The following is a 55,051-nucleotide window of genomic DNA, read 5'->3' as shown; positions in this document are numbered from 1 at the left end:
CGCGGGCTGTGCAGGGATTGGGCGCTGCCATCATGATGGCGCTCACCATGGCCTTTGTCGGGGAGACCGTTCCCAAGGAGCGGACCGGCAGCGCCATGGGCTTGCTCGGGACGATGTCCGCCATCGGCACGGCCTTCGGTCCATCGCTGGGCGGCATTCTGATCGCTGCATTCGGCTGGCCCGCCATCTTTCTCGTAAACGTGCCGCTGGGCATTTTGACTTTCATTCTTGCCTTTCGCGCTTTGCCGAAAGATCGGTCGGAGAGAAACGCCGGCGGTTTCGATGGTCTTGGGACATTGTTGCTGGCACTGACACTGGCCGCCTACGCGCTTGCGATGACGATCGGCCGCGGCCATTTCGCGGCGCTCAACGCCGGTCTGCTGCTGGCGTCGGTTATCGGTATTGGTGTCTTTGTGTTCGTGGAGGCGAGGGTGGCTTCGCCGCTTGTCCGGCCCGCCATGTTTCGTGAACCCATGCTGGCACGAAGCCTCGCCATGAATGTGCTGGTTTCGACCGTGATCATGACGACATTCGTCGTCGGGCCGTTTTATCTGGCCCGCGGCCTTGGACTTGATCCCGCCGGTGTCGGGCTCGTGATGTCGATAGGTCCGCTCATCTCTGTGCTCACCGGGTTTCCGGCTGGCCGCCTTGTCGATCATTTGGGCGCGCCCGTCGTTGTTGTCGGCGGCCTGGCGGCGCTGGCGGCCGGGTCATTCGCACTGTCGGTGTTGCCGGCGCTGTTTGGTCTTGCCGGCTACGTCGCCGGAATTGCCATCCTCACGCCTGGTTATCAGTTGTTCCAGGCGGCCAACAACACGACCGTCATGATGGATGTCCGGGCCGATCAGCGTGGCGTTGTTTCCGGCGTGCTCAACCTGTCGCGAAATCTGGGACTCATCACCGGCGCATCGGTGATGGGCGCGGTGTTTGCGGTCTCGACGGCGGCGGCTGACATCGCGACAGCATCCCCAGGCGCATTAATTTCCGGTCTGCGGACCACATTCGTCATCGCGGGCGTTTTGATTGTGGTTGCGCTTGTGGTTGCGCTTGTGGTGGCGATTGCCCGTAGAGTTGGCGATCGACACAGGTAGCTCGGCATAAGTGCTGAGAAAACGAAAAGGCCCGGCGTCGCCACCGGGCCTTTGCATGCGATCACGCCACTGAATTACCAACGGCGGCAAACGCGCTCGTAGTGGCAGCGACGGCCCCACGGCGTCATGCGGCAGACGCGGACGTTATGGCAACGCACGCGGTGGCGATAGCGAGGCCGATAGTACTGAACATGATCGACCATGGCCTGACCAGCCACGGCGGCGTTGATATCGGCGATCGGCGCGGCGCTGGCGGACGTTGCACCGGCCAGCCCAAGGCCGAGGGCAAAGAGGGATGAAAGGATCAAAGCGCGCATTGTATTTCCTCCGAGTGACGACGCCGGGATGGTGGCGCCAAATATGATTGCATCATGCCATTCCAAAAGGTTCCGGCTGTGACATGGATCACAACTCCATTGGCGGCCATTTCGCACAGTCCGGTACGGGGTCGAGTGGTTCCGGTACGGATTGCCGCAGCAAGGAACGCCTGAAGTCGCTACCCGGTTCGCACGATAAAGAAGAAATCTCGAAAATTGGCTGGCCGGGGCATTCATCGGCTGTTCATCGACCGAATCGGGCTCGCCCGGGGTCTTGTTCGGTCCGCCGGGTCGCAGTATCCCCTGCCGCATGGCAAAAAAAGTGATTCCCCCCAATAACGGCGGCCCGCCGGGCGGCATCGTCGAGCCGGTTGCGCTGCAGTCGGCGCTGGAAGAACGCTACCTGGCATATGCACTGTCCACCATCATGCACCGGGCGTTGCCCGATGCGCGCGATGGCCTGAAGCCAGTGCATCGTCGCATCCTGCATGTGATGCGCAGCCTGCGCCTCGATCCCGGCGCCGCGTTCAAGAAGTCGGCCAAGGTGGTCGGCGATGTGATGGGCAACTTCCATCCCCATGGCGACCAGGCGATCTACGACGCCATGGTGCGCCTGGCCCAGGATTTCGCGCAGCGTTATCCGCTGGTCGATGGCCAGGGCAACTTTGGCAATATCGACGGCGATAACGCCGCGGCGATGCGCTACACGGAGTCGCGCCTCACCGAAGTGGCCAAGCTTCTGCTCGATGGCCTCGACGAGGACGCGGTCGATTTCCGCCCGAGCTACGACGGCTCCAACGACGAGCCGATCGTGCTGCCGGCGGCGTTTCCCAATTTGCTGGCCAACGGTTCGCAGGGCATCGCGGTCGGCATGGCGACCTCGATCCCGCCGCACAACATTGCGGAACTTGCCGACGCCGCGCTGCATCTGATCGAGACGCCGAACGCGCGCAGCAAGACCTTGCTGAAATACGTCAAGGGTCCGGATTTTCCGACCGGTGGCATCATCGTCGATCCGCCCGAGGCGATTGCCGAGGCCTACAATACCGGCCGCGGCTCGTTCCGCGTCCGTGCCAAGTGGGGCGTGGAGGAGGGCTCGCGCGGCACCTACATCATTGTCATCACCGAGATGCCGTACTTGGTGCAGAAGTCGCGTCTGGTGGAGAAGCTGGCCGAGCTGCTCAACGAGCGCAAGCTGCCGCTGGTCGCCGACATCCGCGATGAATCGGCAGAGGACGTGCGTCTGGTCATCGAACCGCGCGCCCGCACCGTCGACGCCACCATCCTGATGGAGTCGCTTTTCAAGCTCACCGAGCTGGAAACGCGCATCCCGCTCAACATGAACGTATTGGTCAAGGGCCGCATCCCTAAGGTGCTGGGCCTCGCCGAAGCGCTGACTGAGTGGCTGGAGCACCGCCGCGACGTATTGCTGCGCCGCTCCAAGCATCGCCTTGCCGAGATCGAGCATCGCCTCGAAGTGCTGGGTGGCTATCTGGTCGCTTATCTGAATCTCGACAAGGTCATCAAGATCATCCGTACCGAGGACGAGCCCAAGCCCGTCCTGATGAAGACCTTCAAGATCACCGAGGTGCAGGCCGACGCCATCCTCAACATGCGCCTGCGCAACTTGCGCAAGCTCGAGGAAATGGAAATCCGCGGCGAAGAGAAGAAGCTCAACGAAGAGCGTGCCGGCCTGAAGAAACTCATCGGCTCGACCGACATGCAATGGAAAACCATTGCTGCGCAGGTCAAGGAACTGAAAACCCAGTTCGGTCCGAAGACCGAGCTCGGCAAGCGTCGCACGGATTTTTCGACGGCGCCCGAACATGACGAGGCCGCCATCGAAGAGGCGCTTGCCGTGCGCGAGCCGATTACGGTCGTGGTGTCGGAAAAGGGTTGGATCCGCGCGCTGCGCGGCCACCAGTTCGATCTGTCCGGCGTCTCGTTCAAGACCGACGATAGTCTGAAATTTGCGTTCCAGACCGAGACCACGGCCAAAATTCTGATCTTTGCCGGCAACGGCAAGTTCTACACACTCGATGCTTCCAAGCTGCCCGGCGGTCGCGGTCATGGCGAGCCGATCCGCATGTTCTTCGACATCGAGGCCGACGCCGATATCGTCGCAGGTCTGGCCTTCCAGGGCGGCCGTAAGTTCGTCGTCGCCAGCTATGAAGGCAACGGCTTCGTCGTGCCGGAAGACGAGTGCCTTGGCACCACGCGCAAGGGCAAGCAGGTTCTGAACCTGAAGGCGCCCGACAAGGCGGCGGCGCTCAACGTGGTCGATGGCGACACCGTCGCCGTGATCGGAGAGAACCGCAAGATGGTGGTGTTCCGTCTCGATCAGGTGCCGGAGATGACCAAGGGCCGCGGCGTGCGCCTGCAGCGCTACCTGCAGAAGGGCCTGTCCGACCTCACGACCTTCAAGGCCACCGATGGCCTGTCCTGGGTCGATGGCGCCGGCCGCACGCAGACCCTGTCGATGAAGGATCTCAAGGACTGGCGCGGCAACCGCGCCGATGCCGGCCGCATTGCGCAGGGCCTGCCGAAGAACAACAAGTTCAAGGGCGCGCCGACGGCGAAGAAGACGGAAGAGTGAGACAACGGCGAAGTCAGGCCTTCGCCCGCAAGATCTTCCAGATGCCGTGTGCGGTTGTGACTACGCGCGTGCCGACCAGAAGGTCGGCCTCCATGAAGATCAACGTGCGCGTTTTGCGCACGACCCGGCAGTGCGCCTCGACGAACTCGCCAATTTGCACGGCGTCGATGAAATGCACGTCGAGCTGGACGGTGGCTTGCGGCAGGTTGTGATTGGCATGGCGCGCGGCCATGCCCATTGCTCGATCGGCGAAGGTCATCAGCATGCCGCCCTGCACCACGCCGCGAAGGTTGTGATGTTTCGGCTCCGCGAGAAAGGCGTAGTGAAATCCGTCGTCGTGGGGGCGCTGCCAGAAGGGCCCGACGAGACCGATGAAGCCCTCGTCGCTGTATGGCGTCCATCCGTGGCTTGCCGGATCGAATGCATCCTGCACCGGCCCCCTATGGGAGGCCTTGGCTTTGTCGTCGCTTGTCATGAAGTCGCCTGCGGTAGGAATTCCGGTGGCGGATAGCACAATGCGGGTCGCGCGGGCACCTTTTTAGGTCGCGCGGCGGGCCCGTCTCGCGCGCATAACTCAGCTCACCACGAACACCAGCGATTGGGGCGCGGTCTCGATCAGCGCCGCCGCCGTGTCGCCGAAATAGAGCTTCTCGCCGGGCCGGCGGCCCGTGCCGAGGACGATAACATTGTGATTGCGGCGCGCAGCTTCCTTGAGGATGGCTTCGCCGGCGGCGGCTTCGCTGCGCACCGCCGTGCGCACATCCACCGAATAGCTCGCCGCCATGGTCGCAATGTCCTTGAGGATCGCCTCTTCGGCGCGGCGCGACCGCGCCTTGCCGTTCGGCGCGACATAGAGTGCGGTCACCGGCGCCTTGCTCGCGCGCGCAATGGCGATCGCGACCTCGGCGGCGCGGCGCGACACCTCGGTTCCGTTGATGGGCAGGAGTATGCTGATCGTGCCGTGCAGTGGATGCTTGCGGTGTTCCGTGCGCGCGTCGGCGATCAGCAGGGGGCCTTCGAAGCCGGCGGCGAGCTTGGTCACGGCGTCGTGGAATTCGTTCTTGCGCGCCACCATCTTGTCGAGGCCGACGATCATGGCGCCGTAACCTTTCTCGGCTTCCTCGGCGACGATATCGGGATGCGGCTTGCGGACCAGCGTGCTGACCTCAAGCGTCAGCAAACTCTGTTCCTTCGGTGTCTTGGCGTGTTCGGCGCGTTCGGCGACTTCCTGGACGATGGTGGCGGCGTCCTTGGCTTTGGACGTCTCCTTCTTCACGTGCTTCTTGTCGTCGATATCGCCATCGGTGATGTGCATCACCGTGGTCGGCATTTCGTGCGTGCCGGCGATGATGCCGGCCAGCCGCGTGGCAAATGTGCCGTTGGTGGAATCGTCCACCGCCAGCAGCAGCCGTTCGATATGGGCGAGAAAGCCCTGTTGTTCGACTTCCTCGCGCTCCAGCCGCTGCTTCTCGTCCTTGCTCAGCGGAATGCGCGACAGCGCCCAGCGCAAGGTCGGCGGCATCGCCAGGGTGGTCACCACCGCCATGGTCACGATCATCGTGAACAGATTCGGCGTCAGCGCGCCCATCGCCAGGCCGACGGAGGCGATGATGACCTCGGTCGAGCCGCGTGCATTCATGCCGCAGGCCAGCGCAAATCCCTCGCGCTTGGTCAGGCCGCCCAATTCAGCGCCGATGAAAGCGCCGCTGAACTTGCCGATGCTGGCGATCAGGATCAGCCCCGCGGTGGCGATGGCAATTTCCGGATTGGCGAGGATGGTCAGATCCGCCGACAGGCCGGCGAGGCCGAAGAATACCGGCGCGAAGAAGGCCGTGATCAGGCCGCGTAACTGCTCGTCGATATGTTTGGTCAGGATCGGCGATTCACCGACCAGAATGCCAGCGACGAAGGCGCCGAGCACCGAATGTACGCCGATCAGATGCGTGGTGAGTGCCATCGCGCCCATGATGATCAGGATGGCGGTGATGACCGCGAAGTCGCTCATCAGCACGTCGTTGGCCCAGCGGATGGCGAAGAAGACGAGGCGGCGACCGATGGTTAGGCTCACCACCATGAAGACGAAGGTGCCGACCACGCTCTGCGCCAGCGACAGGGCATCGACTTCGCCGTGCATCGCCAGCGAGAAGATGATCGAGACGATGATCCAACCGACGCTGTCGTCAATGATCGCGGAAGCGAGGATCACTTGCCCGACATTGCGGCGCATGAAGTTCATCTCGCGCACCACCATGGCGACGATCTTCACCGACGCGATCGACAAGGCGGTACCGAGGAAGAGCGCGGTGATCAGCCGATGGTCGGGATGCGGCAGCATGTCGGCCGGCATGAAGTAGCCGAGCGTCACGCCGCAACCGAAAGGCACCACGATGCCCATCAGCGAGGCATAGACCGAGGCCTTGCCGGTGGCGCGCACCAGGCGAAGGTCGGTCTCCATGCCGGTCAGCAGCAGCAGCAGCAGAATGCCGGCCTGCGAGATGCCGTCGAGCATCGCCTTCTGCTCGGGGGATTTCGGAAACAGCATGTGCTGCAGGTCCGGCGCCAGGAAGCCGAACAGGGAAGGGCCGAGCAGAATGCCGGCGAGGAGCTGACCCATGACGGCCGGCTGGCCGAGCCGCAGCATGGCTTCGCCGAGCAGGCGGCCTGTCAGCATCAGCGCGACGAGCTGGGCGATGAAGATGACCTCGGAGGGGCCTTTGGAGGCCTCACCCGCCGCAAAGGCCGGGCCGGAAGCCAGCCACAGAGCCAGAAGGGTAAGGGAAATCCATGCCGCCCGGGCTCGAATGCTCGTCATGCCGGCAGATACCCCCGAGTCGCGCCCGTGTGTCAGGGCTTTAAGTCCGGCGACAATCCCGCGCCGCGGGCAAAGTTCCATAAAGTTGCAATTGCAAATTAGTCGCAACTAAGGTACTCGTTTTTAGTGTGGCCGGTTTGCCCTGAAGCCGCGGGTGTCAACGAGAAGGTACCATGACCAAGAAATTGCCCGTTCTACGCTTTGTCCTGGGCGCGGCGTTGATCGCGACGGCTATTCTGGGATGGCCTCCCAGCGCAGGGGCTCAGGCTAAAAAGTTCAAGATCGTGACCACTTTCACCGTCATCCGGGACATCGCGCAGAATGTCGCCGGCGACGCCGCCGTCGTCGAATCCATCACCAAGCCGGGCGCTGAAATCCATGACTATCAGCCGACGCCGCTCGACATCGTCCGGGCGCAGGAGGCGGGTCTCGTGCTGTGGAACGGCTTCAACCTCGAGCGCTGGTTTGAAAAATTCTTCCAGAACGTCAAGGATGTGCCGAGCGTGGTTGTCACCGAGGGCATCGAGCCGATGGGCATTTCCGAGGGGCCCTATAGCGGCAAGCCCAATCCGCACGCCTGGATGTCGCCATCGAACGCGCTGATCTATGTCGAGAATATCCGCAAAGCATTCGTCAAATATGATCCTGCCAATGCGGAAGCCTACAATCGCAATGCCGTCGCCTATGCGGCCAAGATCAAGGCGCTGGACGAGCCGCTGCGCAAGCGGTTGTCGGCCATTCCCGAAGGCCAGCGCATCCTAGTGTCGAGCGAAGGCGCGTTCAGCTACCTGACGCGCGATTACCAGATGCGCGAGGCCTATCTCTGGCCGATCAATGCCGACGAGCAGGGCACCCCGCAGCAGGTGCGCAAGGTCATCGATCTGGTGCGCAAGAACAAGGTGCCTGTCGTGTTCAGCGAAAGCACGATCTCGGATCGCGCCGCCAAGCAGGTGGCGCGCGAGAGCGGCGCGCGCTACGGTGGCGTGCTGTATGTCGACTCGCTCAGCGCGGCCGGCGGTCCGGTGCCGACCTTCCTCGATCTCCTGAAGGTGACGGTGGAAACCATCGCCAAGGGATTCGGCAAGTGAATGCGCCCGTACCCGAGATCGGCGTTGCTGCTGACGCAAAGCTCGGCGCCAGCATTTCAGTGCGCGCCCTCAACGTCACTTATCCGAACGGCTTCACCGCCGTGCGCGATGCCTCGTTCGACCTCGATCCAGGCACGATCTGCGCGCTGGTCGGCGTCAACGGCAGCGGCAAGTCGACGATCTTCAAGGCGATCATGGGCTTCGTGCGTCCGACCGCCGGCGAGGTGCGGCTTTGCGGGCTGACCGTCGACGAGGCGCTGAAGCGCAACATCGTCGCCTATGTGCCGCAAAGCGAAGACGTCGACTGGAATTTCCCGGTGCTGGTCGAGACCGTGGTGATGATGGGCCGCTATGGCCACATGAATTTCCTGCGCATGGCCTCGCGCGCCGACCACTACAAGGTCGACGAGGCGCTGGAGCGCGTCGGCATGAGCGACTACCGCAAGCGGCAGATCGGCGAACTCAGCGGCGGCCAGAAGAAGCGGGTGTTTCTGGCGCGGGCGCTGGCGCAGGAAGGCCGCATCATCCTGCTCGACGAACCCTTCACCGGCGTTGATGTGAAGACCGAGGCGGCCATTGTCGGCCTGCTGCGCGAATTGCGCGCCTCGGGTCATCTGATGCTGGTGTCGACGCACAATCTCGGCAGCGTCCCTGATTTCTGCGACCACGTGGTACTGCTTAACCGCACAGTGCTGGCGGCGGGGCCGACGGCGGAGGTGTTCACCCAGAAAAACCTCGAACTGACGTTCGGCGGCGTACTGCGCAACTTCCAGCTCGGCGGTCCCGCGCTGCATGACGATGCCGATGCCCGCAGCGTTACGGTGTTGACGGACGACGAGCGGCCTTTGGTGCTGTACGGCGACAAGCACAGCCGTCGCCAGGATCTGGATGACAAATGACATGAACGCGCTGCTCACGGAACTGCTGATTCCGTTCCAGTACGGCTACATGCTGAAAGCCATGTGGGTGAGCGCGCTGGTCGGCGGCGTCTGCGCTTTTCTCTCGGCCTATCTGATGCTCAAGGGCTGGTCGCTGATGGGCGATGCGCTGGGCCATTCGATCGTGCCCGGTGTTGCCGGCGCCTATATCCTCGGCGCGCCGTTCGCGGTTGGTGCTTTCTTTGCCGGCATCCTTGCCTCGGTGGCGATGAATTTCGTCAAGCAGAAATCGCGATTGCGCGAGGATGCGGTGATTGGCCTGGTGTTCACCGCGCTGTTCGCGCTCGGACTCTTGATGGCGTCGATCTGGCCGACCTCGGTCAGCATCCAGTCGATCGTGCTCGGCAATATTCTGGCCATTGCCGACGAAGATGTGGTTCAGGTCGCGATCATCGCCGGGGTGTCGCTCGTCATCCTGCTGCTGGTCTGGAAGGACATGATGGTGACTTTCTTCGACGAGAGCCACGCCCGCAGCATCGGCATCAACACCACGTTTCTGAAGGGATTATTCTTCACGCTGCTGAGCGCCTGCACGGTTGCCGCCTTGCAGACCGTCGGCGCCTGTCTGGTGATCGCGATGGTGGTGACGCCGGGCGCCACCGCCTATCTGCTGACCGACCGGTTCGGCCGGCTGATCATTATCAGTGTCGCGCTTGGAGTGACGACCAGTTTCACCGGCGCTTATATCAGCTACTTCCTCGACGGCGCCACCGGTGGCGTCATCGTCTGCCTGCAGACGCTGCTGTTCCTGATTGCTTTCTTCCTTGCGCCCAAGCACGGCGTGCTGGCAGCGCGGCGGCGGATTGAGGCGATCGAGGCGGCGGCATGAATATTCTGTTCGACTGGCTCGTCGTGCCGCTCAGCTACCCGTTCATGCAGCGGGCGCTCCTCGTGTCACTGCTGGTGGCGGCGGTCTGTGCGATTCTGTCATGCTATCTGGTGCTAAAGGGCTGGTCGCTGATGGGCGACGCCATTTCGCACGCTGTACTGCCCGGCATCGTGCTGGCCTATGTCGCGGGTATTCCGCTGGCGATCGGCGCTTTCGTCGCTGGCCTGTCCTGCGCGCTGTTTACCGGCTATCTCAAGGAGAACAGCCGCGTGAAGGAAGACACGGTGATGGGCATCGTGTTCTCCGGCATGTTCGGGTTCGGCCTCGTGATCTTCAGCAAGATCGAAACCGATCAGCACCTGCTGCACATCCTTTTCGGCAATGTGCTTGGCGTTACGGTGCAGGATCTTGTTGAGACAGGATTTGTCGCCGGCGGCACGCTTCTGATCGTGCTGATCAAACGGCGCGATCTTCTTCTTTACTGTTTCGATCCCAATCATGCCCGCACCATCGGCCTGCCGGTGCGGGTGCTGCATTACGGGCTGCTGGTGCTGCTGTCGCTGACTATTGTCGCGTCGCTCAAGGCGGTTGGCATCATCCTGGTGATCGCCATGCTGATTGCTCCCGGAGCCACCGCCTACCTGTTGACCGACAGTTTCGGCCGCATGTTGGTGATCGCGACCGTGGTGGCGACGGTGTCGGCGGCGCTGGGCACCATTGCCAGCTTCCACCTCGATGGCGCGACCGGCGCTTGCATCGTTCTGACCCAGGCCGTGTTTTTTGTGGCGGCGTTTCTCTTTGCGCCCAAGCACGGCGTCTGGCGGCGCGCGCGCACGACAGTTGCCTGATCGGGATTATTTCTCGATCCGCGTCCATCCCGCCGGCATCAGGCGTTCCTGCGGCAGGAAGCGGCCCTTGTAATCCATCTTCTTCGAGCCCTGCACCCAGTACCCGAGATAGACATAAAGCAGGCCCATCGCCTTGGCGCGGACGATGTGGTCGAGGATCATGTAGGTGCCGAGCGAGCGGTGCGCCTGTTCAGGATCGTAGAACGAATAGACCATCGAGAGCCCGTCGGAGAGAACGTCGGTCAGCGCCACGGCCATCAATTCGCCGGCGCCGCGATGGGTGAAGCCTGAATCGGCGTCACGCAGGCGATAATTGACGACGCGGGTTTCGACGTGGCTGTCCTCGACCATCATGGCGTAGTCGAGCACAGTCATATCAACCATGCCGCCGTCGCGGTGGCGCGCGTCGAGATAAGCGCGGAACACCGAATACTGCTCTGAGGTCGGCGCCGGATGGCGCATGTCGCCGATAATGTCGCTGTTGAGGTCGAGATTACGGCGCATGTTGCGTGACGGCTTGAAGTCATCCACCACGACGCGCACCGAGACGCAGGCGCGGCAGGTTTCGCAGGCGGGGCGATAGGCGATCGACTGGCTGCGGCGGAAGCCGCCATGGGTGAGCAGGTCGTTGAGCTCGCCGGCGCGCGAGCCGACCAGATGGGTGAACACCTTCCGCTCTTCCTGGCCCTTGAGGTAAGGGCAGGGCGACGGCGCAGTCAGGTAGAATTGCGGCGTGTCGCGGGAATGCTGGGTCACGGGTTCCGGTCGCTGGCCTGTCGGTTCATCGCCTGTGGGACTCGGGGTATCCCCTCCAGCATTGCGCGGCCGGAGGCCGCCGTCAAAGTGGTTGCGCCGGGCTGCCGGCGAAACCGCGCAGGGCAGAGGCGCGCGCGGCGTTATTGACGATCACCGTGCCGAGCAGAATGTCGTGCAGCAACCGCTTGCGGCGGTTAAAGAACGGCACCAACAGAACGAACGGCGTCAGCGCCGATACCGACACCCAGAACAGGATGACATGGACGGCGCCGAGGACGAAATAGGCCGGCGCGCCGTACCAGGTGCGCATTTCGAGATCCATCACCCGCATGCCGATGGTGGCCGAGCGCTCGCCGGCAACGCCCAGGCCGAAATAGACGATCGCCCAGATCACCGAGGCAAGCGGCAGCAGCCAGTACAGCGCCCAGCCGAAGCCCAGCGTCACAATGCCGAACACGAAGATGACCATCGCCGCGAGGATCACCGGCGCGGCCATGACGACGAAGTCGATCATGAAGGCGACTACGCGGCGCGACAGCACGCCCTCGAACAATTCCGGGTTCAGGTCCGGGTCATAAGCATGCGGCCGGACATCCATCGAGATCGACATTGCAAAGCCCCAGGGACGAATTCAGCGCCAGCATAACCGCAAATGGCCCGCCGCCGAAGCCTCCGCAAGGGGCGGTAGGCGGTTGGCAGAGCGGGGCGACCTGCGGCATGGTGCGGCAGAGCCTACCCGAATCGGAGCCTTTTGTGACCGTTACCATCTCTGATATCGAAGCCGCCCGACGGGTCATTGCCGGCGCGGTGCTGCGCACGCCGATGCTGCCGGCGCCGCGGTTGTCGGCGCTGACCGGGGCCGAGGTCTTCGTCAAATACGAGAACCTTCAGGTCACCAACTCGTTCAAGGACCGTGGCGCGCTCAACAAGCTGTCGTCGCTGACCGAGGCCGAGCGCGGCCGCGGCGTTGTCGCCATGTCGGCCGGCAATCATGCGCAGTCGGTTGCCTATCATGCCGCGCGGCTGGGCATTCCGGCGACCATCGTCATGCCGGTGACCACGCCGCATGTGAAGGTCGCGGCGACCCGCTCGCATGGCGCCGAGGTGGTGCTTTACGGCGAGACGGTGGCCGATGCGCAGGCGCGCTGCGAGGCGATCCAGGCCGAGCGCGGCATGACGCTTGTGCATCCTTACGATGACGAGAAGGTCATCGCCGGTCAGGGCACCATCGCGCTGGAAATGTTCGAGGATGTGCCCGATCTCGACATGATGGTGATTCCGATCGGCGGCGGAGGGCTGATCTCCGGCAATGCCATCGCCGCCAAGGCGCGCAATCCGAAGATCGAGGTCATCGGCGCCGAGGCGCTGCTTTATCCCGCGGTGTGGAATGCGCTGGAGCACGGCAACCGGCCGGTCGGTGGCCCGACGCTCGCTGAAGGCATCGCGGTCAAGAATGTCGGCAAGCTGACTTTGCCGATTATACGCGAACTCGTCTCCGACGTGATCCTCGTCGACGAGGCTCATCTCGAACGTGCGGTGAATGCCTATCTCACCTTGCAGAAGACCATGGCCGAAGGCGCCGGCGCCGCCGGGCTCGCCGCGTTGTTCGCCGAACCGGTCCGTTTCAAGGGCAAGCGCGTCGGTCTCATCCTGTGCGGCGGCAATATCGACCCGCGCATTCTCGCGTCCATCATGGTGCGCGAACTTGAGCGCGAGACGCGCATCGTCGCCTTCCGCCTGATCATCCCCGATCAACCGGGCGTGCTCGGCATCATTGCAACCAGGCTTGGCCAGCTTGGCGCCAACATCCTCGAGGTCGAACACCGCCGTCTGCTACTCGACGTTCCGGCCAAGGGGGCCAGCCTCGACGTCACCATCGAGACGCGCGATGCCGCCCATGCCCGTGAAGTCATGGCCGCGCTCGATGCCGACGGTTACAAACCGAAGCGGCTGGGCTCGGGGCCAATGCCGGACTGATCCGGGGTGGAACTTGTCGGGCGCTGTCGGCGTTCTTGGCTGAATGCGCGTCCCCAACGGGAGATGACAAATGTCCACTGCCTACACGCCGGCCGGTCCGGCCTATGCCACGTCGCCCTTTACCGACACCGCATTGCTTATCGGCCGCATCGCTCTGGTCGTGATCTATCTGATGTCCGGCTTCCAGAAATTCACCGATCTGGCCGGCGTTGCCGGCATGATCGCGACAAAGGGCCTGCCGCAGCCGATGATCCTCGCCACGCTTGCGGCGGTGACCGAAGTGGCTGGCGCGTTGCTGATTGTCGTCGGTCTGCAGACGCGGCTGGTGGCGCTCGGTCTTTTGGTCTTCACCCTTGTCACGACCTACTTCTTCCACGATTTCTGGAATCAGCCGGCGGGCCCCGATCAGACCAACAACATGATCCACGCCGTGAAGAACCTGTCGATCTGCGGCGCCTTCCTGATGCTGGCCGGCACCGGAGCAGGGCGCTATTCGATGGACGGACGGGCCCGCTGAGCGCGGGCGGCATAGCGCGCCTTACTTGATGTCGCGCAGCTTTTCCGCCACGCGCGGCGCGAAGTAGGTGAGGATGCCGTCGCATCCCGCGCGCTTGAACGCCATGAGGCTTTCCATCATCGCGCGCTCACCGTCGAGCCAGCCATTGTTCGCAGCGGCCATGATCATCGCGTATTCGCCCGACACCTGATAGGCGAAGGTCGGCATGCCGAAGGCATCTTTCACCCGCGCGCAGATGTCGAGATAGGGCATGCCTGGCTTGACCATGATCATGTCGGCGCCTTCCTCGATGTCGAGCGCGACTTCGCGCAGCGCCTCGTCGGTGTTGGCCGGGTCCATCTGATAGGTGCGCTTGTCGCCGTTCAGCGTCTTCGAGGAGCCGACGGCGTCGCGGAACGGGCCATAGAAGGCGGAGGCGTATTTCGCCGCATAGGCCATGATCGACACATCGCTCAGCTTCGCCGCATCGAGGCCTTCGCGGATGGCGCCGACGCGGCCGTCCATCATGTCGGACGGCGCGATGATGTCGCAGCCGGCTTCGGCCTGCACCAGCGCCTGACGCACCAGCACGTCGACGGTCTCGTCATTGAGGATGACGCCGTCGTCGCGCAGCAAGCCGTCATGGCCATGGCTGGTATAGGGATCGAGCGCGACGTCGCAGAGAATGCCGATGTCCGGCACTTCCTTCTTGATGGCGCGCACGGCGCGGCAGACGAGATTGTCGCTGTTGAGCGCCTCGCTGCCGTTCGCGTCGCGCAGGCTCGGATCGGTGTAAGGGAAGATGGCGATGCAGGGGATGGTGAGCTGGGCCGCGCGCACGGCCTCGCGCACCGCCTGATCGACCGACAGGCGCTCGACGCCGGGCATCGGCGCGACCGGCTGGCGGGCCTTGTCGCCGTCCATGACGAAGATTGGCCAGATCAGGTCGTCGGTGGTGATGACGTTCTCGCGCACCATGCGGCGCGCCCAATCGGCGCGCCGGTTGCGGCGCATGCGCACCGTGAGGTCGAGCGGTTCAGCGCTCGCCTCGCCGGGGGCGAAGCGCGCGGTGTGCTGCAGAGGGCGTCCGTACTTGATGGCCATGGGCTTTGACTCCAGACAGCCCTCTCATAGCCGCTTCGCGCGGCGCCCGCCACCCGGACAGGACCCGCCTGCCATGCAGGGCAGCCGCCTTGACCCGGACGGCCGGGTTTCTAAATTGGCGGGGGAGGCCACGACCTCGAGCGTGCCCTGAATACCCACGGCACCGCGTCAACCTTCCGCCCGGGACGGCCCGGCGCTCATCATGAGGGCCGTCATGGTCTGGATTACTCTCGTCGCCGCCGGTCTATTGGAAATCGTCTGGGCGCTGGCGCTCAAGGCGTCGCATGGATTCACCAAGCCGATACCGTCGGTCATCGCCATTGTCGGCATGATCGCCAGCGTGGTGCTGCTGTCGCTGGCGATGCGCAGTTTGCCGGTCGGTACCGCCTATGTGATGTGGACCGGTATCGGCGCGGTCGGCGCCTTCATTGCCGGTGTCATCATGTTCGGCGAGGATGTGAACATCATGCGCGTGGTGGCGGCCGGACTGATCGTGTCCGGGCTCGTCCTGATGAAGGTCGCATCGCCGTCCTGATTATCGCCAACAGGGGGTCTTGGTCGTCGCCCTGCGGCCTGCTAGCAAAGCGGCAGGGAGGCGACCGGGCCGATGGACTTTTCCCTGAGCGAAGAACAGCTGGCTTTTCAGGCCACCGCGCGGCAGTTCGCCCGCGAGGCGATGATGCCGCACGCGCGCGACTGGGATGCAGGCTCGATCTTTCCGGTCGACGCCTTGCGCGAGGCGGCCGCGCTCGGCTTTGCCGGCATCTATGTCCGCGACGACGTCGGCGGCTCCAACCTGACCCGGCTCGACGCAGCGCTGATCTTCGAGGAACTGGCGCAAGGCTGCACCTCGACCGCGGCCTATATCTCCATCCACAACATGGTCGCCTGGATGATCGACACCTACGGCAGTGACGACGCGCGCCAGCGCTTCCTGCCGAAACTGTGTTCGATGGAGCATTTCGCCAGCTACTGCCTGACCGAACCGGACTCGGGGTCGGATGCCGCGAGCCTGACCACCAAGGCGCGGCGTGACGGCGACGCCTATGTGCTCGACGGCGCCAAGGCTTTCATCTCCGGCGGCGGCAGGTCGGATGTCTATCTGGTGATGGCGCGCACCGGCGAAGGTGGCCCGCGCGGCATTTCCTGCATCGTCGTCGAGAAGGGCACGCCGGGGCTGTCGTTCGGCGCGCAGGAAAAGAAGCTCGGCTGGAAATCGCAGCCGACGTCCATGGTGATGTTCGAGAACTGCCGCGTGCCGGCGTCGAACCTGATCGGCAAGGAAGGCGAGGGCTTCCGCATCGCCATGGCCGGACTCGATGGCGGCCGTCTCAATATCGGCGCCTGCTCGATCGGCGGCGCACAATTCTGCCTCGACCGCACCGTCGCCTACATGAAGGAGCGCAAGCAGTTCGGCACGCGCCTCGCCGATTTCCAGGCGCTGCAATTCCGGATTGCCGATTTCGCCACCGAGATCGAAGCCGCTCGGCTTCTGTTACACCGCGCCGCTGTCGCAGTCGGCGACAAGGAGCCGGCGGCGACGCAGCTTGCCGCCAAGGCCAAGCGGCTCGCCACCGACACCGGCTTCGAGGTGGTCAACGGCTGCCTGCAACTCTTCGGCGGTTACGGCTATCTGAACGATCATCCGATCGAGCGCGTGCTGCGCGACGTGCGCGTCCACCAGATTCTCGAAGGCACCAACGAAGTCATGCGCGTGATCGTGTCGCGCAACATGTTGGGGAACTAATGGCGGACGATTCCGAAATCCTGTTCGAACGCCGCGGCGCGGCCGGGCTGATCACGCTGAACCGGCCGAAGGCGCTCAATGCCGTCTCGCACGGCATGGTTCTGGCGATGCGCGCGCAGCTCGATGACTGGGCCGACGATCCGGCGGTCACGCGTGTTGTCATCATGGGCGCGGGCGAGAAGGCGTTCTCGGCCGGCGGCGATATCCGCCATCTCTACGACCTTGGCAAAGCCGGGCGTTTCGACGAGCAGCTTCGGTTCTGGCGCGACGAATATCCGCTCAACGTCCTCATCAAGAACTATCGCAAGCCTTATGTGGCGTTGATCGACGGCATCGTCATGGGCGGCGGCGTCGGCGTGTCGGTCCACGGCTCGCACCGCGTCGCCGGCGACAAATATTCGCTCGCCATGCCGGAAGTGTCGATCGGCTTCTTTCCCGATGTTGGCGCCACCTGGTTCCTGCCGCGCATGCCGGGAGAACTCGGCACCTATTGCGCGCTGACCGGCGAGCGCTTCGGCATCGCCGACGCGCTCTATGCCGGCCTTGCCACGCACCGCATTCCCTCGGCGCGGTTTCCGGCGCTGATCGACGGTCTGACCGGCACGGTGTCGGTCGATGCCGTGCTCGCCGCTTTCGCGGAGCCGGGCGGGGAGGGGCCGATCTCGACGCGCCGCCATCTGATCGACCACATTTTCTCCGGCCATGACGTCGCGGTCATCCTCGAACGGCTCGATCATGAAGCGGCCACAAACGGCGCCGATGCCGACTGGGCGGGCAAGACCGCGGCCCTGATGCGCACCAAGTCGCCGACGTCGCTCAAGCTCGCGCTGGCGCAAGTGCGCTTCGGTGCGATCCACGATTTCGAGACCTGCATGCGGGCCGAAATGCGCATCGTATCGCGTATCGTAAAGGCTCAAGATTTCTACGAAGGCGTCCGCGCCGTCATCGTCGACAAGGACAACAAGCCGACATGGAATCCACAGACTTTGAGCGAAGTGACGACCGAGGCTATCGCGCACTATTTCGCTTCCTTGGATGGCGACGAACTGATCCTGCCCTAGGCGGGCTGGCCGCTGCCGATCCTTACGCCGATCTGCGCGATCTCGAGCCGGTCCACGAGCAGGAAGGCGAACCGGGTGTCGGGCGCTGGACGCGCCGGCTGGTCCTGTTCCTGCGCATCATGGCCGGGTTGTCGATGCTGAAGGGCCTGTATCACTGGGCGCATATCTGCGGTGTCGGCGCCGGTGAGGATGAGCTTTACACCAGCCACTCGATCGCCTGGCAAACCGCGACCGTCTTCTTCGCCGTCATCGATCTCGTGGCCGCCGTCGGCCTGTGGCTCGCCGCCGCCTGGGGCGCGGTGATCTGGCTGACCGCGGTCGCCTCGATGGTCGCGGTGCAATTGTTCTTTCCGCAGGTGTTCGGCCGCGGCTTCTTCACCATCCTGTTTGAAGGCGCCATGCTGGCCATCTATCTTAATCTGGCGGTGAAGGCGGCGCGAGAGCAGCCGGTGTGAGCATTTGGCGATAGAGCGGCATCAAGCGAAATAACAAGCAAATAAGAGAAGAGGGGAGAGCGAGACATGGCGCGCATTGCATTCATCGGGCTCGGCAATATGGGGCTGCCGATGGCGGTCAATCTCATCAGGGCCGGCCATCAGGTCGAAGGCGTCGATGTCAATCCGGCCTCGGTCGCCAAACTGAAGGAAGCCGGCGCCGCGCCGGTCGAGTTCGCCCATGTTGCCGCGGCGCGCGCCGATGTCGTCATCACCATGTTGCCGGCCGGCAAGCATGTGCGCGACGTTTATCTTGGGGCCAACGGCATCATCGCCGCCGCCAATCCCGGCACGTTGCTGATCGACTGCTCGACCATCGATGTCGATACCGCGCGCGCCGTGGCGGCGGAAGCCGAAGCCAAGGGTCTGTTCATGGTCGATGCGCCGGTGTCCGGCGGCGTCGGCGGCGCCAGCGCCGGGACGCTCACGTTCATGGTCGGCGGCACCGCGCAGGCTTTCCAGCGCGCCGAGCCGATCCTGCAGAAAATGGGCAAGACCATCGTCCATGCCGGCGGGGCAGGGACCGGGCAGGCGGCGAAGATCTGCAACAACATGATCCTCGGCATTTCCATGATCGCGGTGTCGGAAGCCTTCGTCATGGCGGAGAAGCTCGGCCTCGATCACCAGAAGCTGTTCGACATTTCCTCGAAGTCGTCGGGGCAATGCTGGTCGCTGACAACCTACTGTCCCGTTCCGGGACCGGTCCCGACATCGCCGGCCAATCGCAATTATGAACCGGGATTTACCGTAGCGATGATGTTGAAGGATTTACGTCTTGCGCAGGAGGCGGCGCGTGCGGTTGGCGCCAACGCCGAAATGGGCGCCAAAGCCGAAAGACTCTATTCAGCCTATGCCGACAGCGGCGAAGAGACCCGCGACTTTTCGGGTATCGTGCGTTTCATTCGCGGTTAGGCGTCATTCCGGGCGCATGCGCAGCGTGCAAACCCAGAATCCAGACCGAACCGCCGCGTTTGCATCTGGATTCCGGCTCCGGGGCTCCGGCACTGGCGTGCGTGCCGTGCCGGAATGACGAAGAGGAGAGGGTGAACGACTCCTTGCCACGAAGATTGCAATTGAATTCGTGAACCAAAGATTCACCGTCGTAAATAAACCTAATGTTTATGCTGTTATTTAAGCCGATTTTAGAGGGCGCCCCATAAGTTGACGCAGATAAGGGACGAGGAAAACAGGGCCTCGTCACCTGGGCCAAAAAGGCCAGCGTACAAAAAGGGGCGTTAGACATGAAAGCCGTCGTCAAGACGGTCGAACCCGCCGAACGTGAAGCGCGGTTCGACACCATCCGTCCTCTCTATCAGGAGGCTTTGACTCTGGTTGAGCGGCTGCATCGCCGCTTGCTCGATGTCATCAAGGACGAATTCGACCGCCGCGGACGCTCCGATATCAATTCGGTGCAGGCGCTGCTGTTGTACAATATCGGCGACAAGGAATTGACCGCCGGCGAGCTGCGCACGCGTGGCTATTATCTCGGCTCCAACGTCTCCTACAATCTGAAGAAGCTTGTGGAGATGGAATTCCTCGATCACCAGCGCTCGCGCGTCGATCGCCGCTCGGTCCGCATCAAGCTGACCGCGAAGGGCCAGGAAGTGCGCGACATCGTCGATACGCTCTACCAGAAGCACATCCGCACGGTGGAGCAGGTCGGCGGCATCAATGCCGACGAGTTCGCGACGCTGAACAAGTCGCTGCACCGGCTCGAGCGTTTCTGGACCGACCAGATTCTCTATCGCCTGTAAGCCTTCCGAGTCTGCAAGCCTTCAAGTTTGTAAGCCTTCAAGCTGCAAGTCTTCAAATTGTAAGCCTTCGAAGTCTCTGAAGCCTTCCTGAGTCTTCTGCCTCTTCTGGCGTGACGACTTGCCCCGGCCGGGAAAAACCTCCCCTGGCCGGGGTTTTGTCGTTTGATCGCACGCGAAGACCGCAAAGCGCGGCGATTGCGCCGCTATCGAAAGTGGCTACGATGTTCTCGTCAACTTTAATAGGGGGCGATGGTGAGCAAGGAGCCGTTGAAATCTGAATCAAAACCATCTGCGCATTTGACGCCACCGCTGTCCTCTCGAATTAAACTCTCGCCAGAAGCAGACGCATGGGTCGAAAAGTTGCTCGATAGCCGCGGCGGGATCATTTTGGCCTTTGCTCAGGTCGAGTGGTTTATGGCGAAGCTGATAGTGGAGGCTGCTGGCTTTGAACAGTACCTTCACCTCGATCTATCATTTACGCAGGACGCAGCCAAACGGGCGGACCGTTTAACGAATATCTTGAGCACTAAGGGGCCCATCAGCCCTTATGCTGATGAACTCAAGAGTATTATTGGTCGCATTCTGAAACATGAAAATCTCCGCAATTTTGCGGCGCACGGGCTGCTCGTGCGACCTGATGACATAACGCTCGACTCAAAACTTCATTTTCGACTCTATCGCATGTACAAAGGTGGGAATCTTGTTGAAGAAACATTAGACCTCACGCTCAAAGAATACACAGATCAAACGTCTGAGCTAACTGGTGCGGCAAGAGAGTTTATTACTGTTGTGCGTAAGATCTGGGCCGAGTTGAAGCTTCCGCCTTTGGATGATAGCAAGCTTATTCTGGCTCGATAGTATTCGCGAAAATCAGGTGCGGAGCCCATGCCGAAAGCCTACTGGGTCGCGACCTACCGCACGGTTTCAAATCCCGACGCACTTGCCGCCTACGGCAAGAATGCCGGTACGGCGCTGCAGGCCGCCGGCGGGAAAATCCTTGCGCGCGGCATGCCGTCGACCACGCTCGATGGCGGCTATATGGGTCGCACCGTTCTCGTCGAGTTCGACAGCGTCGATGCGGCGCTCGCGGCCTATAACAGCCCGGCCTATCAGGAATGCCTGAAATTGCTCGGCGATGTCGCCAAGGAGCGCGACATCCGCATCATCGAGGCGATCTGAAGGAACGCTGACAAAGTCTCGGCGTTGTTCCGGTATGGAAAAGCAAAACCCGACCAAACAGCCGACCCAGGCGAAAGACATGCCCGCAGCCGGTCCGCACGCGAAGCCGGAACTGACCGACGACAGCAAAACGCCGGGTGCCGGAACGCTGCCCGAGCCCGGCTCTCAGGAGCGCGCCACAAGCGGTTAAGACGCCTGTTGGTTTTTAATGCCAAACATCTGACGCCGGGAAACGCCTAGTGCTGCCCGGGCCGGTTGTCGCCGAAGCTGCGCTCCAGCGCCATGGCTTCTTCGAGATCGGAGCAGGGCACGGCGGTTGTCGGGCGCTTGGCCAGATCCTCGTCCGAGGCGCCGACCACCAGAGGCTTGCCCTTGATCAGATAAGTGTCGAAGCCCTGCGCCGATTGTTCAGGATACAGCGCGAAGACAAGTTCGTGCGCCTCGATGACCTGACGCAGCGCGTCGGCCGGCGCTGGCGCGGCGGCGATGCGGTTCAGGTTGTCCCGCGCCATTTGTAAGAGCTCGGCGTTCGTCATCGCATCCTCGAATGGTTCGCGCCGGATCGACGTGGTCCGTGGGCCGGGGCGTGTCGCGACGCACATAATTGAGCTTGCGAGCCGCAGCAATGCCGCCGGCGTTTTTTGTTCGCCAGCGGCCCCGGGCTATAGTGCGGCGGCGATGGCAGACGAATCCGAAGTCTATTTTGAGATTACGGTCATTGGCGCCAGCGCCAAGGTCGCGGCCGTCGATGCCGCAACCGCGATCGAGGTCGCGGTGGTCGGACCGGCCAGCGGGTCGCTGGCCGATCTCAAAAGGCTGGCGCTCGGCAAGCTGAAGGCGCGCATCGCCCGCGAGCGCCGCGCCGGCGGGATTCCCTGAGGTTTCCCTATATCTTGCGGCTGTCCACGCGCGCCTGCGCCACCGCTTGGCGTGTGGGGGCCGATATGCTATTCGCAGGTGCGAACCGGAACCCCGGAAATCCCCACTAAAACGGCGCCGATTCTCCCTCACGGCGCCCGGAGACCACAGGTATGTCGGCGACGACAAAGACGTTCTTTTCTGCCCCCCTCAAGGATGTTGATCCCGAGATTTTCGACGTGATCGGCAAGGAGCTCGGTCGTCAACGTGACGAGATCGAGCTGATTGCCTCGGAAAACATCGTCTCCCGCGCCGTGCTGGAAGCGCAGGGTTCGGTGCTCACCAACAAATATGCCGAGGGTTATCCGGGTCGCCGCTACTATGGCGGTTGCCAGTTCGTCGACATTGCCGAGCAACTGGCGATAGACCGCGCCAAGAAGCTGTTCGGCTGCAACTTCGCCAACGTCCAGCCGAACTCCGGCTCGCAGATGAATCAGGCCGTGTTTCTCGCGCTGCTGCAGCCGGGCGATACCTTCATGGGTCTCGACCTCAATGCCGGCGGCCATCTCACCCACGGCTCGCCGGTCAACATGTCGGGCAAGTGGTTCAAGCCGGTGCCCTATGGCGTGCGCCGCGAGGACCAGCTCATCGACATGGACGAGGTGGCGAAGATCGCGCGCGAGACCAAGCCGAAGCTCATCCTTGCCGGCGCCACCGCCTACAGCCGCGTCTGGGACTTCAAGCGCTTCCGCGAGATCGCCGATGAAGTCGGCGCCTATCTGATGGTGGATATGGCGCACTTTGCCGGTCTCGTCGCCGGCGGCGAGCATCCGACGCCGATCCCGCACGCCCATGTCGTCACCACGACGACGCACAAATCGCTGCGCGGCCCGCGCGGCGGCATGATCCTGTGCAACGATGAGGCCATTGCCAAGAAGATGAACTCGGCGGTGTTCCCGGGTCTGCAGGGCGGCCCGCTGATGCATGTCATCGCGGCGAAGGCGGTCGCCTTCGGCGAAGCGTTGCAGCCCGAGTTCAAGACCTACGCCAAGAACATCGTCGCCAATTCGCGGGCGCTGGCCGAGACGCTCAAGGCCAATGGCCTCGATATTGTCTCGGGCGGCACCGATAACCATCTGATGCTGGTCGATCTGCGTCCCAAGCGCCAGACCGGCAAGGTCGCGGAAACCGCGCTCGGCCGCGCCCACATCACCTGCAACAAGAACGGCATTCCGTTCGACCCCGAGAAGCCGATGGTGACGTCGGGCATTCGTCTCGGCACGCCGGCTGGCACCACGCGCGGTTTCGGCACGGCGGAGTTCAAGCAGGTCGGCGAGATGATCGTCGAAGTGCTGGACGTGCTGGCGCAGAAGGGCGTTCCGGAAGACTCGCTGGTCGAGGCCAAGGTGCGCGACAAGGTGAAGACGCTGCTGGATCGGTTCCCGATTTATCAGTGAGTGTTGCGTGCAGCGGGCCTTCTTTCGCTGTCAGACGAGCCCGCTGCACCTGAAGCTGGATTCCGGTTCGCGGCCTTTCAGCCGCGCCCCGGAATGACGGGAGAGGACCATGCGTTGCCCAAGCTGCGGTAGCCTCGATACCCAGGTGAAGGATTCACGTCCGACCGAAGACTCGGCCGTGATCCGCCGCCGCCGCGTCTGCCTGTCCTGCAATTTCCGCTTCACCACGTTCGAGCGCGTGCAGCTGCGCGAACTCACCGTGATCAAGCGCAATGGCCGCCGCGTGCCCTTCGATCGCGACAAGCTGATGCGCTCGGTGCAGGTCGCCTTGCGCAAGCGCTCGGTCGAGCCCGAGCGTATCGAGCAGATGGTCTCCAAGATCGTGCGCGAACTGGAGAGCATGGGCGAGAACGAAGTGACGTCGGAGACGATCGGCGAGGCGGTGATGCAGCACTTGCGCGAGATCGACGACGTCGCCTATGTGCGTTTTGCCTCGGTCTATCGCAACTTCCGCGAGGCCAAGGATTTCCGCGCCGCACTCGATGAGTTGCGCGGCGACGACGACGGGCCGGTCAGCAAATGAGCGAAGCAGAAGCTGCGAATTCGGCGTCCTCCGGGAGCGCCGTCGACGAACGTTTCATGCGCCTGGCCTTGTCGCTGGGTCGCCGCGGTCTCGGTAACACCTGGCCCAATCCGGCGGTCGGCTGCGTCATCGTCAAGGATGGCGTCATTGTCGGCCGCGGCTGGACGCAACCGGGCGGCCGGCCCCATGCCGAGGTCGAGGCGCTGCGCCGCGCCAAGCGGCTTGCCAAGGGCGCGACGGCCTATGTGACGCTCGAGCCGTGCTCGCATGAGGGCAAGACGCCGCCTTGCGCCGACGCCATCATCAAGGCCGGTGTCGCCCGCGTCGTGTCCGCCATCGAAGATCCGAATCCGGAAGTGGCCGGCCAGGGCCACGCCCGCTTGCGCGACAACGGCATCGTCGTCGATGTCGGTCTTTGCGCCGACGAGGCGCGCCGGGCTCATGCCGGCCATATTGCCCGCATCACAACGAGCCGTCCGCATGTGACGCTCAAGCTCGCGGTGTCGGCCGATGGCAAGGCCGGGCTGGCCGGCCGCAAGCAGGCCGTCATCACCGGCGACGAAGCGCGCAACCACGTGTTCAATATCCGCGCCCAGCATGACGCCATTCTCGTCGGTCTCGGCACCGTGCTGGCCGACAATCCGCAGCTCACCGCGCGCCTGCCGGGCCTCTATGAGCGCTCGCCGGTGCGCGTCGTGCTTGATGCGCAATTGCGCGTGCCGCTGTCGCTGTCGGTGATCTCTACTGTGCGCGACGTGCCGACCTGGGTCTTCGCCTCGCAGAAGGCCTCCCCGGTCGCCGAGGAGATTCTGGTATCGAAAGGCGCGCGCGTGTTCCGCGTTGACGACACGCAGGGCCGCCTCGATCTCGACGAGGTCATGAAAGTGCTGGGCGGTGAGGGCATTACGCGGCTCATGGTGGAAGGCGGCCCGACGGTCGCGGCATCGTTCGTCGCCGCCGATCTGGTTGACGAATTCGTGCTACTGAAGGGCCCGAAGGCCATCGGCGAGGGCGGCATCGGCCCGCTCGAAGGCATGGCGCTCGACAGGCTGACCGGCAAGCTTGAGCTCGATGGCACCGAGGCGCTTGGCGCAGACACGCTCGAGCATTATGTACGTTGCTGAATCAGTATGTGGCATTGCGCAGGAGAGCAATAACGTGTTCACCGGCATCGTCACCGATCTGGGCGAAATCCGCACCGTCGATGCCCGCGCCAACAATCTGTCGCGGTTGACGATCTTTACGCGCTATCCGCGCGAGGAACTCATCGAAGGCGCGTCGGTCGCCTGCAACGGCGTCTGCCTCACCGTGGTCGACACTGGCGAGGAGGACGGCCGCACCTGGTTCGCCGCCGATGCCGCCGCTGAGACGCTCGCCATCACCACGGTTGGCCGCTGGCGCCACGGCACCCGCATCAATCTCGAGCGGCCGCTCAAGATTGGCGACGAGCTGGGTGGCCATCTGGTCGCCGGCCATGTCGACGGACTCGCCAAGGTCGTCGCCCGCGACGACATGACCGATATGGCGCGCTTCACCTTGCGCGCGCCGCGGGCGCTGTCGCGCTTCGTCGCGCCGAAGGGCTCTGTGGCGCTCGATGGCGTGTCATTGACCGTGAACGCGGTCACAGGCGACGACTTTACCGTCCTGATCATTCCGCACACCCTGACGGTCACGACCTTTGGCACCCTGAAAGCGGGCGACGACATCAACCTCGAGGTCGATACCATGGCGCGCTATGCGGCGCGGCTGATGGAAACCCGCTGATGTTGTCTGATTTTGTTTCTTTACGTTGAGTTGTTTCGACGCCGGTATGTGCTCCGGTAGCGGTACCAAACAGATCAAGAGTGGTACCAGGTAACCTATTCATAACACCTTATGTGTAGCTAGACGGTGGCGGACATGCAGGCCGTCCGCTCAAACGCGGGCGCTTGCCCGCTCTACGTCGGACCAAGGATCAGTGGCACATGCGGCTCAACGCCCCTGTGAACAATACCGAACGCACGTTGGACGATGGCAAGACCATCGTATCGACCACCGACCTTCAGGGCCGGATCACCTACGCCAACCCTTATTTCGTCGAGGTCAGCGGTTATTCGAAAGAAGAGTTGCTTGGCGCGCCGCATAACATCCTGCGCCATCCGGATATGCCGGCAGCCGCCTTCGCCGATCTTTGGACAACCATCAAGGCTGGCAAACCGTGGACCGGCGTCGTCAAGAACCGCTGCAAGAACGGCGACTACTATTGGGTCTTCGCCAATGTCACGCCGGTCATCGAGAACGGTAACCCGGTTGGATATCTGTCGGTACGTACCAAGCCGAGCCGCGCTCAGGTCTCGGCCGCCGACGCGCTCTACCGTCAGGTCGCGGCCGGCATGCCGCTCCGGCTGCGCCAGGGCGAGGTTCTGTCGGGTGGGTTCGGCGCTGCCATTGCGCGGGCTATGGACCTGTCGCTGCGCGGCCGGATCGCCGTCACGTTGTCGCTGATTATCGCGGCGCTTGCTGTCTTTGGCTGGACCGCCTGGTCGTCAGATGGGCTCGCGCGCGCCGGACTTAATGGCTGGGGTGCGGGCTTTGCCGCGGCGGTGGCGGTCGTGACCGCCGCATTCTGGTTCCATCTCGAGCGCCATGTGATTGCGCCGATGCAGCAGGCTCTCAAGGCCGCTTTGTGCATGGCCGGCGGCGACATGACCGTCAATGTCGAAACGAAACTAACGGGCGACGCGGGTCAGTTGTTGCGCGCGCTGCGGCAGATGAACATCAATCTGCGCAGCGTCATTGGCGATGTGCGCGGTAATTTCGAGGCGATGCAAAAGGCCACCCACGACATCGTGGAAGGCAATGTCGATTTGTCGGGTCGCTCGGATTCGCAGGCTGCGGTACTTGAGGAGACCGCCGCGAGCATGGAGCAGCTTGCCGCTACGGTTCAATCGAACGCCGAGCGTTCGACGAGGGGCAACGAACTGGCCGCCGCTGCGCTCGCTGTCGCAGAGAAAGGCGGCGCAGTGATGCAGCAGGTCGTGGCGACCATTGCCGACATCAGCAACTCGTCCGCCAAGATTTCCGATATTGTCAGCATCATCAATGGTATCGCGTCGCAGACCAACCTGCTTGCGCTCAACGCGGCGGTCGAGGCCGCGCGCGCCGGCGAGGCCGGACGCGGCTTTGCCGTGGTGGCGACCGAGGTGCGCAATCTCGCGCAGCGCAGCGCCTCGGCGGCGAGCGAGATCAAGCAGCTCATCGATGTGTCGTCGTCCAAGGTGAGCGCCGGTACGACGCTTGCGCGCGATGCCGGTGAGACCATGAAGGACATCATCCGGTCGGTCAGCAGCGTTACCTCGATCATGGGCGAAGTATCGGCCGCGTCCATCGAGCAGAGCGTCGGTATCGGCGAGGTCAATCGGGCCGTTGCGCAGATGGACGAGGTCACGCAGAAAAACGCCGAATTGGTCGAATCCTCCGCGCGCGCCACCGAGGGTCTTGATGACAGCGCGTCGACGCTGATGGAGGCGCTGGCGATCTTCAAGGTTGGGAGCCGGTCGAACGCCGCCGGTCGCCGCGCGCCACCGTCAAGGATACGCCGCGCCGCCTGAAGCCGGTTTTGTCTCGGGTGGCTGTGCAGAGCCCTTGTTCGATGGGCGGGCCCTTGCTACGACCCGGCCTCAACAGGAATACCGATATTATGGCCAAGAAGACCACCGCATCCAAAACCGGCGGCAAGGCGGCGGCGGGCAAAACCGCGGCGCAAGCCAAACCGCCGCATGTGCTCATCGTCGAAGCGCGCTTCTATGATGCGATTGCCGACGAGCTGCTGCGCGGCGCCAAAGCGGTGCTCGATGAAGCCGGCGCGACCTATGACGTAATCACGGTTCCCGGCGCGCTGGAAATCCCGGGCGCGGTCGCCATCGCGCTTGAAGCGCCGAAGACCAAAGGCAAGTTCGACGGCGTCGTCGCGCTCGGCTGCGTCATCCAGGGCGAAACCTATCACTTCGATCTGGTGTCGAATGAATCGGCGCGCGGCCTGACCGATCTGTCGGTGCAGCGCGCGTTGCCGATCGGCAACGGCATCCTCACCGTCGACAACGAAGGCCAGGCGCGGGCGCGCCTCGGCGGCCTGCACGGTCACAAGGGCGAGGGCGCCGCCAAGGCTGCACTGGCGATGATTGCGCTGAAGCGGTCCCTGAGCGGGAAGTAATGAGCAAGCCTCCGACCAACGGCGGCAAGGACGCGCGCAAGGCCAACAAGCGCGGCGCGGCGCGGCTCGCCGCCGTCCAGGCGCTCTACCAGATGGATATGGCCGGCAGCGGCCTCAACGAGATTCTCGCCGAATTCGAGAGCCACTGGCTCGGCCGCGAGGTCGAGGGGGCGCAATATCTGCCGGCGGAAGCCGCATTCTTCCGCGACATCGTCACCGGCGTGGTGCGCGAGCAGCGTGCGCTCGATCCGATGATCGACGAGGCCTTGCAGCGCGGCTGGCCGCTCCAGCGCATCGAGGCGGTGATCCGCGCCGCCTTGCGCGCCGGCGCTTACGAACTCTCGCATCGCCGCGACATCCCGGCCCGCGTCGTCATTACCGAATATGCCGACGTCGCCGCCGCTTTTGTCGAGCGCGATGAAACCGGCATGGTCAATGCCGTGCTCGACCAGCTCGCCCGCAAACTGCGCGGCGAGGAGTTTACCGCGTAACGATCATCGGCGGGACAAGCCCGATTATGACGAGGTAGGTTGGGGTATGTCCGACTCTCCCTCCGGCGAAGACAAACTGATCGCGCGCTTCTTCGGTCCCATTGCGACCGATCCCGGCGCGCTGGGCCTCACCGACGACGCTGCTTTCATCAAGCCGCCGCCGGGCACCGAGATGGTGCTCAAGACCGACGCCATTGTCAGCGGCATTCACTTCTTTCCCGAAGACCCGGCCGACGCCGTGGCGCAGAAGGCGCTGCGCGTGAACCTGTCCGATCTTGCCGCCAAGGGCGCAAAGCCGCTCGGCTTCCTTGTTTCGCTGGCACTGCCGAAAGAGATCGACGAGGCGTGGCTGTCCGCCTTCGCCAGCGGCCTGCGCGAGGATGCGGCCACTTATAAATGCCCGCTGTTCGGCGGCGACACCGTGCGCTCGCCGGGTCCCATCATGGTCTCGGTCGCGACCTTCGGCAGCGTGCCGGAAGGCCGCATGGTGCGCCGCGCCGGCGCCAAAGCGGGCGATCATGTCTTCGTCACCGGCACGATTGGCGATGCCGCGCTCGGCCTCAAGCTGCGGCAGGGCGCGAGCTGGCCGCTGGACGAGAAGCAGCGCGAGCATCTTTTGTCCCGCTATCTGCTGCCGCGCCCGCGCAACGCGCTGACCCAGGCCGTGCTCGATTATGCCTCGGCCTCGATGGATGTCTCGGACGGTCTGGCCGGCGATCTCGCCAAGCTGTGCCGTGTCTCAAAGGTTGCAGCCGGCATCGAGGTCGCGCGCGTGCCGCTGTCCGATGCCGCGCAAGCCGCGATTGCGCATGACGCAGCGCTTATCGAGCCGGCGCTGACCGGCGGCGACGACTTCGAAATTCTCTGCACCGTCTCGCCGGCCAACATCGACCGCTTCCGCGTCGCCGCCATGATGGCCCGCACCGCGATCGCGGATATCGGCGTGATCGGGGAGGGCGAGGGCGCTGTGTTCCGCGGCGCCGATGGCCAGCCGATGACCTTCACCCGCGCCTCGTTCAGTCATTTCTGAATTTGTGGCATTCGTCGGCGGAGGCTCGCGCCACCGCAAGGCGTTCCCTATAGTGCCGGCCAACAAGATCGGGCGAGGAAGTAATGGACGACGACAAGATCCGGCAATCCTTCATGCCGGCGGGACAGACAGAGAATTTCCTCAAGCACCTGCGGCAATTCCCGACCTCGTCCTACTTCCGCCGCATGGCGCCGCGCCGGGTGCCGCGCTTCGCCTTCGAATATTGCGACACCGGCGCCGGCGACGATGTCGGCATCGCGCATAACTGGGCCTCGCTCGACGGCGTCAAGATCGTGCCGCGCTACGGCGTCACCGCGGTGTCGCCGCCGGTCGATGTCGAATTGTTCGGCACCCGCTACGCGGCGCCGATCGGCATTGCGCCGATGGGCGGGCCGTCGATGGTGTGGCCCGGCGCCGATCTGATCCTGGCCAAGGCGGCGCAGGCGGCGCGCGTGCCTTACACGCTGGGCGTGGTCGGCGGCGCCACCATCGAACAGGTGGCTGCTGTCGCGCCCGATGTGTTCTGGCTGCAGATGTATCGCTTCGCGCGCAACGATCACAAGATCGGTTTCGATCTGGTCCGGCGTGCCGCCGCCGCCGGCGTCAAGGTGTTGACGCTCACCGTCGATACGCCGGTGCGCACCATCCGCTCGCGCGAGGCCTATGCCGGGCTCGGCTGGGAGTTCAAGCCCGATCTGCGCATGTTCGCCGAGATGCTGATGCGGCCGCGCTGGCTGATGGCGCTGCTGCGCAACGGCTATCCGCGTTTCGCCAGCATGCAGGAATATGCCGGCGGGCTCACCGCGACCAACGACATCATCCGCTTTGCCCGCAGCGAAATGGGCGGCGCCTTCCTGTGGGATGAGATCGCGCGCTTCCGCGACGCCTGGAAGGGACCGATGACGGTCAAGGGCATCATGCATCCCGAGGACGCCGAGAAGGCGCTGTCGCTCGGCATTGACGGCATCTGGGTGTCGAACCATGGCGGCCGCCAGATCGAGGCGCTGGCGCCGACGATCGACGTGCTGCCGGCCATCGCCGAGGTCGTCGGAACCCGGGCCACCATCCTGTTCGACAGTGGTGTCCGCTCCGGCCAGGACGTGATGCGCGCGCTGGCGCTTGGCGCCCAGGCCGCCTTCGCCGGCAAGGCGTTCCTGTGGTCGCTGGCGGCGCTGGGTGAGGAGGGGCCCGCCCAGCTCATCGATCTCTTCATGAACGACCTGCGGGGTTCCCTCGGTCAGATCGGCGCGCAATCGCCGGCCGAGGCGCGCGCCGCCAAGGTCGTCCATCCGACCCGGATCGCCTTCTGACGGCATCCGGGTATTCCCGCGCCGGCCGGGTGGAAAACAACCCTGATCTGCGACTTTCGGAGTGGCGACATTCTGCCTCGCCCGCTATGAGGGGAAGAATATTGCCCGGGAAACGCCTGCATGTCGGCTGCCGCCGAACCCCAGCCGCACGTCTTCGATGACAATCTGGCCAAGCGAAATGCGCGGGTCCTTGCCGTGGCGCAGGCGCTCGCCGGCGGCAACAACACCGTCATTGTCTCGACCGCTTCGATCGTCGGTTCGATGCTGGCGCCCGATCCGGGACTGGCGACCTTGCCCGTCACCGGCATGGTCATGGGCATGTGGGTCGGTACGCTGCCGCTCGGTTATCTCGCGCGCCGCTTCGGCCGCCGCAATGCGCTGCAGTCGGGTTCGCTGTTCGGCGTGCTGTCCGGGCTGGTCTCCTACAGCGCGGTGATGCAGGGCTCGTTCTGGCTGCTGATCCTCGGCACCTTCTTCGGCGGTCTCTACGCGGCCGCGCATCTGTCGTACCGTTTTGCCGCTGCGGATACCGCGAGCGAGCGGATGCGGGCCAAGGTCGTGTCCTGGGTGCTGGCCGGCGGCGTGTTCGCTGCGGTGATCGGGCCGCAGCTCGTCATCTTCACCAAGGATATCCTGACGCCTTACACCTTCGCGGCCAGCTATCTCGGCCAGTCGGCCTGCGCCGTGCTCGCGGCCATCGTGCTCGCTTTCGTCAAGGTGCCGCCGCCGGCGCCGCCGCGCCACGATGCCATGCGCCCGCTCGGCGAGATCGTGCGCGTGCCGCGCTTCATCGTCGCGGTGGTGTGCGGCGTGGTCAGCTACGGCGTCATGAATCTGGTCATGACCTCGGCGCCGCTGGCCATGGTCGGCTGCGGCCATTCGGTGACCGACGCCGCGCTCGGCATTCAGTGGCATGTGCTGGCGATGTATGCGCCAAGTTTCTTCACCGGTTCGTTGATCGCGCGCTTCGGCGTCGAGCGCATCACCGGCATCGGCCTGTTGATCCTCGCAGCCTCCGCCGTTGTCGCCGTGGCAGGGCTTTCGGTTGCGCATTTCTGGGGCGCGCTGATTCTGCAGGGCATCGGCTGGAATTTCGCCTTCATCGGCGCCACCACGATGGTGACGCAGTGCCACCGGCCGGAGGAACGCACCAAGGTGCAGTCCTTCAACGACTTCATCATCTTCGGCTCGATGGCGGTGACGTCGTTCTCGTCGGGCCAGTTTCTGGCGCTGTTCGGCTGGGCGACGATCAATGAGCTCGTCTTCCCGATCGTCGGCGTTGCCGGTGCGCTGCTGATTTGGCTGATGATACGCAAGCGCGCCGAGGCGGCGGCCGCGATTTAGCTGATATACTCGGCGTGTCATGACCAATGCGCCATCCTTCGCCATTCACCACGTTCAAAACGCGGCCGATCTTGCCGACGCCATCCGTCTGTTTCGTGCCTATGCGGAGTCGCTGCCCATTGATCTTGCCTATCAGGGCTTCGAGGCCGAGATGGCGGCAATGCCGGGCAAATACGCGCCGCCCAAGGGCGTGCTGCTGATTGCGCGCAATGGTGCGGGCCGGGCGATTGCCTGCGCCGCGTTGCGGCCGATCGAACCCGACGGCACCTGCGAGATGAAGCGGCTCTACGTGACGGCGGAGGGCCGGGGGCTTGGGCTCGGCAAGAGGCTGGTCGAGACTTTGTTCGATGAGGCGCGGCGTATCGGCTATCGCGAAATGCGGCTCGATACGCTGCCGTCGATGACGGAGGCGATCGCGCTCTACCACCGCTTCGGCTTTGTGCCGATGGAAGCCTATTACGACACGCCGATTGAAGGCACGTTGTTCATGCGCAAGGTGTTGTAGATAGTGCGTTATCGCGGTGGCGCGCCGATGCCGCAGCCAAGGGGGATGGGATGGATGTCGAAACAGCCGATTCGACGCAGATCACTATGGGCAAGCTCGCTGGTTCTTACTTCGAACGCTATGTTCTTGTGACGACTATTGTTCCGCTGTTGTTCGTTCTGATTACGATTGGAAAAGTCGTTTTATTCCCGAGCGGATTTATACGGAATACTATGAGCAGTGTCGGCTACGTTTGGCCTGTATTTGAGGCTCAGTATTGGGAAGTTGGACGCGTCGCCGGCATTCAATCCGCGGACAATTATCTTGCATTTGTGTCCGTTATGCTCATCACATATATTGTGTTTGTTATTTACGCCGCGACCGCCGTCTTTAAGGGCTATTTCGCCGTGGCGCCGCTGCGCATTTCGGATTTAGGCGCTATCGTGCTTTGTTTGATTGGCGGCGTTTACGCGGCGTTTTTGGATGCCCCGAAATCAGATCCAAGGCCGTTTTATAATTTTTATGTCGATTCATTTGGCTTTTTTTACGTACGGCAATGGATTTTGCTTTTGGCTGGCGGCTTGGCGCCTTATTTGATGGTCTTCTTCCTGGCCAAACTCTCAGGCCAGGTACTGGCGCGAACCAAGTGAATAGCTACCGCCTCTTCAGCGCTCGACATAATTCCTACATAGGACTATATACATTCCCGTCCTGCTCAGCCGGGGGCGTCATCTAGAGGCGTCTTGTTGACGGAGCAGGGCGCGGTGCCCGCGGGCCTGGGGAATACGCACCCCAGGCGCTCGGGCGGCGCCGGGGCTCCGCCCGGAGGCACTAAGACCTCCCGCGAGGAGCTCGCTGACGGTGCGCGCTACCTGCCGAAAGGCAGATCAGCCGCCGGAAGCGCGGCCCGGCGTCGTAACGACACCGCGATGGAGCGCCGTGGGGCGCAGGGTTCTCCGATCGCAAGGAGAGCCTCGCACTCACAAGGTGCGATCCAAGAAGGGCGCCTCGCGGCGCTCCATCCCTCCGGCTTGTCCGGAGGTGAGAGAAGGGGAAGGCGGCCCACCCCGGGCCTTCAAGAGCAGGGGCGATGACGCGCGCCTTGAGTCTTCGATTGACCGCCCCGGCCACCCCGGCCTTCGCCAGATTTCCTGTAAAATCAGCCCCGTTGGGGCGTTGCCTTGTGGCAACGTTTTTGGCATGGTCCGCGCGCTTTCCGGTCGGGGTGAAGCGCCCTCAACAAGCGGCCATCCTCGACGCTCCTGGCACCGGCGGGAGCGTACGTTCCCGCCCGCCTAAATCTATTCGAGGATGATTCATGACTGCTCTTTGGGCCATTATCGCCTGCGGTGCGCTCTCCATCGTCTACGGCATCTGGGCGATCAAGTCCGTGATGTCCGCCGACGCCGGCAATGCGCGGATGCAGGAGATTGCAGCTGCGATCGCTGAGGGCGCGCAGGCTTATCTCAAGCGTCAATACACCGCGATCGCCATCGTCGGCGTCGTCGTTTTCATCGGCCTTTGGCTGCTGCTTGGCAGCTGGGTCGCCATCGGCTTCCTGATCGGCGCCGTGCTGTCGGGTGCCGCGGGCTTCATCGGCATGAACGTGTCGGTGCGCGCCAACGTCCGCACCGCGCAGGCCGCGACCAAGTCGCTGTCCGACGGTCTCGACATCTCGTTCAAGGCCGGTGCAGTGACCGGCATGCTGGTGGCCGGCCTCGCGCTGCTCGGCGTTGCCGTCTACTACTGGTTCCTGATCGGACCGAAGGGGCTCGCCCCGGATAACCGCGTCGTCATCGACGCGCTGGTCGCGCTGTCCTTCGGCGCCTCGCTGATCTCGATCTTCGCCCGTCTCGGCGGCGGCATCTTCACGAAGGGCGCCGACGTCGGCGCCGACCTGGTCGGCAAGGTCGAAGCCGGTATCCCGGAAGATGATCCGCGCAACCCGGCCACCATCGCCGACAACGTCGGTGACAATGTCGGCGACTGCGCTGGCATGGCGGCCGACCTGTTCGAGACCTATGCGGTGACGGTTGTCGCCACCATGGTTCTGGCCGCGATCTTCTTCGCCGGTCAGCCGATCCTCGGCTCGGCGATGCTGTATCCGCTCGCGATCTGCGGCGCCTGCATCGTGACCTCGATCATCGGCACGTTCTTCGTCAAGCTCGGCGCGAACGGCTCGATCATGGGTGCGCTGTACAAGGGGCTCATCGCCGGCGGCGTGCTCTCGATCGGCGGTCTCGCCATCGCGACACAGTACACCATCGGCTGGGGCCAGATCGGCACCGTCGCGGGTCTCGCGATCACCGGCAAGAACCTGTTCATCTGCGGCGTTCTCGGTCTCGTCATCACTGGCCTGATCGTCTGGATCACCGAGTACTACACCGGCACGGGCAAGCGCCCGGTCGTCTCGATCGCCCAGGCGTCGGTCACCGGTCACGGCACCAACGTCATTCAGGGCCTCGCGGTCTCGCTTGAATCGACCGCGCTGCCCGCCATCGTCATCGTCGGCGGCATCATCGTGACCTACCAGCTCGCCGGCCTGTTCGGCACGGCGATCGCGGTGACCACGATGCTCGGCCTTGCCGGCATCATCGTCGCGCTCGATGCCTTCGGCCCGGTCACCGACAATGCCGGCGGCATTGCCGAAATGGCGGGTCTGCCGAAGGAAGTGCGTCACAACACCGACGCGCTCGACGCGGTCGGCAACACCACCAAGGCCGTCACCAAGGGCTATGCCATCGGTTCGGCCGGCCTCGGCGCGCTGGTGCTGTTCGCCGCCTACACCAACGACATCGCCGCCTTCACCAAGTCGGGCGCCGCGTACTTCAAGGACATCGGCACGGTCTCGTTCGACCTGTCGAATCCCTACGTGGTTGCCGGCCTGATCTTCGGCGGCCTGATCCCGTACCTGTTCGGCGGCATCGCCATGACTGCGGTCGGCCGTGCGGCCGGTTCGGTCGTGGAAGAAGTCCGTCGTCAGTTCAAGGAAATGCCCGGCATCATGCAGGGCACGCAGCGTCCGGACTACGGCCGTGCGGTGGACATGCTCACCCGCGCCGCCATCAAGGAGATGATCATCCCGTCGCTCCTGCCGGTGCTGGCGCCGATCGTCGTCTATTTCGGCGTGCTGTGGATCTCGGGCTCGAAGGCCAACGCCTTCGCGGCTTTGGGTGCCTCGCTGCTCGGCGTGATCGTCAACGGCCTGTTCGTCGCCATCTCGATGACCTCGGGCGGCGGCGCCTGGGACAACGCCAAGAAGTCGTTTGAAGACGGCTTCATCGACAAGGACGGCGTCAAGCATCTGAAGGGTTCGGAGGCTCACAAGGCGTCCGTGACCGGCGACACCGTCGGCGATCCCTACAAGGACACGGCGGGCCCCGCCGTGAACCCGGCGATCAAGATCACCAACATCGTGGCTCTGCTGCTGCTGGCGATCCTGGCGCACTAAAGGCGAGGGCCGGGGGCTCAACTCCGGCCACTTCCTTACGACGAAACGAAAAGGCCCGCGTTTTGCGCGGGCCTTTTTGCTGTCGATGTTTCGCTTGAACCTGAAGCTCGTCTCAGAACATCTTGAAGGCGTTGAACACACCGCGCAGGTAGTTGAGCTGGTTGCCGCCGGTTTCGGTGGTCTGCGAGACGAAGTCGAAGATCTTGCCGTCCTTGATGCCATAGTTGGCGAGGCGCGTGACCTTGCGGTCCTTGTCGAAATAGACGGCAACGACGCGCTGGTCGGTGACTTCGTGCGGCTGGAAGGCGGCGCTGCGCTCGGCCTTCTGGGAGATGTAGTAGAACACGTCGCCGCTGACGGTGGCGACCGTCGATGGCGTGCCGAGCACGATCAGCACCTGCTCCTGTGTCGCGCCGATCGGAATCTGTTCGAGCGCGCCTTCGGGCAGCACGTAGCCGCGTTGCAAGGTCTCGCCGAAGCTGCCGCAGCCGCCAAGCAAAGCCGGCGCGGCCAATGTCAGACCGAGGGCGAGCACGCGCGCAAGGACGCGTCCTTGGCGGCGATCGGGCAGGCGGGTCGGTCGGGCGTTGCTCATCAAATCGTCGTCCTTAAAATCCATCGCAGCCCGCGGCGCTGGCCGCGTCGTCTGAGCCTCAACAAATAGCGGCTCACAATCTAGGCTCTTGCATCCGGCGATACGTCCACTAAACCGGCGGCTGTTCCGCGGCTTTGAATGGCCGCCCTCAGGCACCCGGGCTCATGATCTTTTCCCTGTTCCGCCGCAAGCCTCAGCGCGACACCATTTCGGCCCTGTATGGCATGATCGTGGCACAGGCGCGATTGCCGGTGTTCTACCGTGACTACGCGGTCGCCGATACGGTTAACGGCCGTTTCGACCTGATCGTGCTGCATCTGGCCCTCGTTCTCGAGCGCCTGACGGTCAACGGCCAGCTCGAGGCGGCCGGGCAGGCGGTTTTCGACCATTTTTGCCGGGATATGGACGATAACCTGCGGGAAATGGGCATCAGCGACCTGAAGGTACCCAAGGAAATGAAGCGCATGGGCGAGGCCTTCTACGGCCGCTCCCGGTCTTATCTGGACGCTCTGGACGACCGCCGGGCCCTGGTGACGGCGCTGACGCGGAATATCTACGGGGGAGCGCCGTCGGCCTATGATGCCGCGCCCCGGCTCGCCGACTATGTGACGGCCGCCGCCGCCGCGCTGAAGACGCAGGACGTCACCGCCATCGCCGCCGGCGCGGTCCAGTTTCCCGATCCGGCGCGTGTGCCGGCACCTGCCGCCTGACGCTGCCCGGCGAAAAATCTGATAAGAGTTCTGGTCATGAGCAAGAAGAGCGGCCCGCCGCGCGGGTCCCAACAGGCGGTTGCCGGTATTACCGAGGTGGTGCCGTGGAGTGTGCCGGTCACCCTCGACCAGATTCCGGAGACCGGCCTGCACCGCGCCATTGAGGCGTCGGAGGCGGTCTGCGACGCCATTGCGCGGCTGGCCTCGCTCCGCAACGTTGCCGGACTCGGCGCCACCTTCGATCTGACGCGGCGCGGCGGCAAGGTCGAGGTCACGGGCCGCGTTCGCGCGCGGGTCGGCCAGACCTGCGTGGTGTCGCTCGAGCCGATGGAAACCGATATCGACGAAGCGATCGACCTGACCTTCGCCCCGCCGCCCGCCGGCGCCGTGCTGGCTGACGAGGGCGCGTCCGAGCGGCCGCACAAGGCCGGCGAGGAGACCCCCGAGCCGCTTCTCGGCAATTCGATTGATCTCGGCGCGATCGCCGCCGAGTTCCTCGTTCTTGCCATCGACCCCTATCCGCGCAAGGAAGGGGCCGAATTTGCCCCGCCGGCGGTGGAGGAAACCGGCAACAAGCCTTTCGCCGCCTTGGCAGCCCTGCAGAAGGAGCCGGGAAAACGCAACAACTGAAACGGCTTGTCACAGTCGGCGCACCCGCTATGTTGCCGGCCGAGCGCCCGAGTCCGGAGCTTTACCGGGTGGTGCGCTCAACGCCATTATGGCGGGCGCATGATCCCGACTGCTGGGGAGCCGTCTTGACCGACATGATCATGCCCCCGACCACCATCCCGTCCAGGCCGCCCGGGCCGCCCCTCGAGCCGTTCCATGCCCGATAAGATTCGCATTGCGATAGACGCCATGGGCGGTGACCACGGGCCATCGGTGGTGCTGCCGGGCGCGGCCATCGCGCTGGAGCGTCATCCAGACATTGAATTCCTGCTGTTCGGCGATCAGGCGGTCGTGGCGCCGTTGCTCGACGGTCTGCCCAAGCTGAAAGAGAAGGCGATCTTCACCCATACCGACGTGTCGATCCGCATGGACGACAAGCCGAGCCAGGCGTTGCGCTACGGTCGCGGCAAGTCGTCGATGTGGCTGGCCATCGATGCGGTGAAACAAGATGCGGCCGACGTCGCCGTGTCCGCCGGCAATACCGGCGCGCTGATGGCGATGTCGTGGTTCAACCTGAAAATGATGAAGGGCATCGAGCGCCCCGCCATTGCCGGCCTGTGGCCGACGCTGAAGGGCGACTCCGTGGTGCTTGATGTCGGTGCCTCGATCGGCGCCGACGAACATCATCTCATCAACCTCGCCGTGATGGGCAGCGCCATGGCGCGCGTCCTGTTCGACATCGAACGGCCGACCGTGGGCCTGCTCAATATCGGGGTCGAAGAGGTCAAGGGCCTCGAACAGGTGCGCGAAGCCGGCCGCCTGCTCCGCGAAGGCGACTTCCCGCATTTCGATTATCAGGGCTTCGTCGAGGGCGACGACATCGGCAAAGGCACGGTGGACGTGGTGGTGACCGAAGGCTTCGCCGGCAATATCGCGCTTAAGGCTGCCGAAGGCACCGCCAAGCAGTTTGCGCAATATCTGCGCTCGGCGATGAGCCGGACCTGGCGAGCGCGTCTCGGCTATCTGCTGGCCAAGCCGGCTTTTCAGCTGCTGCGTGAAAAAATGGACCCGCGGAAGGCCAATGGCGGCGTCTTTCTGGGCCTCAACGGCGTTGTCATCAAGAGCCACGGCGGCGCTGACGCCGAAGGCTACGCCGCGGCTATCGACATGGGGTACGACATGATCCGTTACGAACTGCTCGCCAAGATCGGGCAGGATCTGGCCCGCGATCTTGAGGCCCGCTCGGCGGCACAGGCCGCCAAGGAGGCGGTGACGGAACCGACGGCGAACGGGGCGGCCTCGTGACAGTGAAGCGTTCCGTTATCCTCGGCTGCGGCAGCTATCTGCCCGCCCGCATTCTCTCGAACGACGAACTGGCCAAGTCCGTCGATACGACCGACGAGTGGATCGTTCAGCGCACCGGTATTCGCGAACGTCACATCGCCGCGCCCGGCGAGCTGACTTCAGACCTTGCCACGCACGCGGCGCGCTCGGCGCTGGCGCATGCCCATGTCGAGGCCGATACCATCGACCTTATCATTCTGGCGACCGCCACCCCGGACCAGACCTTCCCGGCGACCGCGGTGACGGTGCAGAACAATCTCGGCATTTCGCAGGGCGTGGCATTCGACCTGCAGGCGGTTTGTTCGGGCTTCGTTTTTGCCCTTTCGGTGGCCGACAGCATGCTCAAGGCCGGGGCTCACAAGCGGGCGCTGGTGATCGGCGCCGAGACCTTCTCGCGCATCCTCGACTGGACCGACCGCACCACCTGCGTTCTGTTCGGCGACGGCGCCGGCGCCGTGGTCATGGAACTCCAGGACCAGCCTGGTACCAATGCCGACCGCGGCCTCCTGACCGCCCATCTGCGGTCGGACGGCAAACACCGCTCCAAGCTTTATGTCGACGGCGGCCCGTCCTCGACCCAGACCGTTGGCCATCTGCGCATGGAGGGCCGCGAGGTCTTCAAGCACGCGGTGGCCATGATCACCGACGTGATCGAGGATGCCTTTGCCGCCACCGGCACCACCGCCGCCGACATCGACTGGTTCGTGCCGCATCAGGCGAACAAGCGGATTATCGACGGTTCGGCGCATAAACTTGGCATATCTCCCGAAAAAGTTGTGCTGACGGTCGATCGCCATGGCAATACGTCGGCGGCTTCGATCCCGCTGGCGCTGGCTGATGCAATCGCCGACCGCAGGATCAAACGCGGCAACCTGATCCTGCTTGAAGCGATGGGCGGCGGCTTCACCTGGGGCTCGGCGCTGCTACGTTGGTAGCTTGAAAGCAAGGCTTTTCGGAGTGGTCCCGGGCTTCAAATCGCCCGTTGACCGCTCACGCTGTAGCTAATATCTTTGATTATTCAGCGAGATATCTTCCCCAAAGGTTGTCTCTGGGTTGGGCTGGGGCGATGACTGGTAAGACCGTAACGAGAGCTGACCTGTGCGAAGCCGTCTACCAAAAGGTCGGCTTGTCGCGGACTGAGTCCGCGTCACTGGTTGAGCTTGTCCTGAAAGAAATCACCGATTGCCTGGAGCGCGGTGAGACCGTGAAACTGTCATCTTTTGGCAGTTTTGTGGTGCGCAAGAAGGGCCAGCGCATCGGACGCAATCCAAAAACCGGCAAGGAAGTTCCCATTTCGCCGCGCCGCGTCATGGTGTTCAAGCCATCCGCGATCCTCAAGCAGCGGATTAACGGGCATAACGTCGCCGACGAAGCCGAACACGCATAACAATCGTCGTTCGTCTGTTGTAAATTCCGGCATCGCAATCAGGCAGGTCAACCGCTTTGGACGACAAGGCGCCGGGCGCATTCCGTACCATCAGTGAAGTGGCCGACGAGCTCGATCTGCCGCAACACGTGCTGCGCTTCTGGGAAAGCCGCTTCAACGACATCAAGCCGATGAAGCGCGGCGGCGGACGCCGCTATTACCGGCCTGACGACATCGATCTCCTGCGCGGCATCCGTCATCTGCTTTACGGCGAGGGCTACACCATTCGCGGTGTGCAACGCATCCTGCGTGAGCAGGGCGTCGATTTCGTGCAGTCGATCTGGCAGGAGGGCGCGCCGGCTGTTGCGGTCGAGAGCGAGGACGCTGAAGACCTCGCCGAAGAAACGCTCGCCGCCGACGAAGAAGAATACGAAGACGAAGTTGAAGACGACGCGGAGGAGGCCGGCGCCTCCGACGAGCCGCGCGGTCTTCGTGGCCGTATCGGCTCGCTGATCGGCCGCGACCTCAACGAGCGCGACACGCGCGCCGACCGCACAGAGCCGCTGCTGCACGAAGCGCCGATGCCGCGCGTCGAACCCGGCGACCGCCTTGGCGGAGCTGTACGGGGAGCCCCCGAGACATTTGCCCCGGCACCGCGGCCTGCGGCAAAGCCCGCCGCCGCTGCGCCTGCGGGCCTGACCGCTGAACAGTCGGACCGGCTGCGCCATGTGCTCGACGAGCTCAAGGAATGCCGTCAGTTGATCGAAACCGCAGCGACGGCGGCAAACCGTTCGTAGCGGCAAGCCTCGCATTATCCTTCAGCCCTGGAGCAGACTGTCGCGATTGGCGGCCGCGGAAGCCCATGTTAGGCAAGGCCGCTTTGATGACCGAGGGCGATGCCATGGCCGATCCCGATCCGCTTCTAGTTGAACATCCGGCAGACGACATCGTCGTCCTGCGTCTCAATCGCCCACAGGTGCGCAATGCGCTCAGCCTGCCGCTGCGTCAGCGTCTTGCTGAAGAGACGCTGCGTTACGGCGCTGATACGAAGACCCGTGTGATCGTCATCACCGGCGACGACAAGGCCTTCGCCGCCGGCGCCGACATTGCCGAGATGGCCAAGGCCGGCCCGATCGAGGTGATGGCGCGCAATGTTCAGCAATATTACCGGCCGATCATGGAATGCCCGAAGCCGGTGATCGCCGCTGTCGAAGGCTTCGCGCTGGGTGGCGGTTTCGAATTGGCGTTGTGTGCTGATTTCATCGTCGCGGGCGAGACGGCGAAGCTTGGTCTGCCCGAGGTGAAACTTGGCATCCTCGCCGGCGGCGGCGGCACGCAGAAACTGGTGCGGCTCGTCGGCAAGCAGCGCGCGCTGATGCTGCTGATGACAGGGCGTTTTCTTTCGGCCGCAGAGGCTTTCGCGATGGGGGCTGTGGCCGACGTCGCGCCGGCCGGGCAGGCGCTGGCGCGTGCGCTCGACATCGCCCGCGAGATTGCTGCAATGCCGCCGATCTCGGTCCAGCAGATCAAGGAAATCGTCAATGCCGGCGTCAACGCGCCGCTTGAGACGGCGTTGATGCTCGAGCGCAAGGCCTTCCAGTTGCAGTTCGCGACGCAGGATCAGAAGGAAGGCATGGCGGCCTTCATCGAGAAGCGCAAGCCGATCTACGAAGGCAAGTGAGAAGGCAAGCAATTCCCCATGTCGTTTGATTTGATGAAATCCGATCTCGTCGTCGCCGTATTCGGCGCTGGCACCATGGGCCGCGGCATTGCGCAGGTTTGCGCGCAGGCCGGCATCGAGACGCTGCTCTATGATGCGCGGGCCGGCGCAGTCGATGAGGCCATCGGCGCGGTTGGCCAAGGGCTCGACGGGCAGGTGGCGAAGGGCCGCATGACAGCCGATGCCAAGGCCGCGCTGATGAACAAGCTCAAGCCAATGGCCGTGCTCGAGGATGCCAAACGGGCAGGGCTCATCATTGAAGCGATCGTTGAGGATCTTTCAGTCAAGCGCGACCTTTTCTCGAAGCTGGAGGCCATCGTCGCACCGGATGCCATTCTGGCGACCAACACGTCGTCGCTGTCGGTGACTGAAATCGCTGCGGGGTGCTCGCGGCCGGAGCGCGTCGGTGGTCTGCATTTTTTCAATCCGCCGCCAGTGATGAAGTTGGTCGAAGTGATCGCCGGTCTGCGCAGCGATCCGTCATTGACTGACGCCCTGGTCGCCCTGACCAAACGCATTGCCAAGTCGCCGATCGTGGCAACCGACACGCCGGGGTTCGTCGTCAACCACGCCGGCCGCGCCTACGGACCCGAAGCGCTGCGCATTGTCGCCCAGGGCATTGCGAGCCCGCGCGAAGTCGATGAGTTGATGAAAGAGGCGGCCGGCTTCCGGATGGGGCCGTTCGAACTGCTCGATCTCATTGGCGGTGACGTCACCCATGCGGTGATGGAGAGCATGTACGGCCGCTACTACGAAGAGCCGATGTACCAGCCTTCGGCGCAGATGGCGACGCGCGTCGCCGCCGGTCTTCATGGCCGCAAGAGTGGCGTCGGCTTCTATGACTACAAGAACGCGGATGCGCCGAGCCCGCCGACGATCACGGTGGTCAGGCAGCCGGTGCCGACCGCCGTGTGGATCGCGGATGAAGACGGCGGTCGCGAGTTGGCGACAGCGCTGGAGGCGGCCGGCATCAAGACAAGCGTCGGCGGCGTGCCGGCAAAGGACAGCCTTTGCCTGGTGACGCCACTCGGCGAGGACTGCACAAGTGTCGCGCTTCGCCTGAAGCTCGATCCGTCGCGCGTGGTGGCGGTCGATATGCTGGGCCGTTTCAGCAAGCGCTATACGGTGATGAAAAATCCGCTGACAACGGCGGAGACTTTGGGCAGCGCAATTGCTGCGCTCGGTGCGACGGGGGCTGCCGTGACCGCCATCAACGACTCCACCGGATTCGTCACGCAACGTCTGCTCGCCATGATCGTCAATGTCGGTACACGGATCGCCGAATTGCGCGTGGCCGCGCCGGACGACATCGACACCGCGGTCGAACTCGGCCTCAATTATCCGAAGGGGCCGCTGGCCCTCGGCGATGCCGTTGGTGCGGCGCGCGTGCTCGCGGTGCTCGACGGCATGTTTGCGCTCACCCACGACCCGAAATACCGCGCCACCCCTTGGCTGCGCCGCCGCGCCGTGCTCGGCGTGTCCCTCAAGACGCCCGACTGACCGGCGTCTCGCCGGGAGGGGTGAGCCAGCCGGTCTTCGGATCTAAGATATTGAAAAATAATACGAAAGGCCCGCATAGGCGGTCCTTTGCATAGTTACGATTACCACGCTTGACACATACCAACCAGTTGGTATGGTCATTACACTCAGATGGGGTAACGACATGGCGAAAACCGCCGCTACGCCAGACGCGAGACTGAAGCTCCTCAATGCCGCGCTCGGTGTGATCCGGACCAAGGGTTATTCGGCAACGACGGTCGATGAGCTGTGCGCCGCCGCTGGTGTCACCAAGGGCGCGTTCTTTCATCACTTCAAGAGCAAGGATGCGCTGGGCGTTGCCGTCGCCGATTACTGGTCAGAGCAGACCGGCGCGCTGTTTGCCAAAGCTGCGTATCACGAATTTTACAAGCCGTTCGATCGCATTCTCGGCTATCTCGCCTACCGCAAGGCGCTTCTGCAAGGCCGCGTGCCCGAGTTCACTTGCCTTGTCGGCACCATGGTGCAGGAAACCTACGAGACGGCACCGGCCATTCGCGATGCCTGCGACCGCAGCATCAGCGCCCATGCGGAAACACTGGAAGCCGATATCGAAGCGGCCATGCGCGAGCGCAACATGAAGCCCACATGGACCGCGAAATCGCTGGCGCTGCACACCCAGGCCGTTCTGCAGGGCGCCTTCATTCTCGCCAAGGCGAAAGGCGGTGCCGAGATCGCCGCCGACAGCATCGACCATCTCATTCGATATCTGCGGCTGCTCTTCAGCCCGGACAACACCGAACGTCAATCGTAAGCAGCAGGGAAGGAAACGCCAAATGCCCAGCACCATCAAGCTCCATCGCGTCATCGCCGCCAAGCCCGAGAAGGTCTATCGCGCCTTTATCGAAGGCGACGCCGTCGCGAGCTGGATTCCGCCTTACGGTTTTCTCTGCACCGTGCATGAACTGGATGCGAAGGTCGGCGGCCATCACAAAATGTCGTTCCGGAATTTCACGACCGGCAGCAGCCATTCATTCGGCGGCACTTATATCGAGCTCGTGCCGGGCTCGCGCCTTGTCTACACCGACCGGTTCGACGATCCGAACTTGCCGGGTGAGATGCGTGTCACTGTGACGCTGAAGGCAGTGTCGGTCGGCACCGAGATCAATATCGTGCAGGAAGGCGTGCCGGACGTGATCCCGGCCGAGGCCTGCTATCTCGGCTGGCAGCAGTCGCTGCACAAGCTCGCCAAGCTCGTCGAGCCCGAGATCAACCAATAGCCGCGTTTTTCATCAAGCCGGACGGTGTTCCATGGTTCCCACCATCACCGCCTTTGAACAATCGCCCGATCGGGGCAAGGGCCTGGCGCGCGACATGCGCGTGCGCTGGGCGCTGGAGGAAGTCGGTCGGCCTTACGAGGTGCGGCTGGTTTCCTTCAAGGCGATGAAGCAACCGGCGCATCGGGCGCTGCAGCCTTTCGGTCAGATACCGACGTACGAAGAGGGCGATCTCGTCCTGTTCGAGTCGGGCGCCATCGTGCTGCATATTGCCGAACGCAATGCGGGCCTGTTGCCGAAAGATGCCAATGGCCGGTCGCGCGCGATCGCCTGGATGTTCGCGGCGCTCAACACACTGGAACCGCCGATTTTTGAGCGGTCTCTCCTCATGATTCTCGACCGAGAGAAACCCTGGTACGAGGATCGTCTGCACGCACTCGAGAGCGGTATTCGCAATCGTCTTGGCGATCTGTCACGCCGGCTCGGCGATGCCGAGTGGCTCGATGGCGCCTTCAGCGCCGGCGATCTCATAATGATTTCCGTTCTTCTGAGGCTGAAGGGGTCTTCGGACATCCTGGACGACTATCCGAATCTGGCCGCCTATGTTGCGCGCGGAGAAGCCCGGCCGGCCTACCGGCGCGCTTTCGCGGCCCAACTGGCGGTGTTCACCAGTCAGGCGATGGCTTCGCAGTAGCGAACGGCAGTAGACACCGCGGCCGCATGTGACTACTGGATGCTCCGCATGGGCGTGGCAGGGCAGGTATCAGGCGCTGGTTCAATGCAGCCGACCAGGAACGATGCCGGGGCGACTCTCGGCATTCTGATGTTGAACAGCACGTTTCGCCGTTATCTCGGCGATATCGGTAATGCGCGGACCTGGTCGTTTCCGGTCAAGTACAAGATCGTCGAGGATGCAAATCCGTCAAACGTCATCGGACTGCGCGATACGAGCCTGCTGGAGCCATTCAAGCGCGCGGCGGATGACCTGATCGCCGAAGGCGTCGACGGCATCACCACGACCTGCGGCCTGTTGTCGATCTACCAAAAGGACCTGGCCGCACATTGCCGCGTGCCGGTCGCGACGTCGAGCCTGCTGCAGGTGCCGATGGTGGAGCGCATGCTGCCGCATGGCAAGCGCGTCGGCATCCTCACTTACAGCGCGGCGACGCTGAACGGGCCCTATCTCGACGCGGTCGGCGTCGCGCAAGACACACCGGTGGTCGGTATGGCGCCGGACTCCAATTTCGTTCGCTGGATCAGGGACGGTGACAATGCCGTGTCTTATGCCACCTTGCGAGAGGAAGTGGTCACGACAGCTCAAAGCCTGAGGCGCAGGCATCCGGAGGTTGGCGCGCTGGTGCTGGAATGCACCAACCTCGCGCCGTTCTCGGCCGATATCGTGGACCGCCTCGGTATCCCGGTCTATGACACAGTGACGATGGTGAATGCCTTTCATGCGTCGCTGAGTCCGCGCCGCTACCCAAACGACTGACGGAGACGATCATGAGCAAGCCGAAGCCGATCGACTATGCCGATGCCTCGCCGGAAGTGCGCGCGGTGTTCGACGACATCAAGACCTCGCGCAACGTCCCCGACGTCAACAATTTCTGGAAGTACCTCGCCAACGACCCGAAGACGCTGAAGCGAACCTGGGAGAGTGTGAAAGAGGTGATGGCGCCCGGCGCGCTCGATCCGCTGGTCAAGGAGATGATCTATGTCGCGGTCAGCGTGACGAATGGCTGCGGCTATTGCATCGCCAGCCACAGCGCCGCCGCCGCCAAGGCCGGCATGACGCCGGAGATGTTCGGCGAGCTGATGGCGATTGTCGGCATGGCCAACGAGACCAACCGGCTGGTGAATGGCTACCGGGTGCCGATCGACGCGGCATTCGAGAAATAGCGCTGTCACAGCCGGGCGAAGTCCGGCCGCCAAGTCATTGAAATATTGAGAAAATGGTCGGGGCGGCGGGATTTGAACCCACGACCCCTAGTCTCCCAGACTAGTGCGCTAACCGGGCTGCGCCACGCCCCGACCGGAACGGCGCGGACTATAGGGAGGCGCCTCCCGCGGCGCAACCATGGTGGCCGCTGCGGGTAAATCTTTTCCCGCCGCCCGGGTTGCCGCCGCCAGCCCCCAGATCAGCCCCAGCACCAGGAAGAAGCTGCGCCAGTGGTCGGTGTCGATGATGAAGCCTTCCAGCGCGACGCCGAAAAAGGTTCCGATGGCAGCGATCGCGTAGCCCTGCCACGGCCGGCACTTGAGTGCGTTGGCGAAGCCGACCCACAGAGTTGTCAGCACCAGCAGAACATAGGCAAAGCCGCCGCCCCAGCCATAGACCAGAAAAGCCTGCAGGTAGACGTTATGCTGCTGCAGCCCGAAGATGCGCGAGAACTCGAACGGGCCCATGCCGTTCGGGAATTCGAGCACCGAGCCGATGGCCAGTTCCTGCAGCACGAAGCGACCGCCGGTGCCGACATCATAGCTTTGGATGAGCTGAGCGCGGGTGGAGAACATGCTGCCGAGCGACGTCATTGTCAGCAACAACACCAGCAACACCGCCAGCGCTGCCAATCCGGCGATGCTGAGGCCAATGATGCGCATGCGCACCTTGGGTGTCGGCGCCGTCAGGAAGCTGAGCACGATAACGACTGCGAGGCCGACGGCGAAGGCGAACCAGGAGCCCCGCGAGAATCCGAGCAGAAGACCGAACATGATAATGCCGGCAACGGCGAGGCTGAGCAGGTTGATGCGCTTGACGATCATGTGCTGCAGCAGGAACAGCAGCGGCAGAATGAGGAAAGGGCCGTAGACGTTCGGGTCCTTGAACATGCCCATGGCGCGGTCATAGAGCGTGAACATGGCGGCGCCGGGCACGAGATGAAAATAGCCGGCGATGCCGCATAGCGCAGAAATCATGGCGGCCATCACGTAGGCGATCTCGAGTGCGGCCATGCGCGGCATGGTCTTGTCCGCGACGATCAGCGCGAAGATCAGCGCCGCGATCGCGAGATAGACCGACGTCGCCGCGTACTGCACCGTTTCTTTCTGGTCCGGCACGTTGAACAAGGTCAGCAGACCGAAGAAATTCCAGACCAGCAGCAGCGTAAACGGAATGAGCAGGATGCGATGGAAGCGGACGCCCGCGGCGAGCGCAACAATCGCCAGCGCGCCCATCAGGGCGTCATGCGGCGAGGGCTCGATAAAGGCGACGCAGCTCGACAGCACGGCCGCGAACAGGACCGTCATCAGCAGGCGTTCGCGAAACGGCGCTTTGGCGCGCCGAACGGCGCCGGCGGCCGGCGCCCACGCCGGCATAACCGCCGGCGTAAAGCCGCGTGGCGCCATGTCGCCCACGGTGATCAATAGGCGTTCTCGGTCTTGAGCAGCGACAGCGGCGTGCGCAGCAGAATGGAGAGATCGAGCAGCAGCGACCAGTTCTCGATGTAGTAGAGATCGTGCTCGACGCGCGCCTGGATTTTCTCATGCGTGTCGGTCTCGCCGCGCCAGCCATTGATCTGGGCCCAGCCGGTAATGCCCGGTTTGACGCGGTGGCGGGCGAAATAGCCGTCCACGGCGTCAGCGTAAAGCTTGGCCTCGGCCTTGGCGTTGACTGCGTGGGGACGCGGCCCCACCAGCGACAGGTTGCCCTTGAAGACGACGTTGAAGAGCTGCGGCAGTTCGTCAATGCTGGTCTTGCGGATGAAGCGGCCGACGCGGGTGACGCGCGGATCGTCCTTGGTAACGAGCTTCGCCGCGGTGGCATCGGTCCTGTCGGTGTACATCGAACGGAACTTGTAGACCTCGATCAGGTCGTTGTTGAAACCATAGCGCTTCTGCCGGAAGATCACCGGGCCCTTGCTGTCGAGCTTGATGGCGATCGCGGTAGCCAGAAGCACCGGCGACAGCGCGATCAGCGCCAGCGTGCCGATGATCTTGTCGAACACCCACTTCATCACGACGTCCCAGTCGGCGATCGGTCGATCGAACACGTCGATCACCGGTATCTTGCCGATGTACGAATAGGAGCGCGGCCTGAACTGAAGCTTGTTGGTATGGGCGGCCAGACGGATGTCGAGCGGCAGCACCCACAGTTTGCGGAGCATAACGAGAATGCGGTTCTCCGCCGTGATCGGCAGCGAGAAGATGACGAGATCGACGCGTGTGCGGCGGCCGAACTCGACGAGATCGTCCACGGTGCCGAGCTTGGCAAGGCCGGCGCATTCGTCGCCGCCGCGATCGCCACGATCGTCGAACAGACCGATGATCTCGATACCGGTGTCTTTTTGGCGGCGCAGTTCGGTGATGATGCGCTCGCCGGCTTCGCCGCCGCCGACGATGACGGTGCGGCGGGTGAGGCGGCCTTCGCGGGTCCAGCGGCGGACGATGTAATAGAGGATCTTGCGCGAGACGACGAGGACCAGAAGTCCGCTTACGTAATAGGTGCCGAGCCAGACGCGCGAATACAGATCGCCAGCCTTGAGGAAGAACGACGCGCCGATCGCAACCAGAAACACCACCGACCACGCCGAGGCCAGGCGCATGTACTGCTTCTCGTGGCCGCGGAAGGCGTGGACCTGGTAGATGTCGGCGATCTGGAATGCGAGAGTGGCCAAAGTGGCGATGGCCAGCACGGCAGGGACGTAAAGCGACAGGTGTTCGCTGATTGGCGTCACGTAAGCGGCGAAGATCGCCAGCCCGACCGCGACCATCAGGATGAATTCCACGACCCGAACGATCCCGGCCAGCACGATCGGAGAGATCGGCGCGGCCATTGGACTGTCGATGATGGCGCGGGCTTTTGGTGATAGATTGCGCGGGACCGCATCGCTCCGCGGCCCTTCACGGAGGCGGTCGAGAACGGCGGCAGCGCCGGCGCCGGCCGCATTGAGGGCGGGACGAGAATCAGAGTCGAGCATGTCGGTACGCCATACTGAGACGGCCGAACTGACCGACGGCCGCCGAACTGGTAAATCTGCGTAAATATCTAGGGAAAGACTCTCAAGAAAGGTTTAGCGGCGTGCGGGAAAAGTCGTTAACGCCGCCCTTCCGCCTGCGCCATATCGAGCGCGGCGCGGTAGCCGTCGAGAATGCCGTCGACCATGGCGTCGACCGAGAACAGTCGTGACACTCGTTCGTTCAGCGCCCGGGTGCGCTCAATGAGGGCATCCGGCCCGTCGAAGGCGGTGGCGATCGCGTCCGCGATGGCGTCAGCATTGTCCGGCGGCAACAGGGCATCGGACAGCGGGCCGTAGATCTCCGGGATACCGCCGACCCGTGTCGTCAGCAGCGGCACGCGCGCCGCAGCCGTTTCGAGGACGACATAGGGCAGGGATTCCGCCCGCGAGGGCACGACCATCAAGCGGCCGAGCGCGAGCGCCTGCCGTGCATTCATGGCGCCGGGGAACTTGATAACGTCCGACAGCCCGGCCTCGGCCGCTTGCGCCACAAAGGCATCGCGATCGGGACCGGCGCCGACCAGCGTGGCGGTCAGCGGCCGGCCCTTACGCCGCAGGCTGGCGATGGCGTCGATCAAGAGATCGACGCCCTTGAGTTCCCGCAGTTCGCCGATGAAGACGATGTCGGTGGCATCTGGCGCTGGAACGATCGGTTCGAACTCGGCGCGGGACACGCCGTTATGGACGACGCGCGTGAGGCAAGGCGGCGTGCCGACCTTGGTTTGCGACATGTCGGCGCTGTACTGGCTTTCGAACAGCAGCAGGTCGCTGCGCCGGAGCAGAAAACGCTCGGTGGCGAGATAGATCCTGCCGCCCAGGGTCTCGTTGGAAAACAGCAGGCTGCCGCCGTGCGGCGTGTAGACACGGATGGCGCGGCGGTTACCGGGCGCGAGGCGCGCATAGGCGCCGCCTTTGGCGCCATGGCCGTGCAAAACGTCGGCTCGCGCGGCGGAGGCGCGCCGCATTGTGTGGAGCACCGGCTTCCAATCGGCGGGCCCGACCGACCGGCTCATTGGAACACGGGTGATGCCATGCGCCAGCAGCGGTGCCAGCGCCGTAAACGCGGCCGCGGCGCGCTCGCCGCCGGTCGTGCTGTCGGCAATCAGCCCGACGCGGTGGCCGCGCTCGGCCTGGGCGCGGGCCAGATCCATGACGTGACGGAACAGACCGCCGACCGGGGCGCGGAGGACATGGAGAATGTTCAGAACAGCCATGGTCAGCCTTCCGCCGCGCCTTATTTGAATCGAAGAAAGTGCAAAGCGGATTAAGCGGGGCGCATGGTTAACAAAACCTTCTGTTGCCTCATTCGTCGTGCGGCGATTAACGCGGTGGCAACCATAATCGGGTCAGATCGACAGTGCCGCTCGCAAGAGTCGTGTGTTGGAGTTGCCATGTTTTTTCGTAGGAAGTCGAAAGCCGCTGCACCGCAAGGAGCGCCTGCTTCCGCACCGATTCCGGTGGCCCGACCGATTCCAGCGCCGTTTGCTGCCCCGGCGATGACCGATTTCGGCGGCGAGCCCGACTTGCGCAGCATTGGCCATGCCTTATGGGCGAAGAAGACGATGATCTTCGCCGTGACGCTGCTGGCGACGACCGGCGCCTTCTTCGTCGTCAATTCGGTAACGCCGCGCTACCAGTCCGAGACCAAGCTTCTGCTCGAGAGCCGTGAAAACGTCTTCATGCGCGCAGATGCTGACAAGGGACTGACCGACCGCGGCACCATTGATGAGCAGGCGGTGACGAGCCAGATTCAACTCGTCCTGTCGCGAGACGTCGCTCGCGAGGTCATCAAGAAAGAAAATCTCGGCCAGAGCCCGGAATTCGATCCGGCAGTTGGCGGCCAATCGCTCAGCCAGGCCTTGCTCGGCATGGTCGGGCTCGGTCGCGATTATTCGACCATGTCTCCGGACGAGCGCACGCTGTCGGCCTACTACGATCGCATCAACGCCTATGCGGTCGAAAAGTCGCGCGTCATCGCAATTGATTTTTCGTCGGCCAATCCGGAGTTGGCCGCCCGTGTCGCCAATTCCATTGCTGACGCTTACCTCGCATCGCAGCGCTCGGCCAGAACCGACCAGACCAAGGCCGCCAGCACCTGGCTCGCCAGCGAGATCGAACGGCTGCGCGGCAAGGTCGCTGATGCCGAGGCCAAGGTCGAAGACTACCGCTCCAAATCCAATCTGTTCGTCGGCACCAACAACACATCGCTGCCGAACCAGCAACTGACCGAAATCAACTCGCAGATCGCCGCGGCGCGCGGCCAGAAGGCCGATCTCGAGGCGCGCGCCAAGCAACTGCGCGAGCTGGTGCGATCGGGCCAGCCGATCGATTCATCCGACATCGCCAATTCGGACTCGATGCGCCGCCTGACCGACCAAGGCTCCGCGCTGCGGGCGCAACTCGCCGAGCAGTCGACCACGTTGCTCGATCAGCATCCGCGCATCAAGGAACTGCGTGCGCAGATCGCCGAGGTCGAGCGCGCCAAGCGCGCCGAAGGCGAGCGTCTGGCGCGTCAGCTCGAGAACGACGCCAAGGTCGCCTCCGATCGGCTGACCGCGCTCACCGCAAGTCTCGATCAGGTCAAGCAGGTGGCCTCGACCACCAATGAGCAGGATGTGCAGCTGCGGGCGCTGGAACGCGATGCGAAATCGCAGCGCGATCTGCTCGAGTCCTATCTGGTGAAGTACAGCGAAGCGTCGGCCCGCGACAACATCAACGCGTCGCCGCCGGAAGCGCGCATCATTTCGCGCGCCACACCGGCGATCAAACCGACCTATCCGAAGAAGCTGCCGACGATCCTGATCGCCGCGTTTGCCGGACTGGTGCTGTCTACCGGGTTTGTCGTGACCGGCGCGCTGCTGGGATCGCCGGGCGCGCCTGCGGTTCGTTATGGCATGGCGGCGCCGATGCTGGCTGATCCGCACGCGCCAATGCCGATTTCGCGCATGCCGGCGCCGATGCCTTATGTAGCGTCGCCGCCGCTCAGTCCGGCGATGGCGCCGTCACCATTCCCGATGCCCCAACCGGCCGCTTTTGCGGCGGTGCCGCCGCTGCCGGTGACCACCATTGACCAGATTGCCCTGTCGTTGCGCACTTCCGGTGAGGCAGGGCGCCGCGTCACCGTCGCCGGTACGGCTCGCAATGCCGGCACTACCTATGCCGCGATCACGCTGGCGCGCGCGCTGGCCGAAGGCGCCAATGTGGTGCTGGTCGATTTTGCTTTCAATGCGCCAAACCTGTCGGTGATCTCGACCGATCCGAATGCGCCGGGCGTTGCCGAACTGGTGCGCGGACAAGCGGGCTTCGGCGACATCATCACGCGCGACCAGTATTCGCAGGTTCACATCGTCGCCACGGGCAATGTCGGCAGCGACGCGGCGGCGCTGACGGCCTCGCCGTATCTTTCATCCATCATTGATGCGCTGGCGCAGAGCTACAACTTCGTCGTGGTCGATGTGGGGTCGGTGGCGGATGTGCCGGTCGAATATTTCGCGCGGCTGGCGCAGCGTTCGGTGCTGGTGACGGCAGACCCGGTGGGGCCCCAGACCCGCAGCGCGCGCGAGCGCATGGCGATGTCGGGCTATGGCGACGTGATGCTGCTGGCCGGAGCGACCGAGGCCAGTGCCGCTTAGGAAGCGGCGGCCTTGTTGGTCAGCCGCGCTTTGATGCGGCGGGCGGCAACGATGACGCTCCACAAAGCGGGATTCTGCTTCACTGCGCGCTTGGCGGCGGCAAAGCCGCGATGCGCCAGCGCAAAAGCGCGGCCCTTGAATGTCAGCGGCCAGTCGCTGTCGAACATCGGATCGGCATCGCAGAACAGCGATTTGTAGCTTGCTTCGCCAACGCCGAGATCAAAGGTGTGCAGACCGCGTTCGCAGCAATCGCGCACCACGCGCACCAGTAGCTGCTCGCCGGGGCTCTCGGTCTTGAAACGATCGTGGATGATCGAGGAGAACATGGCGCTGAAGCGACCGTCCGCGCAAACACCGCCCATGGTGGCGACGATGGTGTCGCCGACCGAGAGTGTATAGAGCTCGATCAGGCGGGAGCCGGCGGGAGTGGGGGTGAGCGCACCGGCGGTGACGAAGTCACGGACGTCCTGTGCGGCGAATACATCGGGCAGGCCGATCGAGCGCATGCGCGCACTCTTCTGCGTATAGAAATCCTCGGCGACGCGGCGAATTTCGGCGTCGCTTGCAGCGCGCGCGAAGGTGACGTCGCCGAAACCCGCCAGCGTCCGCTCTTTCTTGCGCATCTTGCGGCGGCCGACGGCGCTGGTGCGCTCATCGAACAGCGCGTCGAAATCGCGCTGCAGCGGGCCGGAAAAGCCGAAGCTGGGGGAGGGCTGGTGCGGCAGCAACGCCAGCGGATTGTCGCGCCCCGCCCACATCAGCGGCTGGTTGCCGAGCGAGATGACGTCGGCCTCGCCCGACAGATGCGCGAAGACATCGCGCAGATCGTCCGCCGTGATGCTGGCCAGGACATCGGCGCGCCACAGGCCCATGTTGAAATTCGAATGCTTGCCGCCGAGGAACTCGATGGTCTTGAGGCCTGCAGCCGCGTGTCGGCCGAGCGGCAGCAGAAACAGCGGGGCGTTGCCGGCGTCAAAGCCAATGACAATGCAGGGCTCGACGCCTCCACCGGCGCCGATATGGCGCTGCCACAGATCGAGGAAATCGAAGGCCTGGTACGGCGTCATGAAGCAGGCGGCG

57 protein-coding genes and 1 tRNA gene (2 of these 58 only partly in view) are annotated in these 55,051 nt (G+C 63.7%); 45 read left to right on the top strand and 13 right to left on the bottom strand.

The genetic code is table 11. From position 1 onward, the window contains the following. Positions 1 to 1,091, top strand: partial view of an MFS transporter gene (locus tag DXH78_RS19355; RefSeq protein WP_430727513.1) — the 3' portion only. 352 nt of this gene lie to the left of the window's left edge; only the last 1,091 of its 1,443 coding nucleotides appear in the window; its start codon lies off the left edge, out of view; it ends in the stop codon at positions 1,089 to 1,091. Positions 1,092 to 1,165: 74 nt separating this feature from the next. On the opposite strand, the gene DXH78_RS19715 is transcribed toward DXH78_RS19355, so the two are convergent. Beyond that, the gene (locus DXH78_RS19715) at positions 1,166 to 1,408 is read right to left on the bottom strand and encodes a hypothetical protein (protein WP_147292681.1); all 243 of its coding nucleotides are present in this window, start codon (positions 1,406 to 1,408) and stop codon (positions 1,166 to 1,168) included. 310 nt (positions 1,409 to 1,718) lie between these two features. Here DXH78_RS19715 and parC point away from each other — a divergent pair, with 310 nt between their 5' ends. Beyond that, positions 1,719 to 4,004 (top strand): DNA topoisomerase IV subunit A, encoded by a 2,286-nt coding sequence (gene parC / locus DXH78_RS19350; RefSeq protein ID WP_115518895.1) that lies wholly within the window; start codon positions 1,719 to 1,721, stop codon positions 4,002 to 4,004. A gap of 13 nt (positions 4,005 to 4,017) precedes the next feature. On the opposite strand, the gene DXH78_RS19345 is transcribed toward parC, so the two are convergent. Both DXH78_RS19345 and DXH78_RS19340 read right to left on the bottom strand, forming a co-directional pair. Beyond that, positions 4,018 to 4,479, bottom strand: coding sequence for a PaaI family thioesterase (locus DXH78_RS19345; protein ID WP_115518894.1), 462 nt, complete (start codon positions 4,477 to 4,479; stop codon positions 4,018 to 4,020). 99 nt (positions 4,480 to 4,578) lie between these two features. Beyond that, entirely contained in the window at positions 4,579 to 6,816 is a 2,238-nt protein-coding gene (locus DXH78_RS19340) for a cation:proton antiporter domain-containing protein (protein WP_115518893.1), read from the bottom strand. A gap of 173 nt (positions 6,817 to 6,989) precedes the next feature. Between DXH78_RS19340 and DXH78_RS19335 the strand changes: the two genes are divergently transcribed. From DXH78_RS19335 to DXH78_RS19320, 4 genes are read left to right on the top strand one after another with little or no spacing between them, the layout of a single operon-like run. Continuing rightward, positions 6,990 to 7,904: a metal ABC transporter substrate-binding protein gene (locus DXH78_RS19335; protein ID WP_115518892.1), complete on the top strand. Its 915-nt coding sequence runs from the start codon at positions 6,990 to 6,992 to the stop codon at positions 7,902 to 7,904. Then, on the top strand, positions 7,901 to 8,803 hold the full coding sequence (locus DXH78_RS19330; protein ID WP_430727510.1) for a manganese/iron ABC transporter ATP-binding protein: 903 nt from the start codon (positions 7,901 to 7,903) through the stop codon (positions 8,801 to 8,803). The genes DXH78_RS19335 and DXH78_RS19330 overlap by 4 nt, the downstream gene beginning before the upstream one ends. Position 8,804: 1 nt before the next feature. Then, positions 8,805 to 9,671 carry a metal ABC transporter permease gene (locus DXH78_RS19325; RefSeq protein ID WP_115518891.1) on the top strand — a complete coding sequence of 289 codons (867 nt, stop codon included), beginning with the start codon at positions 8,805 to 8,807 and terminating at the stop codon, positions 9,669 to 9,671. Then, complete coding sequence (locus DXH78_RS19320) at positions 9,668 to 10,519, top strand: metal ABC transporter permease (protein ID WP_115518890.1); 852 nt, start codon at positions 9,668 to 9,670, stop codon at positions 10,517 to 10,519. Before DXH78_RS19325 ends, DXH78_RS19320 begins: the two co-directional genes overlap by 4 nt. A 6-nt stretch (positions 10,520 to 10,525) precedes the next feature. Here the strand turns inward: DXH78_RS19320 and DXH78_RS19315 are convergent, their stop codons facing one another. Both DXH78_RS19315 and DXH78_RS19310 read right to left on the bottom strand, forming a co-directional pair. Beyond that, complete coding sequence (locus tag DXH78_RS19315) at positions 10,526 to 11,275, bottom strand: arginyltransferase (protein ID WP_115518889.1); 750 nt, start codon at positions 11,273 to 11,275, stop codon at positions 10,526 to 10,528. Between the two features lie 82 nt (positions 11,276 to 11,357). Further along, entirely contained in the window at positions 11,358 to 11,885 is a 528-nt protein-coding gene (locus tag DXH78_RS19310) for an RDD family protein (protein ID WP_115518888.1), read from the bottom strand. Positions 11,886 to 11,992: 107 nt separating this feature from the next. Between DXH78_RS19310 and DXH78_RS19305 the strand changes: the two genes are divergently transcribed. Together DXH78_RS19305 and DXH78_RS19300 are read left to right on the top strand one after the other, a co-directional pair. Continuing rightward, positions 11,993 to 13,252 (top strand): threonine ammonia-lyase, encoded by a 1,260-nt coding sequence (locus DXH78_RS19305; RefSeq protein WP_115518887.1) that lies wholly within the window; start codon positions 11,993 to 11,995, stop codon positions 13,250 to 13,252. 70 nt (positions 13,253 to 13,322) lie between these two features. Continuing rightward, complete coding sequence (locus DXH78_RS19300) at positions 13,323 to 13,769, top strand: DoxX family protein (RefSeq protein ID WP_115518886.1); 447 nt, start codon at positions 13,323 to 13,325, stop codon at positions 13,767 to 13,769. 21 nt (positions 13,770 to 13,790) lie between these two features. Here the strand turns inward: DXH78_RS19300 and hemB are convergent, their stop codons facing one another. Next, the gene (hemB, locus tag DXH78_RS19295; RefSeq protein WP_115518885.1) at positions 13,791 to 14,852 is read right to left on the bottom strand and encodes a porphobilinogen synthase; all 1,062 of its coding nucleotides are present in this window, start codon (positions 14,850 to 14,852) and stop codon (positions 13,791 to 13,793) included. 214 nt (positions 14,853 to 15,066) lie between these two features. On the opposite strand from hemB, the gene DXH78_RS19290 reads away from it, so the two are divergent. The 9 genes from DXH78_RS19290 (at position 15,067) to DXH78_RS19980 (ending at position 21,277) form a co-directional block, all read left to right on the top strand. Continuing rightward, a complete protein-coding gene (locus DXH78_RS19290; protein ID WP_115518938.1) occupies positions 15,067 to 15,387 on the top strand; it encodes a DMT family transporter in 321 nt (106 codons plus the stop codon). 72 nt (positions 15,388 to 15,459) lie between these two features. Beyond that, on the top strand, positions 15,460 to 16,599 hold the full coding sequence (locus DXH78_RS19285; protein WP_115518884.1) for an acyl-CoA dehydrogenase family protein: 1,140 nt from the start codon (positions 15,460 to 15,462) through the stop codon (positions 16,597 to 16,599). Next, entirely contained in the window at positions 16,599 to 17,660 is a 1,062-nt protein-coding gene (locus tag DXH78_RS19280; protein ID WP_115518883.1) for an enoyl-CoA hydratase/isomerase family protein, read from the top strand. Before DXH78_RS19285 ends, DXH78_RS19280 begins: the two co-directional genes overlap by 1 nt. Next, positions 17,570 to 18,115, top strand: coding sequence for a DUF6163 family protein (locus DXH78_RS19710; protein ID WP_147292680.1), 546 nt, complete (start codon positions 17,570 to 17,572; stop codon positions 18,113 to 18,115). Before DXH78_RS19280 ends, DXH78_RS19710 begins: the two co-directional genes overlap by 91 nt. Positions 18,116 to 18,181: 66 nt before the next feature. After that, a complete protein-coding gene (gene mmsB / locus DXH78_RS19270; protein ID WP_115518881.1) occupies positions 18,182 to 19,066 on the top strand; it encodes a 3-hydroxyisobutyrate dehydrogenase in 885 nt (294 codons plus the stop codon). A 329-nt stretch (positions 19,067 to 19,395) separates the two neighbouring features. Beyond that, positions 19,396 to 19,908 carry a transcriptional regulator LdtR gene (ldtR, locus tag DXH78_RS19265; RefSeq protein ID WP_115518880.1) on the top strand — a complete coding sequence of 171 codons (513 nt, stop codon included), beginning with the start codon at positions 19,396 to 19,398 and terminating at the stop codon, positions 19,906 to 19,908. Between the two features lie 252 nt (positions 19,909 to 20,160). After that, a complete protein-coding gene (locus tag DXH78_RS19260; RefSeq protein ID WP_147292679.1) occupies positions 20,161 to 20,766 on the top strand; it encodes a hypothetical protein in 606 nt (201 codons plus the stop codon). A gap of 27 nt (positions 20,767 to 20,793) precedes the next feature. Then, positions 20,794 to 21,087, top strand: coding sequence for a DUF1330 domain-containing protein (locus tag DXH78_RS19255; protein ID WP_115518878.1), 294 nt, complete (start codon positions 20,794 to 20,796; stop codon positions 21,085 to 21,087). A gap of 34 nt (positions 21,088 to 21,121) precedes the next feature. Continuing rightward, complete coding sequence (locus DXH78_RS19980; protein ID WP_168192893.1) at positions 21,122 to 21,277, top strand: hypothetical protein; 156 nt, start codon at positions 21,122 to 21,124, stop codon at positions 21,275 to 21,277. A 46-nt stretch (positions 21,278 to 21,323) separates the two neighbouring features. Here the strand turns inward: DXH78_RS19980 and DXH78_RS19250 are convergent, their stop codons facing one another. Next, positions 21,324 to 21,623 carry a hypothetical protein gene (locus tag DXH78_RS19250; protein WP_147292678.1) on the bottom strand — a complete coding sequence of 100 codons (300 nt, stop codon included), beginning with the start codon at positions 21,621 to 21,623 and terminating at the stop codon, positions 21,324 to 21,326. Between the two features lie 142 nt (positions 21,624 to 21,765). Between DXH78_RS19250 and DXH78_RS19245 the strand changes: the two genes are divergently transcribed. The 14 genes from DXH78_RS19245 (at position 21,766) to DXH78_RS19180 (ending at position 36,287) form a co-directional block, all read left to right on the top strand. Further along, positions 21,766 to 21,966: a DUF6898 family protein gene (locus tag DXH78_RS19245; RefSeq protein ID WP_115518876.1), complete on the top strand. Its 201-nt coding sequence runs from the start codon at positions 21,766 to 21,768 to the stop codon at positions 21,964 to 21,966. A gap of 152 nt (positions 21,967 to 22,118) precedes the next feature. Then, entirely contained in the window at positions 22,119 to 23,402 is a 1,284-nt protein-coding gene (gene glyA / locus DXH78_RS19240) for a serine hydroxymethyltransferase (RefSeq protein WP_115518875.1), read from the top strand. 109 nt (positions 23,403 to 23,511) lie between these two features. Beyond that, positions 23,512 to 23,985, top strand: a complete 474-nt coding sequence (nrdR, locus tag DXH78_RS19235; protein ID WP_115518874.1) for a transcriptional regulator NrdR — start codon at positions 23,512 to 23,514, stop codon at positions 23,983 to 23,985. Then, the gene (ribD, locus tag DXH78_RS19230) at positions 23,982 to 25,109 is read left to right on the top strand and encodes a bifunctional diaminohydroxyphosphoribosylaminopyrimidine deaminase/5-amino-6-(5-phosphoribosylamino)uracil reductase RibD (RefSeq protein ID WP_115518873.1); all 1,128 of its coding nucleotides are present in this window, start codon (positions 23,982 to 23,984) and stop codon (positions 25,107 to 25,109) included. Before nrdR ends, ribD begins: the two co-directional genes overlap by 4 nt. A gap of 34 nt (positions 25,110 to 25,143) precedes the next feature. Continuing rightward, positions 25,144 to 25,749 (top strand): riboflavin synthase, encoded by a 606-nt coding sequence (locus DXH78_RS19225; protein WP_115518872.1) that lies wholly within the window; start codon positions 25,144 to 25,146, stop codon positions 25,747 to 25,749. A 200-nt stretch (positions 25,750 to 25,949) separates the two neighbouring features. Continuing rightward, on the top strand, positions 25,950 to 27,575 hold the full coding sequence (locus DXH78_RS19220) for a methyl-accepting chemotaxis protein (RefSeq protein WP_115518871.1): 1,626 nt from the start codon (positions 25,950 to 25,952) through the stop codon (positions 27,573 to 27,575). Between the two features lie 89 nt (positions 27,576 to 27,664). Further along, positions 27,665 to 28,177, top strand: coding sequence for a 6,7-dimethyl-8-ribityllumazine synthase (ribH, locus tag DXH78_RS19215; protein WP_115518870.1), 513 nt, complete (start codon positions 27,665 to 27,667; stop codon positions 28,175 to 28,177). Further along, positions 28,177 to 28,668, top strand: a complete 492-nt coding sequence (gene nusB / locus DXH78_RS19210) for a transcription antitermination factor NusB (RefSeq protein WP_115518869.1) — start codon at positions 28,177 to 28,179, stop codon at positions 28,666 to 28,668. The genes ribH and nusB overlap by 1 nt, the downstream gene beginning before the upstream one ends. A gap of 46 nt (positions 28,669 to 28,714) precedes the next feature. Then, positions 28,715 to 29,698 (top strand): thiamine-phosphate kinase, encoded by a 984-nt coding sequence (gene thiL / locus DXH78_RS19205; RefSeq protein WP_115518868.1) that lies wholly within the window; start codon positions 28,715 to 28,717, stop codon positions 29,696 to 29,698. A gap of 83 nt (positions 29,699 to 29,781) precedes the next feature. Then, on the top strand, positions 29,782 to 31,008 hold the full coding sequence (locus DXH78_RS19200) for an alpha-hydroxy acid oxidase (protein ID WP_115518867.1): 1,227 nt from the start codon (positions 29,782 to 29,784) through the stop codon (positions 31,006 to 31,008). Positions 31,009 to 31,128: 120 nt separating this feature from the next. Then, positions 31,129 to 32,352 carry an MFS transporter gene (locus DXH78_RS19195; RefSeq protein WP_115518866.1) on the top strand — a complete coding sequence of 408 codons (1,224 nt, stop codon included), beginning with the start codon at positions 31,129 to 31,131 and terminating at the stop codon, positions 32,350 to 32,352. A 19-nt stretch (positions 32,353 to 32,371) separates the two neighbouring features. After that, complete coding sequence (locus tag DXH78_RS19190) at positions 32,372 to 32,857, top strand: GNAT family N-acetyltransferase (protein WP_115518865.1); 486 nt, start codon at positions 32,372 to 32,374, stop codon at positions 32,855 to 32,857. A gap of 50 nt (positions 32,858 to 32,907) precedes the next feature. Beyond that, a complete protein-coding gene (locus tag DXH78_RS19185) occupies positions 32,908 to 33,486 on the top strand; it encodes a hypothetical protein (RefSeq protein WP_147292677.1) in 579 nt (192 codons plus the stop codon). A gap of 668 nt (positions 33,487 to 34,154) precedes the next feature. Beyond that, positions 34,155 to 36,287, top strand: a complete 2,133-nt coding sequence (locus DXH78_RS19180; RefSeq protein ID WP_115518863.1) for a sodium-translocating pyrophosphatase — start codon at positions 34,155 to 34,157, stop codon at positions 36,285 to 36,287. Between the two features lie 112 nt (positions 36,288 to 36,399). Here the strand turns inward: DXH78_RS19180 and DXH78_RS19175 are convergent, their stop codons facing one another. Continuing rightward, positions 36,400 to 36,882, bottom strand: coding sequence for an outer membrane protein assembly factor BamE (locus DXH78_RS19175; RefSeq protein WP_115518937.1), 483 nt, complete (start codon positions 36,880 to 36,882; stop codon positions 36,400 to 36,402). Positions 36,883 to 37,046: 164 nt separating this feature from the next. Between DXH78_RS19175 and DXH78_RS19170 the strand changes: the two genes are divergently transcribed. The 13 genes from DXH78_RS19170 (at position 37,047) to DXH78_RS19110 (ending at position 47,283) form a co-directional block, all read left to right on the top strand. Beyond that, positions 37,047 to 37,592 carry a ubiquinol-cytochrome C chaperone family protein gene (locus DXH78_RS19170; RefSeq protein WP_115518862.1) on the top strand — a complete coding sequence of 182 codons (546 nt, stop codon included), beginning with the start codon at positions 37,047 to 37,049 and terminating at the stop codon, positions 37,590 to 37,592. Positions 37,593 to 37,628: 36 nt separating this feature from the next. Further along, positions 37,629 to 38,222, top strand: coding sequence for a YceD family protein (locus DXH78_RS19165; protein ID WP_115518861.1), 594 nt, complete (start codon positions 37,629 to 37,631; stop codon positions 38,220 to 38,222). 195 nt (positions 38,223 to 38,417) lie between these two features. After that, positions 38,418 to 39,506, top strand: a complete 1,089-nt coding sequence (plsX, locus tag DXH78_RS19160; protein WP_115518860.1) for a phosphate acyltransferase PlsX — start codon at positions 38,418 to 38,420, stop codon at positions 39,504 to 39,506. Beyond that, the gene (locus DXH78_RS19155) at positions 39,503 to 40,480 is read left to right on the top strand and encodes a beta-ketoacyl-ACP synthase III (RefSeq protein WP_115518859.1); all 978 of its coding nucleotides are present in this window, start codon (positions 39,503 to 39,505) and stop codon (positions 40,478 to 40,480) included. Before plsX ends, DXH78_RS19155 begins: the two co-directional genes overlap by 4 nt. Positions 40,481 to 40,611: 131 nt before the next feature. Continuing rightward, positions 40,612 to 40,932, top strand: coding sequence for an integration host factor subunit alpha (locus DXH78_RS19150; protein WP_115518858.1), 321 nt, complete (start codon positions 40,612 to 40,614; stop codon positions 40,930 to 40,932). A gap of 56 nt (positions 40,933 to 40,988) precedes the next feature. Continuing rightward, on the top strand, positions 40,989 to 41,708 hold the full coding sequence (locus tag DXH78_RS19145) for a MerR family transcriptional regulator (RefSeq protein ID WP_115518857.1): 720 nt from the start codon (positions 40,989 to 40,991) through the stop codon (positions 41,706 to 41,708). A gap of 104 nt (positions 41,709 to 41,812) precedes the next feature. Further along, the gene (locus DXH78_RS19140; protein ID WP_115518936.1) at positions 41,813 to 42,592 is read left to right on the top strand and encodes an enoyl-CoA hydratase-related protein; all 780 of its coding nucleotides are present in this window, start codon (positions 41,813 to 41,815) and stop codon (positions 42,590 to 42,592) included. 18 nt (positions 42,593 to 42,610) lie between these two features. Then, positions 42,611 to 44,131 carry a 3-hydroxyacyl-CoA dehydrogenase gene (locus tag DXH78_RS19135; protein ID WP_115518856.1) on the top strand — a complete coding sequence of 507 codons (1,521 nt, stop codon included), beginning with the start codon at positions 42,611 to 42,613 and terminating at the stop codon, positions 44,129 to 44,131. Between the two features lie 163 nt (positions 44,132 to 44,294). Then, positions 44,295 to 44,921, top strand: coding sequence for a TetR/AcrR family transcriptional regulator (locus DXH78_RS19130; RefSeq protein WP_115518855.1), 627 nt, complete (start codon positions 44,295 to 44,297; stop codon positions 44,919 to 44,921). Positions 44,922 to 44,943: 22 nt separating this feature from the next. Further along, entirely contained in the window at positions 44,944 to 45,387 is a 444-nt protein-coding gene (locus DXH78_RS19125; protein WP_115518854.1) for an SRPBCC family protein, read from the top strand. Between the two features lie 31 nt (positions 45,388 to 45,418). Next, positions 45,419 to 46,078, top strand: coding sequence for a glutathione S-transferase family protein (locus DXH78_RS19120; protein WP_115518853.1), 660 nt, complete (start codon positions 45,419 to 45,421; stop codon positions 46,076 to 46,078). An 84-nt stretch (positions 46,079 to 46,162) separates the two neighbouring features. Continuing rightward, positions 46,163 to 46,876: an aspartate/glutamate racemase family protein gene (locus DXH78_RS19115; RefSeq protein ID WP_115518852.1), complete on the top strand. Its 714-nt coding sequence runs from the start codon at positions 46,163 to 46,165 to the stop codon at positions 46,874 to 46,876. A gap of 11 nt (positions 46,877 to 46,887) precedes the next feature. Then, positions 46,888 to 47,283: a carboxymuconolactone decarboxylase family protein gene (locus DXH78_RS19110; protein WP_115518851.1), complete on the top strand. Its 396-nt coding sequence runs from the start codon at positions 46,888 to 46,890 to the stop codon at positions 47,281 to 47,283. A 54-nt stretch (positions 47,284 to 47,337) separates the two neighbouring features. Here DXH78_RS19110 and DXH78_RS19105 read toward each other — a convergent pair. The 4 genes from DXH78_RS19105 to DXH78_RS19090 form a co-directional block, all read right to left on the bottom strand. Next, a tRNA-Pro gene (locus tag DXH78_RS19105) sits at positions 47,338 to 47,415 on the bottom strand. Next, the gene (locus tag DXH78_RS19100; RefSeq protein WP_115518850.1) at positions 47,392 to 48,747 is read right to left on the bottom strand and encodes an O-antigen ligase family protein; all 1,356 of its coding nucleotides are present in this window, start codon (positions 48,745 to 48,747) and stop codon (positions 47,392 to 47,394) included. The genes DXH78_RS19105 and DXH78_RS19100 overlap by 24 nt, the downstream gene beginning before the upstream one ends. Further along, positions 48,744 to 50,300: an undecaprenyl-phosphate glucose phosphotransferase gene (locus DXH78_RS19095; RefSeq protein ID WP_115518849.1), complete on the bottom strand. Its 1,557-nt coding sequence runs from the start codon at positions 50,298 to 50,300 to the stop codon at positions 48,744 to 48,746. The genes DXH78_RS19100 and DXH78_RS19095 overlap by 4 nt, the downstream gene beginning before the upstream one ends. A gap of 116 nt (positions 50,301 to 50,416) precedes the next feature. Continuing rightward, a complete protein-coding gene (locus DXH78_RS19090; protein WP_115518848.1) occupies positions 50,417 to 51,553 on the bottom strand; it encodes a glycosyltransferase family 4 protein in 1,137 nt (378 codons plus the stop codon). 282 nt (positions 51,554 to 51,835) lie between these two features. Here DXH78_RS19090 and DXH78_RS19085 point away from each other — a divergent pair, with 282 nt between their 5' ends. Next, on the top strand, positions 51,836 to 53,971 hold the full coding sequence (locus DXH78_RS19085; protein WP_168192892.1) for a GumC family protein: 2,136 nt from the start codon (positions 51,836 to 51,838) through the stop codon (positions 53,969 to 53,971). On the opposite strand, the gene DXH78_RS19080 is transcribed toward DXH78_RS19085, so the two are convergent. Next, positions 53,968 to 55,051 carry the 3' portion of a GNAT family N-acetyltransferase gene (locus DXH78_RS19080; protein ID WP_168192891.1) on the bottom strand. The gene runs 137 nt beyond the window's last position, so 1,084 of the gene's 1,221 nt are visible here — the last part of the coding sequence; its start codon lies off the right edge, out of view; it ends in the stop codon at positions 53,968 to 53,970. The two genes, DXH78_RS19085 and DXH78_RS19080, sit on opposite strands and share 4 nt — an antisense overlap.

It is taken from the genome of Undibacter mobilis, assembly GCF_003367195.1.
Taxonomy (GTDB): domain Bacteria; phylum Pseudomonadota; class Alphaproteobacteria; order Rhizobiales; family Xanthobacteraceae; genus Pseudolabrys; species Pseudolabrys mobilis.
Note: the sequence above shows the minus strand (reverse complement) of the source record. Positions and strands in the feature narration are given on the sequence as shown.

What these genes read in the sequence shown, in the direction of transcription:
- DXH78_RS19715 (WP_147292681.1), bottom strand. Translation starts at nt 1,408, where the DNA reads ATGCGCGCTTTGATCCTTTCATCCCTCTTTGCCCTCGGCCTTGGGCTG.
- parC (WP_115518895.1), top strand. Translation starts at nt 1,719, where the DNA reads ATGGCAAAAAAAGTGATTCCCCCCAATAACGGCGGCCCGCCGGGCGGC.
- DXH78_RS19345 (WP_115518894.1), bottom strand. Translation starts at nt 4,479, where the DNA reads ATGACAAGCGACGACAAAGCCAAGGCCTCCCATAGGGGGCCGGTGCAG.
- DXH78_RS19340 (WP_115518893.1), bottom strand. Translation starts at nt 6,816, where the DNA reads ATGACGAGCATTCGAGCCCGGGCGGCATGGATTTCCCTTACCCTTCTG.
- DXH78_RS19335 (WP_115518892.1), top strand. Translation starts at nt 6,990, where the DNA reads ATGACCAAGAAATTGCCCGTTCTACGCTTTGTCCTGGGCGCGGCGTTG.
- DXH78_RS19325 (WP_115518891.1), top strand. Translation starts at nt 8,805, where the DNA reads ATGAACGCGCTGCTCACGGAACTGCTGATTCCGTTCCAGTACGGCTAC.
- DXH78_RS19320 (WP_115518890.1), top strand. Translation starts at nt 9,668, where the DNA reads ATGAATATTCTGTTCGACTGGCTCGTCGTGCCGCTCAGCTACCCGTTC.
- DXH78_RS19310 (WP_115518888.1), bottom strand. Translation starts at nt 11,885, where the DNA reads ATGTCGATCTCGATGGATGTCCGGCCGCATGCTTATGACCCGGACCTG.
- DXH78_RS19305 (WP_115518887.1), top strand. Translation starts at nt 11,993, where the DNA reads ATGGTGCGGCAGAGCCTACCCGAATCGGAGCCTTTTGTGACCGTTACC.
- DXH78_RS19300 (WP_115518886.1), top strand. Translation starts at nt 13,323, where the DNA reads ATGTCCACTGCCTACACGCCGGCCGGTCCGGCCTATGCCACGTCGCCC.
- hemB (WP_115518885.1), bottom strand. Translation starts at nt 14,852, where the DNA reads ATGGCCATCAAGTACGGACGCCCTCTGCAGCACACCGCGCGCTTCGCC.
- DXH78_RS19290 (WP_115518938.1), top strand. Translation starts at nt 15,067, where the DNA reads ATGGTCTGGATTACTCTCGTCGCCGCCGGTCTATTGGAAATCGTCTGG.
- DXH78_RS19285 (WP_115518884.1), top strand. Translation starts at nt 15,460, where the DNA reads ATGGACTTTTCCCTGAGCGAAGAACAGCTGGCTTTTCAGGCCACCGCG.
- DXH78_RS19280 (WP_115518883.1), top strand. Translation starts at nt 16,599, where the DNA reads ATGGCGGACGATTCCGAAATCCTGTTCGAACGCCGCGGCGCGGCCGGG.
- DXH78_RS19710 (WP_147292680.1), top strand. Translation starts at nt 17,570, where the DNA reads ATGGAATCCACAGACTTTGAGCGAAGTGACGACCGAGGCTATCGCGCA.
- mmsB (WP_115518881.1), top strand. Translation starts at nt 18,182, where the DNA reads ATGGCGCGCATTGCATTCATCGGGCTCGGCAATATGGGGCTGCCGATG.
- ldtR (WP_115518880.1), top strand. Translation starts at nt 19,396, where the DNA reads ATGAAAGCCGTCGTCAAGACGGTCGAACCCGCCGAACGTGAAGCGCGG.
- DXH78_RS19255 (WP_115518878.1), top strand. Translation starts at nt 20,794, where the DNA reads ATGCCGAAAGCCTACTGGGTCGCGACCTACCGCACGGTTTCAAATCCC.
- DXH78_RS19980 (WP_168192893.1), top strand. Translation starts at nt 21,122, where the DNA reads ATGGAAAAGCAAAACCCGACCAAACAGCCGACCCAGGCGAAAGACATG.
- DXH78_RS19250 (WP_147292678.1), bottom strand. Translation starts at nt 21,623, where the DNA reads ATGACGAACGCCGAGCTCTTACAAATGGCGCGGGACAACCTGAACCGC.
- DXH78_RS19245 (WP_115518876.1), top strand. Translation starts at nt 21,766, where the DNA reads ATGGCAGACGAATCCGAAGTCTATTTTGAGATTACGGTCATTGGCGCC.
- glyA (WP_115518875.1), top strand. Translation starts at nt 22,119, where the DNA reads ATGTCGGCGACGACAAAGACGTTCTTTTCTGCCCCCCTCAAGGATGTT.
- nrdR (WP_115518874.1), top strand. Translation starts at nt 23,512, where the DNA reads ATGCGTTGCCCAAGCTGCGGTAGCCTCGATACCCAGGTGAAGGATTCA.
- ribD (WP_115518873.1), top strand. Translation starts at nt 23,982, where the DNA reads ATGAGCGAAGCAGAAGCTGCGAATTCGGCGTCCTCCGGGAGCGCCGTC.
- DXH78_RS19220 (WP_115518871.1), top strand. Translation starts at nt 25,950, where the DNA reads ATGCGGCTCAACGCCCCTGTGAACAATACCGAACGCACGTTGGACGAT.
- ribH (WP_115518870.1), top strand. Translation starts at nt 27,665, where the DNA reads ATGGCCAAGAAGACCACCGCATCCAAAACCGGCGGCAAGGCGGCGGCG.
- nusB (WP_115518869.1), top strand. Translation starts at nt 28,177, where the DNA reads ATGAGCAAGCCTCCGACCAACGGCGGCAAGGACGCGCGCAAGGCCAAC.
- thiL (WP_115518868.1), top strand. Translation starts at nt 28,715, where the DNA reads ATGTCCGACTCTCCCTCCGGCGAAGACAAACTGATCGCGCGCTTCTTC.
- DXH78_RS19200 (WP_115518867.1), top strand. Translation starts at nt 29,782, where the DNA reads ATGGACGACGACAAGATCCGGCAATCCTTCATGCCGGCGGGACAGACA.
- DXH78_RS19195 (WP_115518866.1), top strand. Translation starts at nt 31,129, where the DNA reads ATGTCGGCTGCCGCCGAACCCCAGCCGCACGTCTTCGATGACAATCTG.
- DXH78_RS19190 (WP_115518865.1), top strand. Translation starts at nt 32,372, where the DNA reads ATGACCAATGCGCCATCCTTCGCCATTCACCACGTTCAAAACGCGGCC.
- DXH78_RS19185 (WP_147292677.1), top strand. Translation starts at nt 32,908, where the DNA reads ATGGATGTCGAAACAGCCGATTCGACGCAGATCACTATGGGCAAGCTC.
- DXH78_RS19180 (WP_115518863.1), top strand. Translation starts at nt 34,155, where the DNA reads ATGACTGCTCTTTGGGCCATTATCGCCTGCGGTGCGCTCTCCATCGTC.
- DXH78_RS19175 (WP_115518937.1), bottom strand. Translation starts at nt 36,882, where the DNA reads ATGAGCAACGCCCGACCGACCCGCCTGCCCGATCGCCGCCAAGGACGC.
- DXH78_RS19170 (WP_115518862.1), top strand. Translation starts at nt 37,047, where the DNA reads ATGATCTTTTCCCTGTTCCGCCGCAAGCCTCAGCGCGACACCATTTCG.
- DXH78_RS19165 (WP_115518861.1), top strand. Translation starts at nt 37,629, where the DNA reads ATGAGCAAGAAGAGCGGCCCGCCGCGCGGGTCCCAACAGGCGGTTGCC.
- plsX (WP_115518860.1), top strand. Translation starts at nt 38,418, where the DNA reads ATGCCCGATAAGATTCGCATTGCGATAGACGCCATGGGCGGTGACCAC.
- DXH78_RS19150 (WP_115518858.1), top strand. Translation starts at nt 40,612, where the DNA reads ATGACTGGTAAGACCGTAACGAGAGCTGACCTGTGCGAAGCCGTCTAC.
- DXH78_RS19140 (WP_115518936.1), top strand. Translation starts at nt 41,813, where the DNA reads ATGGCCGATCCCGATCCGCTTCTAGTTGAACATCCGGCAGACGACATC.
- DXH78_RS19135 (WP_115518856.1), top strand. Translation starts at nt 42,611, where the DNA reads ATGTCGTTTGATTTGATGAAATCCGATCTCGTCGTCGCCGTATTCGGC.
- DXH78_RS19130 (WP_115518855.1), top strand. Translation starts at nt 44,295, where the DNA reads ATGGCGAAAACCGCCGCTACGCCAGACGCGAGACTGAAGCTCCTCAAT.
- DXH78_RS19125 (WP_115518854.1), top strand. Translation starts at nt 44,944, where the DNA reads ATGCCCAGCACCATCAAGCTCCATCGCGTCATCGCCGCCAAGCCCGAG.
- DXH78_RS19120 (WP_115518853.1), top strand. Translation starts at nt 45,419, where the DNA reads ATGGTTCCCACCATCACCGCCTTTGAACAATCGCCCGATCGGGGCAAG.
- DXH78_RS19115 (WP_115518852.1), top strand. Translation starts at nt 46,163, where the DNA reads ATGCAGCCGACCAGGAACGATGCCGGGGCGACTCTCGGCATTCTGATG.
- DXH78_RS19110 (WP_115518851.1), top strand. Translation starts at nt 46,888, where the DNA reads ATGAGCAAGCCGAAGCCGATCGACTATGCCGATGCCTCGCCGGAAGTG.
- DXH78_RS19095 (WP_115518849.1), bottom strand. Translation starts at nt 50,300, where the DNA reads ATGCTCGACTCTGATTCTCGTCCCGCCCTCAATGCGGCCGGCGCCGGC.
- DXH78_RS19090 (WP_115518848.1), bottom strand. Translation starts at nt 51,553, where the DNA reads ATGGCTGTTCTGAACATTCTCCATGTCCTCCGCGCCCCGGTCGGCGGT.
- DXH78_RS19085 (WP_168192892.1), top strand. Translation starts at nt 51,836, where the DNA reads ATGACCGATTTCGGCGGCGAGCCCGACTTGCGCAGCATTGGCCATGCC.